The sequence below is a fragment of the Haloarchaeobius litoreus genome (assembly GCF_024495425.1).
Taxonomy (GTDB): Archaea; Halobacteriota; Halobacteria; order Halobacteriales; family Natrialbaceae; genus Haloarchaeobius; species Haloarchaeobius litoreus.
The window spans coordinates 115,344-172,452 of record NZ_JANHJR010000004.1; the positions used below are offsets into that span (position 1 = coordinate 115,344).

A 57,109-nucleotide genomic window follows, 5' to 3' on the forward strand; every position below is an offset into this window, starting at 1 on the left:
CTCTCCAACTCGCTCTATCAACAGACGTGAGGCGACCAGGTCAAGAAAGAACTCATCATCTACACCCGCTTCGTTGAGAGCCTCTTTAGTCGAGACGAACGTATTGACGAGATCAGTTGAAGTCATACATTCACTCAGAAGGGGTGGTGGCTTAGAAGCAACGCCTCCCGTTTTCCAAAGCCAAAACCGAACGTCCTCTACATCGTGGGTTTAATACCGCCCGATAGGAGTGGGATAGTGTACACGATGGGTTCTGGGAACGAGCTGACTGAGCTGTACGATTCTCTCTCTGTTCTAAATGGGTCGCTACCTTCTAGCGCGGATTCGGAGTGGAAGGTTGCGTTGCGGTCTGTGCTATACGGTGATGAGCTACTGGCTGATAACGCATCCAGCTATGGAGCACAACAGAAGGAGCGGAATTTTGGGAAGCGGAAGGATTACGCGCGGCGACACGGTAACGGGAATCGAGTGACGGAGTTTTCGGCGATCGCGGTTGCGGAGCCACGTGAATCGGATCGCCGATATGTGCCGACCGATGCGAAGTTGCCAGTTGCGCCGGAGTCGAACGAAGTGCTTCCGGTATATGTCTCGTCAGAGGAAGTTAATTGGGCTATCTCCCTTCTTGCTGAATTACCCGCCGAACCCGTAGCTGACCAACCAGGTGATGGAGTCGGTACTGTGCTTGACCCTGAGCGAGTTCGCCGTGCACGGGAAAACGTTGGACGTGGACCGGCTCCGTCTAAGACGACGCTCCTGTTTGTGAGTGATACGCATTTGGGATACGAAAATCGTGAGAAAACTGGACGGGGTAGTACGGTATCTTGGATTCAAAACATTTCGAGTAGGGAAACAATCGGGCAAGTGATGCAGATCGCCCTTGAGAGGAATGTTGATGCAATCATTCACACAGGTGATATTTTAGATCACGAGGTAGACCAAGATACTCTCGATTTTGCCAATGGAATTTTGTCTGGGTTGTCAGCAAGTGAACATCCAGTTTACTGTATCGTCGGGTCGCACGATCATGACTCGGCAAACCCACAGCATTCGAATTCAGTTGATGGGATTGCGTGGCTCAAAACTCAGATTGCAAAAGGCCATCTTTCGGAGTTATCTACTAACCCCACATCTGTTGGTGGCGGGTCGCTCAGTGCGTATGGTATCTCAGCGGGAAACGTTGGGATCGACGACGTTGGAAAGTTCCAATCACGCGAGTGGCACCCGTCTGAAATTACGTTCGGTCCAGCACCTCCCGGTCCGAACGTCCTGTGTCTCCACGACGGGTTGACGCCGTACCGGGGACCCGATGCTGATGTCGATTTAGATCGATTACTTGCTCAGTCACGCGTATCCTTTGAGTGTGTCCTGATCGGTGATGAACACCGTCCAAAGAATCGAAATTTCGAAAATGGATACACCTTCGAAGCGGATGATGGAACTCCAGTGTTCTATACTGGTCCAGCTATGCGGATTAGTGAGCCGTACCGGGACCACGAAGCGTTTGCGACAGAGCTGATGATATCTGTAAACTCTGTCGAGACGAGACGGCACGAGTTGTGATTGGTGAGCACGACAAATTTTCGGAGTAATTGCCCGTCTGAGAAGCTAATTTTGTAGGCTCGTTTATTTTCGACTGTATTCATGTGGTGTTTGTATTTGGGCATTCATTTCCGTCCGTAGCATCTCAGATGGGTAGAATCCAGTGACGCTTTCGCGTCACCCTTGTCCGCTACAGTTTCATAGCGACGGATATCTTGACCAACAACCTGCTCAAGGGAAGTCATGGGAGTAGTAATGCTGAGATGAGTTACCGTCTCTCCAGTACCTGGCCCATACAATCATTACGCCGATACAAGAATTCGGTACCATGCACGTTACTCCCATAGAAGACGCACCAGATCTTGACGGTGCGTTGCACCTCCATCCGTTTCTTGGGGGTTCAGTCTCCAGTTCCACAGTCCGTCTTTTCGCGGACTTGACTGGCAGATATGACACGGGAAATATCCTCGTCATCAAACGGTTCCCGACGGGTATCGAAGAGATAGAGTCGCTATTCATAAACGAGGAAGATAGCGTCACAGCACCCGATGTAATTGGGCTTGCGGCCCACAGTCGACGCGTTCTCGAGGAAAGCCCACAGTCGTCGCGAGTTCTGGCACCAGCTGAACAGAGTCTCCTCTTGGAAATCTACGAAGCACAGTACGACTGGAAAACACCCTATCTGCAGCGCGCGAGCAACCAGGAGTCCTTCGTCAGCGACCTCGGCCGGTTCGTGGCCGAGGCGACGTGGCAGGGCAGCCGCATCGAAACGGACGACGACATCCTCGGCGAACTCGCCGAGTTCAACCGTTCGTTCCACGAATGGCTGCATTCTCATGGATTACAGGACCCAGGGAACGTACTCTCGGCAGCAATCGAACAGCTCCAGAACGACGAGACCAGACAGAGAATCCAACGGGAGTTCGACGCCGTGCTCGTCCTCGAGTTCGAGGAGTTCACTCCGATCGACCGGGCTTACCTTGCATGGCTCACGCTCGATGTCCCACTCGTCTGTGTTGCCGAGCGGGATAGCGCCATTCAGCGACTCTGGAACGAAGCCGGACGTATCGAGAATTTGGTCCCCGGCCTCTCGGTCGTCGACCACACCGAGACAGACCAGCGAGCCCGCCCCGAAGCAGTTGCCTCCCATCTCGCCACCGGCGACCAACCGGACACAACCGACGACGGACACGTCGCCGTACTGGAAAGTCCGACGTTCGAAGCACAGGTCCGGCGCATCGCCGACGAGATCGAACTCCGCAGGCGAGCGGACAGCCTCTCCTACGACGAGATCGCGGTGGTGCTGCAGGACTCGAAGGCCCCGATTCCGGAGACGCTCCGATTACTCCAGAACGCCGGAATTCCCGTGACCTCCGCTACCGTCGGCGGGCTCGAGCATGACCCCGCCGCTAGAGAGCTATACGCTCTCGTTTGCAGGTGCAGCGACAGAACACAATCTGACGGTGCCTGGTCAGCTGATCGCGCCCACACGACCCTCACCGCGAGAATCGAGAACCCCACTGATCTGTCCGGACTTCGCGACGAAGTGGTCGAACGAGCCCGAACTGCCGGAATCGAATATGCGCTGTGGCACTGGATTCTCGAAACCGACCTGAAAGGACGTATCGGGCGCGACGAGACACCGCTCGATGCGAAGACACAGTTTGAACACGTTCGCGAGGTTCTCTCACTGGCGAGCTTCGTCGACGACTCGGACTTAATTGAGGCTTCCTGGGGGACGCTCCGTCACGGCCTCGAACGGGAGATGGAGCGCGCAGCGTCGGACCGAGTCGCCTCCGAACTCGAAACCCCCACCGAGGGCGTTCTCGTCGATACCGTGCGGGTCGTGAAGAACACCACCAAGGACACGGTATTCATGGTCAACGCCGTCGATCGCGATTATCCTGCAGACCCTCGGTTTACCGCACTGTTCCCGACGCCACATCTCGAGCAGCTCGACGCATACCCCTCCTACACGACGCCGACTGAATCGGACGTCAAGAAAACGTTCTCGACAGAGACCGAACTACTGACCCGACCGCTCCGCGCCTACTACGCCGCTCTCAGCCGACGGTTTCTCGCGGTCGGGGCACGAGCAGCCGAGAACCGGCTCTATTTCGGCACATACCGCGAGGAGGCTGGTGGCACAGGGAGCAACCTCCAACCATCGAGATTCCTCGCGGCTGCAGAGGAGGCAGTCGGCCCGTTCGAGCGCATCAAACACGACGGTATCCACAGCCACGGGAGCGCCGTCGAGTTCGCGCTCACTCGCTCGGACAGAGCACTCGACGAGATCAGGCGCGCTGGCGTCATCGGCGACCCTGTCGACGTCGACGTAGTCCGTGAGGATTTCGCGACGATTCAGACACTGCTGGACCAGGACCTCCCGGCCGAGGTCCGAGAAGCGATCCAGACACGGGTCGACTTCGCGGAGGGGGTGGTCCACCGTGAGTGAGGACGTCTCTCGAGTCTCCCCGTCGAGGCTGGCGACCTACGCGACCTGCCCACGCAAGTACGAGTACGACAAGGAGTGGTCGGTCGAGTCGCCCGAGGAGTCACGGCGGTATCTCGACCGGGGGCTCGCCTACCACGGTGCCATCGAGGACACGTGTGCATGGGCCACCGATCAGCCCGAATCACCGACGGACGACGAGATTCAAACCTACGCTCACGAAGCGATTGAACGCCGATGGGACGAACATGCGGACCGCGACGAGTACGCTTCGGACGCCCAGTTCGCATACGACCGGCAGGTCGCGATCGCCGGTGTAGACGCGTACTTCGCCGCGGCTGGTCTTGAACACGCTCGCAATTCCGTCGAACAGGAGGGCTGGCTCACCTGCGACCGTGGCGACGTCCACTTGCGTGGGCGCGTGGACAACATCGTCCGGACCGACGAGGGACTCCAGATCATCGACTACAAGGGCTCACTCTCCGGCATCGTCTCTGGCCGGACTCACAACCGTATCGAGGCCCACCACGCCGGCGAGGAGTACCACGCTAGCATCCTGAAGAGCGTGTTCCAGGCTGCCACCTACATCGAGGGCGCGAAGGCGACGGAGCACTACGAGCCAGGGATGGATATCGAGTTCACGTTCTATGGCGTCCTCTACAACGTCGACCGGACTCCCGGACACGACGGTATCTCTGTCGAGGTTACAGGGAAATCCCGTGACGTCGGCTGGATCTACGAGGCTCACGAGGACACCATCTGGTCGCTCATCGACGACTGCTATACTGGTATCGTCGACGGCGAGTTCACGCCGGAACCGTGGGAAGAAATCCACGAGAACGCGTGTGGCGACTGCTCGTATCAGGGAATGTGCGGTGACTACATCGGTGCGGAGGTGAGTCTCGATGACTGACAACAGAACCGCCCACGAGCAAGTCCCAGAGCCACGAGACGCCCAACGTGACATCATCGAGAGCGACGACTACCCGATGCGAGTCCGAGCGGGCGCTGGTACGGGGAAGACGTTCACGATGGTTCGGAAGATCCAGCGACTCATCGAGAACGGCACGGCACCGGACCGTATCCTCGCGCTGACGTTCACTAACAAGGCCGCCGACTCGATGCGCGAGAAACTCGTCGAGACTGTCGGCGAACAGGGATACGACATCGAGGCGTACACTTACCACGCCATCTGCCACGAGCTGCTGCAGGAGTTCGCGTACTACGCTGACCTCGACCCGCGGTACGATATCGCGACGGACGCCGACCGGTTCGCGCTCAGCTACGAGGTCCTCGACGAGATGCCGTACCGGTTCACGAACCCGGACGTGTACGACGGGGTGGACTACGCGACCGGCGCACCGGACCGGCTCTTGCGGTTCATCCCTGCCATGAAACGTGCTGGAATCACGCCAGACGACGTCGACGCGTACCTGCCGAGCGTCGACCGACTGTTCGAACTCGGCGAGTTGGCCGAGCAGATTCACGAGGCCGCGGACGAGCATCTCAGAGTCGGTTGGCGGAAGGTCACCGAGGACCGCCTCGACGAGATGATCGACAATCTCGGCGCGATGGAGCAGACGCTGGCAGCGCTCAGAGCCGGCCTGCACGACGATGGGATGGAGGCACACGTGGCGACGTATCTCGATGTGATGTCCGAGACCTGCGTCTCAATGGGGGCGTTCCTTGACTCGAATAGAACTGCAATCCTCGACGGCGACCTCACCTACAGTTTCAAACTCCCCGCACATCTGTTCGGCCAGTACAGCGGTGCTCCGAAGGGGATGCCTTCCCTCGACTACTCGCTCCCCGAGAAGCTCGATGCGTTCGTCAAGCGCTGTCAGGTCCTTTCCGACCTCGTTCCCGGCTACAGAGCCTACGAGACACGACTTGACGAGGAGAACCTGCTCGACTTCAACGACCTCGTCCTCGCGACGGTCGACCTCCTGCAGGACGACACGGTCGCGGGCTGGCTCGGCGAGCGCTACGACTACGTCTTCTGTGACGAGTATCAGGACACCGACACCGTCCAGTTCGAGCTCGTCCAGCGGCTCGCTGCCGAGGCGGACCTCTTCGTCGTCGGCGACGACGACCAGGCGATCTACGAGTGGCGGGGCGCGAACGTCGAGAACATCGGTCCGCGACTCGACGATGCATATCCGGGACTGCACGACGAGACGCTCGAGGAGAACTTCCGCTCCCGACAACCGATCCTCGACCTCGCGAACAACGCGCTCTCGCACCTGGAGGCTCGCGGGAGTGACAAAGAACTCACCGCGGTTGGAGACGCCGCAGATGCTGACACGGGTGTCGTCACGCTCGAAGCGGACGAAGAGCCCGAGGATGAAGCCGCCCAGCTCACGAACGCGCTCGTTCGCCTCATCAACGGAGACAACGACATCGCCGACACAGAGTACAGCCCCGGTGACATCGCCATCCTCGTCCGCAAGAAACGCCACGCACGGCCTATCGCAGACGAACTCACTTCGGCTGGTATCCCGTACGAACTCGGCGGCGACCTCGCGTCTGAAGCACCCGGTGTGGAGACAGTCATTGCTGCACTCAAGGCACTCGCGAACCCACACGACGAGGTCGCACTCAACAGGGTCCTCGCCATGCGGTACCGAATCCATCGGAAGGACCTCGAACGACTGAACTCACACGAACTGCCACGCACGGGTCCGGACGAGAAGACACCGCTCCAGACATCGCTTCTCGAACTACCGTTGGACGAATTCACGGTCCCCGAGCGGGTCGCAACCGCACGCGAGCAACTCGGTGACCTCTGGGCGAAGCGCAACACCTACTCGCTCTCTCGCCTCTATCAGGAGCTCAAGTCGACGATGCGTATCGAGTGGTTCCTCTCCGAGCAGGAGCGCCGCGACCTGCGAGCACTCGACGAAGTCGTGAGCTCGTTCGAAGAGGGTGCCGTCGAGCCAGAACTGTCCAGTCGATTCATCGAGTTCCTGGACCAGCACGACATCATCACGGAGGTCTCCGACCGGGAGATGGAGGACCAGCCCGAGGCACAAGAAGAAGCGGTCTCCATCATGACGATCCACAAGAGCAAAGGACTCGAGTTCCCCGTCGTCGTCCTCCCACAACTCCGCGCTGACGAGTGGGAGCCGCAGGCAAGAACCTACGACGTCGTCGAGCACGTCCTCGACGGTGGCTCCCCCCTCGACCACGACTTCGCCGAACGCGACGCACACGAGGCCCGTCGGCTGCTCCACGTCGGTATCACCCGCGCCGAGGAACTCTCCATCCTCAGTGGCCGGTACGATGACGACTCCGACGACGGCCTCGGCGACGAGACCATTTCACCAGCCACTGTCGGCGACGTCCTCCCAGGTACCGTCCCGTGGTCCATCGATGGCGTCTCGTTCCCCATCTGGGAGACGATTCAAGAGAGCCGGCCACCGACAGCGATAGACGGAACTGAAACCCTCGCAAGCCCGGTCGACGTGACCGAACGGGTTGTCGCAGTCGAAGGGCAGCAACAGTACAGCCGATCGGCCGGACAGGCGCGCGTTCTGGGCCTAGCGAAGCAGGCGCTCGAAGGTGATCTCGACCCTGCGCTTGCAGACAAGCTTCCCGCGGACATCCTTGGTGAACCAGCCGGTGCGACACTCCACCGGCGACACAGCTACACATCGTTAGACACGTTCGAAACCTGCCAGCGACGGCACTATCTCAGCCACGTCGTCAGAGCGTTCGACGACCCTGTCACCGGTCAGGGGACCGGAGCAGGACACAGTGGCCCCAGCCAACAAGCGATCGGCATCCTGTTCCACGACACTGCGGAACGAGCAGCCGACCGTGGATACACGAGCAAAGCGGAGTGGCTGGCGCTTGCTGAGCGTCTCGCAATGATTCGGGGCGAAGGAGATGTACTCCCAGCGGTCGAGGAGTGTATCGAACGGTTCTTCCAGACCGAGGCGAGCGAGTGGGAGATACTGGCTGCAGAGCGCGGCTTCGAACTGTCGTTCGACGACGAAAGTGTCGTTGGGTTGATTGACGCCCTCTGCCGTCGCCAGAATGGCGATCTGGTCGTCCTCGATTACAAAGCCACACAGAAAGAGCGGTCACTCGACGACGATCTCCAACTGCCGATCTACCTGCTTGCCTGTGAGCAGCTGTTCGAGGAACCAGTCAGGACTGCCGGCTATGCATATGTCGGGGCGCAGGGGCCACGAATCGACCTGCGGGAGTTCACCGACGCGGACCTGGACCATGTGAGGGAACAGCTGTCCGACCGTCTCTCCGACGCCGCTGAGAGTTCCTTTGGGACGTACACGGCTGGAGACCACTGCAAGTACTGTCCCCACAGGAGTCTCTCCTGTAGTGACGAAGCAGACATCGATATCTCACATTGAGACGGCAGAACGACTGGGAACGGCTGACTGGCTCTGGTAGATTCTTACGGGTTTCGAGGAGAAAGCCCCATGCTTCAGGGCGGACATGAATCCGACAATACTCGACGCCACGTTCAACACCCCCGGACAAATATTTTAAATAACTGATAAGAGCCGGTTGGTTGGCTCAGCCAGTAGCGTCCAGTGAGGGGGCTACTCGATTTCTAACTGACCACTTCCGCTGCTCTCCTGACCGTCGTTCTCGTCCCATTCGAGTTCGAACTCGATACTTCGTTCAGTCATACTGCCAGCTGGGCCTTCGCGTTCAGCTTTAACCTCGAAGGTCGGTCGGGCAGGGGGATTCAGTGTTACGGACTCGGAGCCTGCTTTCAGGCTGATAGCGTTTCCGTCTTCAAGATTGTCCGCGACTTTCCGGAGGTACGATGCAATCTCTTCTCGACTCTGGACACTCTCCGATTTGAACAGGACTTCTTCAGGCATACAGGAGATAGTACACAGCCTGCACCAATAAATGCGTCCACCGTATCGAGTAGATGGGGCTATTCAGCGTGCGTCACACCTGTCGGGCCCTCCCCCACTCTCCGCGACACCTGTTACGTGTTACTGAACTCCTTCAATCACATACCCGAATGCTATTCCGGTTCACGCTTGAACACCAAAGTAGATCCTGATGGGAGGCGATCACAGAATCGGTATCCTGTGCCAAAAGAACAAGCCGGTGTTTAGCGAAGTAGCCAAGCGTCTTCGGAACGCAGGCTTTCAGGTTCGATTCTTCCATCCTCGATCCATCCTTTCGCCAGATCACATAGCCGATCTCTCGTTGATCGTTAACAAAAAGACACACCCGAGTGCGCTCCCAGCTCTCAGGCATGCTCGACGGACGGGGACAGCGCTGTGGAACAACCTTCAGGCGACGATTTTGTTTAGTTCACTACTTATCGGTCTTCGCGCACTCTCGGAGATGGGATTTCTCACACCCGAAGTCAGCTTCGAGAAACCCGATGGCGACTACGTCGCAAAAGGCTACTACATCTGGAACGACGAACCTGAACTCAATGGCGAGGGCGATTTTTATCAGGAACTGATCCCGACGAAGCCAGTCGATTACAAGTATTACGCCGTCAACGACGGGACACGAATACACGTCGGGGGGAGGCGCGTCACCTCAAAGCTGTACGTGGAGAAGCAGTTTCTCGGCCAGATAGAGGTTAAGCCAGAGCTTGCAGCGTCGCTCCGAGAACTTGTTGAACGGTTCGACCTCCGGGGTGTCGGGGTTGATTTGGTCAAAGATGACGACGGCCAGTATTGGGCTGTCGACGTCAACCTCGCAGCGGGATACCGGGACACTGGACTAGAGCCAGCACTCACCGAATCGGTTATTGCGAGTCTGCCAAGCGAGTGACCAGACCCACCTACGACTTCGGGAAGCCCTCGATCCCGTTGAATCAACCCCGAGGCAATCGACGTGGTTGGGCTGGAGACGCGCCCTGTATCTCGCACGGCTATCTGACCACCGATTTAAATTGGTAGACAGTTCTGTGGTCAATACGCGAGTCTCCGCACCGACTCGTATTCTCACAATTCAAACAATCAGTAGAGCAATAGCGTGTATCACAGATCAAGAGCGGCACTACTCACGGCAGATACGTTGCAAGGAAATTGAGTATCCTGTCCAGTACTTTTTTACTTCACCCTCGTCCGAGCTTTCGTCGTCGGAATCTTGAGGCATGGGTAATCGAAGCACTATAGACCAATATGCCTTGTTCCAGTTTTCTGTCTAGAAAACCACTGATGCTGAAACGACTGATACGCACGCTCTTCTCATCGGCCAGTTCGAATGCTCGACGGGGAAAAGGAAGATGGCGTTAATTGCGGCTGGAGTTAGTCTCCAGTGAGCGAGGAGGCAGGTACAACAGACCGAGACGGTTAGTCACGATAGCCTAGCAACCGAAGGCCGTTCAGCGAGACGAGGACCGTTGAGCCCTCGTGACCGACCACTGCAAGCGGAAGTGGGATACCTCGGAGCAGAATCGTGCCGACCATGAGCGCAATCGCGCCGAACGCGATGGCAAGATTGATTGTGAGCGTCCGGCGGGTCTTCCGTCCAAGACTGAGTACGTAGGGGACCTTGCTGAGATCGTCGCCCATCAACACCACGTCGGCAGTGTCGAGCGCGACGTCGGTCCCAGCGCCGCCCATCGCAATCCCGAGCGTCGCAGTCGCCAGCGCCGGCGCGTCGTTCACGCCGTCGCCGACCATTGCCACGTTCTCGTGCTGGTCAACCAGGCGTTCGATAGTCGCCACTTTCTCCTCCGGCAGCAGTTCGGCCTGCACTTCGTCGATGCCGACCTCCTCGGCGATTCGCTGTGCGACGCGCTCATTGTCGCCAGTCAGCATGACTATGTGCTCCACGCCGAGTGAGCGGAGGTCCGTTATCATCTCGGCAACACCGGGGCGGACTGTGTCGGTGAACGCGAGCCACCCTAACACAGTGACATCATCACCATCCTCCTGGGCGACGATGACGCTCGTTTTCCCCTCCGCCTCTAACGTTTGGAGGCGGTCGAGGCCCGGTTCGAGCCCCTCGATCGCTGCATTCTCGAGGACGGTCCTAAAGTAACTCCGATTCCCGATGTGGATGGTTCTGGCTTCGATATCGGCGCGGACGCCCTTCCCTGCGGCTGACTGAAACCGCTCGGCGTCGGGGACGTCGAGTGACAGCTCATCCGCTGCTGTCATCGTTGCACGGGCGAGATGATGCTCTGACCGGGCTTGCACTGCGGCTGCCAGCGCGAGCAGCCCGTCATCGGTCAGGGATTCTGCTGCCGTCTCACGGACGAGGACGTCGGTCAACTGCGTATCGCCCTGTGTGAGCGTGCCCGTCTTGTCGAACGCGACAGCGTCGATTTGGGCTGCCGCCTCGACGTGTTCGCCACCCTTGAACAATACGCCCTGTCTACCGCCGGAGGCGATCGCGGAGAGGACCGCTGCGGGCGTCGAGATGATGACCGCGCACGGGGAGGCCGCGACCATGAGCGTCATCGCTCGGTAGAACGTACTGGTGAACCCACTCCCGAGCCCGAGCGGAATCGCGATAGCTGCGATTGTGAGTGCGAACACGCCAAGGACGTACGGTTGTTCGAGGCGGTCGATAAGCCGCTGTGTCGGCGCCTTCTCACTTTGCGCGTTTTCGACCATATTTATGAGGCGACTGATCGCCGACTCGTGGGCCTGCCGTGTGACTTCGATCTCGAGGCTTCCGCTCTCGTTGATCGTCCCGCCGAACACCTCGTCGCCCGACTCCTTCGGCACAGGCACGGACTCGCCAGTGAGTGAGGCCTGATCGACCGTCCCCTCGCCGGACGTGACGACGCCGTCGAGTGGGATTTTGTCTCCGGGGCGAACGATGAACACGTCGCCGACGGTGACGTCATCGATGGGGACAGTTACTTCCTCCCCATCGCGGAGTATCTGGGCTTCGTCCGGTCGCATCTCGATGAGAGACTTGATCGCCCGACGCGAGCGCCCGATCGCGTAGTGTTGGAGCGTGTTCGACAACGAGAACAGGAAGAGGAGCATCGCACCCTCGAACGGGGCGCCGATCGAGAGCGCACCGATCGCGGCGACGATCATCAGTAGGTCGATGTCGACCGCACGGTGGCGGAGCGTCTCAACCGCACCCTTGAGTCCGTACCACCCGCCGAAGACGTATGCGGCGCCGTAGCCGGTCCACATGAGGAGTGGCGGTCCGTCGAGCCACCCTGTCGCAAAGCCGGTCACCATACCGAACAGCGTCAGACCCACGAACACTGACTCCTGTCTGAGTTCCGAGCGAGAGGCCGCCTCGTCGGTTTCCGTGTCGGGGGTGTCCTCGATCGAGACATCACGGTCGCGGACTGCTTCTCGAAGCCGTTCCTCTGAAGTGACGCTCTCGTCGTAGGTGATCCGGGCGCTCCCCGTTCGGAACGAGACGTCGACATCGTGGACGCCGGGTGTATCTCGGAGATGTCGTTCGAGTGCTCGCGCCCCCGCTTCGCCACGACCACCTCGTCGTTCGATCTGGACAGTACACGTCGATAGCGAGGGTGATTCAGTAACGGTCACGCGATCTCTCCATACTGTCCGTGGTGCTTTTGCATTGTAGGTATGTTACTGTGTCTTCGTCTGACCACATGCGAGAGCGGTTTATCGGGCCCTCTGGGGGGCTCCTGTCCTTCCGGTCCGAACCACTCAACTGATGATTGTCACCGGGATCCGTGCTCGGCGGGTGACTGTCTCGGAAACGCTTCCGAGGAGTGCTCGGTCGATTCCCGAGCGGCCGTGGCTGCCCATGACGATCTGGTCGACGTCATGGTCGTCAGCATATTCGAGGATCGCTTGTGCCGGTCTACCGACTTCCGTGACGGTATCGAGTTCGGTATTCCGTTCCGCCGCAAGGTCCGTGGCTGTCGTGTGGATTCTGGTTGCCTCTTCTTTCGCATTCTCGTACCATTCCTTGGCGACTGGTAGGCCGCCAGCCTCCACGTCGATAACCGAGTCGGTAGGGTTAATTACGTAAATAGAGGTGATGCGTGCGTCTGGGAAGGTCTCGATAGTGTATGTGAGCGCACGCTTTGAAAGCGGGGACCCGTCGAACGCGACGAGAACGTTGACCGGCATGGGAAAATAGTTCGTGGTGAATTGAAATGAACGTACTGCTTTGCGGGTAGCGCGACGACGATTCGTGGAGGTGGGAGCGTTCAGACGACTTGGGTCGGGGACATCACTCATTCGGATCCGACGGTTGAACGTCAATTGTTTTGGCGACTACCCCCCTCGGTTTGGCTGTATCGACCATCGGGTAGCCCACATCGGACGCGGTCATCCCCTGAATCCATGACCCTAGCTCAACTCTTTGAACAGTACGTCAGTCTCGGGATCTTCGTCCTCGCCACGGGCCTCAGCATCTCGGGTGCCCCTGAACTCGATTTGGCGAGTGGTCGGTCTGCTCGTCCAGGTCGAACTGATGGGAGTGTACGAGCACGCGCCGGTCGTGACGGCCATTGACATCCTCCTCCGCGTGAACGCGGAGGAATCCCGACCGCGTTTGGGATATTAGGGTTTGCAATCTACCACTTGTTCCCTCGGTGAGAATCCGTGGGACAAGTCATGAAGGTAGACTCCGGGCTGTGCCAACCAGCCGGTACTCCTATCTCCACCCAAAACAGGTGCAGACTCGGAGTTACTTTGATTCAAGTCGAGACGGATGTTCTCCGCCCCATTCACGTCAGCGTTGAACGCCCCATCACACGCCTCACAGACGTACAATCCACGTTCGACACGCTGAGTATCGTCTTCCGTACCGCAGACACAACACGTCTTGCTCGTGTCGCGCTCAGACACTTCTACGACTTCGATACCCTCGACTTTCGCCTTGTAGGTGAGGATGTTAGTGAAGCGGTCGAACGCCCACCCGTGCAAGTCGAGGTTGCCGTGCTTGCCCCAGTTCTTCGACTCACCATCCTCGTCCTCACGCACCCCCGCGAGTTTGCCGACGTTGATACTCCCAACTCCACGCTCGATGCACTTCTCAACGATGTGTTTGGCGAGGCTGTGGAAGAAGTGGGTGCGGCGCTCCGACCACTTCTTGTGAAGACGAGTGGCTCGTTCGCCACCGGAATCGTCGCACTTGGCAATTTCTTTCGGGAAGTAGTAGCCGTCCTGTTTGAGTCGGTTGCCGGGGTAGAGGTCAGCTTGTTCGGTGCTGTACGCGACGGCGGCGAAGTTACAGATGCCGAGATCGATGCCCGCTGTCTCGTTACCCGGCGCGTTGGGTGTCTCGATCTCGTCTTTGCAGACGAGGTGCAGTTCCCAGCGTCCCTTCGCCTTGTCGTAGACGGCTCTGACCTGTTGTAGGTTCTCGACTTCTACGCCGGGGCGCGTTTCGTACTCGACAAGGATGTATTCCCACGCTTTGGGGTGTTCCTTGTGGTTCGCGCCTTTCGAGAGGCGCACACGGTTGTTCTTGATGTCGTGACGGATGCCGTTTTGCTTCCATGTCACCGTACTACGCGGGTGTTCTTCGTGGACGCGACGGTCTTGGTTGTCGTAGTAGTTTTTCTTGCGGTAGCCGGGCGGATTCGCTCGGTTATCGGACTTCCTCTTTCCGTACCACGAGTTGAAAGCTTCAGCGAGTTCCTCCAGAACGCGCTGACTGGATTGACTGTGCAATCCCTTGTACTTTGGATGCGTCTTCAACTCGTCTTTGAGGTCGCCGTGGTCGGGAATCTTGCCCGTGTCCTCCCACACTTGGCGGGAGTGGTAGTTGGCGACGTTCCAGAGTTTGCTGGCCGACCATCCGTGTCGGTCGAGTGAGTCCTCTACCTGTGAGTGGTTGAGGATTTTCGCTCGATGGGTGCGGTGGACTTCCAGCATTCTGAACGCTTGTATAATCACTTATACTTGCTTCTATTGTAAAATTTCGGATTGAAGACAGTGGAATATCCAGCCGTGCTATCGACGGTGGATTGTGGAATGAGTTGTTGGATTCATCCCGCGCCTAAAGGCGCGGGTATTCTCCTTGTTCTTTATAAAAACGCGAGAACGTCGTGGACGGCCTGACTCCCGAAGAGGCTGGTATCCCGTGCAGGAATATCGAGCACGATTTTCGACCCCCCTGTGGAGTTACCGTTCGAATTCCTTTGCATAGTGAAGTATTCGTTTATCATCTACTTAAAATTTATATGGATGAAGTGTTTTCAGTTATACTCGCAGTGGCAGCGGAGACGTTTCCTGTGCTGTTTTCGACGACCCAACGTGGGACCCAATCCTCCAGACTGTCAGCCACGTAATCATGTTCTGACACCACACCGACGGCCCTTCCGTGACGCGGATTCGCCGACCTCGATGGGTCCCCGCAGGTTGTCGAGAAATTGAACCTCCCGTCCCCGAGACGGGGACAGCAACGACGTCATGCCGACTCTCCAGGACGCTCCGTCGGGGAGTTGCTGGCTGCTATGACTCTGCCGCCCAACCGCGTCTCCGTACTCCTCGAGGCACTTCCCGTTGTTCTTTGGGACCCTCCAATCGATAACAGCGGAGTGCTGCCGGTGACACGTCCGCCTCTGCGGAGCGGGAGTGCCGATGACGGGAGTCCCGAGCGGACCATCGTGGGCGTGACCGACGGTCGCTTTGCCTTCGACGAGCCGAAACACACTCGCGCCGCGAGCCTGAAAGGCCGACAGAGCGATGTTAGCGTCAGTCGGCGAGTGGCTCAGCGGGACCGAAGCGACGATACTGCTCACCGTGCTGGGCCTGGCGACCCTCGGGACGACAGTGCTATTCCTCATCGGGGTTGTCGGCTACCGACGGCGAAAATCCAGGGTCTACCTGCTGGTGACTCTCGCCCTCGGCCTGCTCGTCGGTCGGTCGATCGTCGGGTTCGGAACGGTGTTCGGCATCGTCCCGATGCCGGTCCACCACCTCATCGAACACGGTTCCGACTTCGTCGTCGCAACGCTGGTCCTGTACGCCCTCTACTGGAGTGAACCGCCCTCGCCGTCAGCGTGACAGCCCGTTCTCGCTGACCGAGAACGAGTGGGGCCTATTTATCCGTGAGACGGCTAGCGGCGAGTGTTATGAGCGACGTGCGACGGAGCCTCCACCGTCACATCGAGTCCCACCCAGGCGTCCACTTCAACGAACTCGCCCGCAACCTCGACATCGCGACCGGGCAGGCGCAGTACCACCTCCGTCGTCTCCTGGAGGCGGGACGCCTCGATACCGAGGAACTGCGGGGCCGGACTCACTACTTCCCGACGGGGTACGACCCGTGGGAGCGACGAACCATCTCGCTGCTCCGCCGCGAGACAGTCCGTGGCATCATCGTCGTTGCACTGGAGAACCCGGAGCCGTCGGCAGCCGACCTGGCCGAGGACCTCGACGTGGCCCGGAGCACGGTCTCGTGGCACGTCTCCACGCTCGTCGACGCCGGCGTCGCGGAGAAGTGCTACGACGAGCAGGGTCGGAGCCACATCACGCTGACGCGGCCGGCGGAGACGCGCCGCCTGCTCGACGAGGTCACGCCCTCGCTGCCGGACAGGCTCGTCGACCGGTTCACCCGGCTGGTCGACGAGGGACTCCTCGAGTGAGCTACTCGAGCAGCTGGCCGCGATACTGCTCGGCCAGTTCGCGGTCGAACGCCGAGAGCTGGACGATGTCTTCCTCGGTGAGGTAGTCCACCTCGTCGACGTACGCCACGGCGTCCGCGCGGGCTTCGAACGGGGCGGGGTTCACCCTCATCGGGTCGTCGAGACGCTCCCCGTCGGTCTCGAGAGCGTAGTAGGCGGTCGTTCCGTCGACGAGTTCCCGCGAGTTCAGGTCCCTGACCCAGAGGCCCGCGACGTCGGCATCTGTCTCCGCGAACTGGACCGGGACGGCGTAGTAGGTCGTCGCACAGCCGGACGTACAGAAGAACTCGCGGGTGTCGTCGGTGTGGACGGCCTGTGCGTTCCACTCCGGGAAGTTCGCGGCCATCATGCCACAGACTGCACAGCTGGCGTCCTCGGGCACGTCGACGGGCGAGACCGACTGTTCGTCGCCATCACTGTCGGCCTCGTGTGCGACGTAACTCGTGCAGTAGCCGTTCGGTTCGATGGTCCCCTCGACGATGGTGCAGGCACCGACACCGTCGCCGTTCTTGTCCGGGATGTAGAAGGCACAGCCGGAGCACTGCTGGCCGTTCTGGGGCTCGGACTGGTAGCTCACGTCGCCCTTTGCTACGAGGGCGGCGGGGTCGCGCTGTCCCCCGTCGAGCCCAGTCGCGGTCCGGTACTCATCGGGGACCGCGTCGCTCGGCGTCTCGGTGGCAGTCGGGGTTCCGTCGTCCCCGTCGCCGTTCCCACCGAGACAGCCCCCGAGTGCGGCGGCCGAGCCGGTCCCGACCAGTGCGAGCATCGTCCGTCGGTCGAGTTCCGTCGAGTTCCGTTCTCCCATACTGGGACCTGCGGCACCGGCAGTCAAAGTTAGTCTGGTACAACCGTCGCAGTCTTTCGAGAGCTGCACCAGACTGCTTACCTCCGCCAGCCCACAAGCGTTCGACCATGCAACGACGGACCTACCTCACCGCCACTGCCGGGGTCGCCGCGGCGAGTGCCGGCTGTCTCACGTCGGCTCTCGGGGGGAACGACGGCGGCGAGACGGTGCTCGACCCGCCCGCGGACCAGCAGTACGACAGTGGTAAGCTCCCGTATCCGGCCTACGGGCAGGTCCTGCCCGAGTTCGAGGTTCCCGATCCGCTGGCCGGCGACGTGGTCGTGAGCGACGACCTCGGCGGGACGCTCGTCGTCACCGCGTTCTTCGCCTCCTGTCCCGTCGAGTGCGTCCGCCTCATCGGCCAGCTCGCGGGCGTCCAACAGGGAACCGTCGAACGGGGCATCGACGACGAGGTGACGTTCCTTGCGATCACGTTCGACCCCGAACGCGACGACGCCGAGACGCTCCGGGAGTACGGCGAGCGAATGAACATCGACATGGAGGCGGGGAACTGGCGGTTCCTGCGACCGGAGTCCGCGGAGCGCGCAGAGACCGTCGTCGACGAGAAACTCGGCGTTACTTTCGACCGTATCGGTGCCGGGGAGTCCGAACGGCTGCCCGGCTACGACTTCCGGCACCTCTCGTTGACCTTCCTCCGGAACCCACACGGCATCGTCGAACGGGCGTACCGGACCGACCGTCCGGACCACCAGCGCGTGCTCTCGGACGTCGAGACGGTCGTCGAGGCGACCACCTGACCGATGGCGACATGTACACCAGCCAATCCACTCCTCGGGACGGAGGCACTCGGCCTCCCGGTGTTGGCACTCGTCGGCCTGCTCGGGGGCGCGCACTGCGTCGGGATGTGTGGCCCGCTGGTCGCGACGTACGCCGCCAGGATGGACACGGGCGGGCGCGACGGTGTCCTCTCGGTCCGGACGGTCCGCCAGCAGGCGGTGTTCAATCTCGGCCGGACGGTCAGCTACACGCTGCTGGGCGGGCTGTTCGGGCTCGCCGGCCAGCTCGTCTTCGTGAGCGTCCGGGACGTGACACTCGTCGCCACGGAGGTCCGCGCCACGACGGGAATCGTTGTCGGTCTCGTCGTCGCTGCCGTCGGCGTCAACTACGCCACCGGCAACGGTGCCCGGACCCTCCCGATACCGGGCGTCGAACGCGTCGGGAGCACGGTCCGGGACGTCCTGCTCCCGCGGGTGGACGAGTGGGTCGGCGACTACCGCATCGCCGGGCTCGGAGCCGTCCACGGGTTCCTGCCGTGTCCGCTGCTGTACCCGGCGTACCTGTACGCGTTCGTGCAGGGGTCCGCACTGGGCGGCGCAGCCGCCCTCGCAGCACTCGGACTCGGGACCGTCCCGGCCGTCTTCCTGACCGGGACGGTGTTCGAGGGACTGGACGTCGGTGGCCACCAGCGTCTCCACAGCGCGCTGGGCGTCGCCTTCGTCGTGCTGGGCTACATCCCGCTCCAGCACGGGCTGGCCGCACTCGGTTTCGCCCTTCCAGCCATCCCGCTGCCGCACTTCCAGCCGTGGTGACCGTTCCGGCTCGCGGGGCGAAACTCGGAGGTGGTCCACGTGCGGCGCCGTGAGCTGCTGGGCTCGCTCGCCGCCGCGACGGCAGTTACGACCGCCGGCTGCAACAGCCTCGGCCAGTCACTGACGGGTGACGGCGGAGATGACCCCGAGGCGGTGACCGTCGAGACCATCGACGCGCCCGGCAGCCGAGCTGGCAGCGCGACCGTCCCGGAGCGGGGCCGCGTGACGTTCGTCGAGTTCTTCGCGACGACCTGCCCGATCTGTGCGTCGCAGATGTCGGTCGTCGGGGAGGCCCACGGCCAGGTCGACGACGGGGTCCAGTTCCTCTCGGTGACCAGCGAGCCGGTCGGGCTGACCGTCTCGACCGACGAGGTCGCGTCCTGGTGGGCCGACAACGGTGGGAGCTGGCCCGTCGGCATCGATGACGGGCTCGCGCTGGCCCGGAAGTACGACGCCACCAGCGTCCCGACGGCAGTCGTCGTGGGCCCGGACAACGTCGTGACCGGGAGGCACAGTGGGCGGACCACCGTCTCGCGGATCGTCTCCGAGATTCGGGCTGCGAGGCCCGGTGAGCAGCCGTGACCGACCCACTCGGCAGTCACGTCGTGTTCGCGGCAGGTGCGGGCCTGGCGACGTTCCTGTCGCCGTGCGCGCTCCCGCTCGTTCCGGGCTACGTCGGATTCTACGCGAGTGCGGCCGACGATGGTGGAAACACAGCAGGTATCGTCACGCGCGGGTTCGCCGCCGCCGCGGGCCTCCTCGTCACCCTCGGGACGCTCGCCGGCCTCGCTATCCTCGTCGGCCGTCCGGTCGCACTGGTGCTCCCGGTCCTCGAACCGGTGGTCGGGGTCGCACTCGTCGTCTTCGGTGTCCTGTTGCTGACCGAACGCGGGCCCGCCCCAACCGTCGCGTTACCCGAACGCGGGGCGAACAGCTCGGGATTCGCGCTGTTCGGGGCGGGCTACGCCGGTGCCTCGGCGGCCTGTGTCCTGCCGGTCTTCCTGGCGGTCGTGGTCCAGGCGGTCTCGCTCTCGCTCCCCCGGGTAGCCGCCGTCGTCTCCGTGTACGCGCTCGGGGCCGCCCTGCCGTTGCTGGCGGTCACGGTCGCGGTGGGCCTCGGACTCGACGTAGCGACTGCCCGACTCGCTGCGCTCGGCGATCGGCTCGAACGTCTCGCCGGCGTCGTCCTCGTCCTCGCCGGGGCAGGACAGGTCGTGGTCGCATTCGTCCCGAACGCCGTCCCCTCGCTCCCCGTACCACTATGACAGCCGAGTGTCCTCCCTCGCCGGTGTACGCCACGCGTCGCCGCGGATGGCTCACGGGACCCGACGGTCGGGGACGCACCCAGACAGTATTGTCCGTATCCCACAGTAGTACAGCTCTCGAAACCGGCCGAGAACCGACAGTCAGAGGTGGCACTGCCAACCCGACGGTTCCGACGGTCAGGGAGGTGTCCAGGGGATGAGGACCGTCACCTCCGTCGGGGTCGTCGTCGTGCTGGTGCTCCTCGTCGCAGGAACGGGTCTCGCGGTCGACCCGGGCGACGGCGACCAGCTCTCGCCGGTGCCGTTCGACCGGACGCTCACGACCGGGCTGACGGGCGTCGACGTCGAGCAGGCCCGGGAGGCAGGCCACGTCGTCCCGCGAGGCCAGGTGTTCTACTCGCAGTACGAGTACGTCGTCGGCTACTACGGGACCGACGCGCTCGTCGCTGGCGTCACCGGACCCCAGCACACGGCCCAGTTCGGCCGTCCCCTTGCCGTCTTCGTCACCGACCTCGCCGGGACGGACCCGAAACTGACCGACGAGGGGGACGTGACGCTTCCGGACGCGGCGTCCCCGGGCTGGGCGCGCGCGGGCGACGCGTGGTTCGTCGTCGGGACGCCCGCACGGACGCCCGCCGGGCCGACTGCTCTCCCCTTCGCCGACCGGGCGGCTGCGCGGGAGTTCGCCCGTGAGCACGACGGTACGGTCGTCGACTGGGAGGGTCTCCGGGAACGGCTCGCGGACGAGGATGCCGGCGGTGACCGCAAGCCGCCAGTCGCGGACCGCCAGCGGTGGGCCGACCGGGCGGTTGAGCGAACACGCGGGTCGCGGGACCGGCCGGTGTCGATGGTCGTCGGCACCGACCAACAGGCAGTGCTAGCGGCGACAGACCGGCCTTCGACGTCGTCCGGGTCGCCGTCGCCGGTCGTCCTCGGTGAGGACGCACCGACGCTCGCGGCGGCCGTCGGCCGGGCACCGCCGAACACCACCATCAGACTCCTCCCCGGTCGATACGACGCGAACCTCACCGTCGAGAAGTCGCTCACCGTGGCCGGGAGCGGCACCGACACCGTGCTTGATGGCGGCGGGGACGGCTCCGTCGTCACCGTTGGTACGTCGGACGTCGCCATCACCGACCTCCGAATCGTGGGTGTCGGGGACGCCAACGCCGGCCAGCTCGAGTCGGACGACGGCTCGGCGTGGGACCGCCGCATCAGGCTCACCTACGGCTACGGCGACGCGGCAGTCAGGCTGCGTGACGCCGACCGGTCGCTGGTCGAGAACGTCAGCGTCGACACGCCGTCGAACGGCATCGTCGCGCTCGACAGCGACGGGGTCGTCGTCCGAAACGTCGCGGTGAACGGGACCGACGGGCTCGCGGGGTTCATGAGCGTCCTGCCGATGTACTCCCGGATGGTCGTCGAGGACTCCCACTTCGACGGGGGGCGCGACGCCGTCTACGCCCACTACGCCGACGGGACGGTCGTCAGGGACAACCACATCGAGAACCTCCGGTTCGGCTTCCACGACATGTACACCAGCGACACGCTCGTCGTCAACAACACCATCCGCGACGTGAACACGGGCCTCTACGTGATGACCCGACCGTCAGGGAACGCCATGGTCGGCAACGACATCCGAAACAGCAGCATCGGCATCAGCACCGCCGGGAGTGCCTCCTACGTGAACGGGAACGTCGTCGCCGGAAACGAGATCGGGCTCTCCATCGGGACCACTCGGTCGACCTACCGGGGCAACACGGTCGTCGACAACGGTGTCGGCGTCCGGTTGACGACGATGCTCCCCACCAACGACGTCTTCGAGAACGACGTCGTGCGTAACGACCGCTCGGTCTCGCCCGGGATGGCGACGCTCGTGAGCTGGGCGGTCGACGGTCGTGGAAACTACTGGGGGACAGTGCCTGGCGTCGACCGCGACGGTGACGGCGTCGTCGACCGGACCTACGACCCGACCGACTCCGTCGACCGGAACGCGCGGCACTCGCCGGTCGCGAACGCGCTCGCCTACTCGCCGGCAGCACAGCTGTTTGACCAGTTCCAGCAGGCAGCACCGGGGCTCCGTGAGCCGAGCGTGGTCGACCCCGCCCCGCTGACCGGCCCGGTCCATCCGGGCCGATTGGAGACGCACAACGTGACCACACCATGAGCACTCAGTCAACCGACCGGCCGGACGAACAGCCCGAACAGCGACCAGCCGTCGAACTCGCGGACGTGTGCCACTCGTTCGGCGATCTCGACGTGCTGGGTGACGTCTCGTTCAGCGTCTCACCCGGCACCGTCGCCTGCGTCGTCGGCCCGAACGGGAGCGGGAAGACGACGCTGCTCCGGATCGTCGCCGACCTGCTCGAACCCGACGCAGGTGCCATCTCCGTCGCCGGCGACGGCGGTCGTCGGGTCGGCTACCTCGCCCAGCAGCCCGCGTTCCGCCGTCAGTTCACCGTCGCCGAGACGGTCGCGTTCTACGGCTCGCTCGTGGCCGAACGAGTCGACGTCGATGCCATCCTCGACCGGGTGGGCCTCTCGGCGGTCGCCGGCCGACGGGTCGACGCGCTCTCGGGCGGAATGGTCCGTCTACTCGGTCTCGCACAGGCGATGGTCGGCGACCCGTCGGTGCTCGTCCTCGACGAGCCGGCGAACGGACTCGACCCGACGATGGCTCGCCACCTCCGGGCGGTGATCGACGACCTCACCGCCGACGGTGACGCGGTGCTCCTCTCGACGCACGATCTGCACACGGTCGACCGCCTCGCCGACACCGTCCTCCTCGTCGACCACGGCGAGCTCGTCGCCGCCGGCCCACCGGACGAGTTGCTGGCCGAGGCAGACGCCGCGTCGCTCGACGAAGCCATCGCGACGCTCGGCCACGGTGGGGAGACGGCCGCTGTCTCTCCCGGGCTCCACGGCGGTGATCGCCCGTGAGCGGCCCGCGCTCGCTGCTGGACGTCGCCGAACGCGAGTTCCGTACCGTCCTCCGGACGCCGTCGCTGCTGCTCGCGCTGCTCGGCTACGTCCTGCTCGTCGGTGGTGTCGCCTGGGTGCGCGGCACGGGTGCCTACCTCGCGCTCGTGCTGGACCTGTTGACGCCCGTCGAACTGCTCGCTCCAGTCCTGGCGTTCGCCGTCGGCTACCGGGCCCTGCTCGGTGACCGCGAGAGCGGCGAACTGGAGACGATCCGAACGTACCCCATCGACGGCCACTGGTACGTCCTCGGTGTCTACCTCGGTCGCGCCGTGGTCATGCTCGGGACCGTCCTCCTCGGGTTGGTCGCCGCCGGTGTCGTCGTCCCGTTGAGTGGGCAAGCGAAGCTCTCGGTCGTCGCCTCCCACGCCACGGTCGATTCACCGGTGCTCTACTCGCGGTACGTTCTGGCGACGTCACTGTTCGTGCTGGCTGTCCTCGCCATCGCCCTCCTGGTCTCCGCCGCGGCACGCTCCACGCGAGGCGGGCTCGCACTCGCGACCGGATCGGTCGTGGCACTCGTCGTCGGGCTCGACAGCGCGCTGCTCGGCTCGCTCGGCGGTTGGACGAGCTCGACGAACGGCGCGACCGCGCTGCTCGCACTCAGTCCGAACAGCGCGTACCGGAGCCTCGTCTTCGAGTTGAGCGTGGCTCCGACCGGCGTCGCCGTCCCGGACGGCCCGACTGCGTTGGTCAGTGCGGTAGCACTCGGTGTTTGGCTGACTGTGGCCCTCCGGCTCGCCTCGTGGCTCGCCTGGCACTGATGGGGTCCCCAGTCGCCGAACTCGCGGGATGCTGGTCACCGTATCAGACTCGCCTGCCCGGCGAACGTCGCCGTCGCAGGGGTGGCCCAGCCGTCGGCGACGCGCAGGACGGCTGGACGGTCAGTCGTCGGCTGCTGCTCCCTCGCTACCGACTTCGTCGAGATCGACCTCACCGTCAGTCAGGTCGCCTTCACGTCCCGCGCCGGTACCAGGCGTACGCGATGAGAGCCCTGGCGACGTTCGAAACCGCAATCGAGAGCCAGACTCCCGCTTCGCCGAAGGGGCCCGCAGTACTCCACGCGACCGGAAAACGGACGACCCCGAGGCTCTCGAGACACCACGACGGACGGCACACGAGTACGTCGATGCCACGCCCCAGTGTGTCACCGACGTTCACTGCGCGCCTATTTTACTTCCTGTCGGCCGTGTCCGTATACAATTTGCGGGTGCTGGTAACCCTCCTGCTCACCGCGGATCGGACGGTCGGGAGTGGCCCAGTCCTCTCGGCCGTCCTGTTTCGGCAGTTCCTCGGCCAAGTCCCGTACGGGAAGCAATCCACTCGGCGGGTGACTCGGACCGGTACGCCCGAGTCAGCACGCCACTGGCGACTGGCAAGACTGCCAGAATATCCCTTGTCGGAGGTCTTTGACCGGCAGAAACAAACCGATCTCTCCAGACGGAAGAGTCGATCCTGAGCAAGGCTGGTACCACGACTCTCCTTCAGTGGGTCTCGCAGTCGAATCAGCAACTACTGTGAATGGGTGGGCTTTCGCCTCGCTACCGCTGTAAGCCTCACCGTCGTCGCGTGACGTGTCGATGGCTCGCCCGTCAAATTTCCGGGTACGGCCCAGATTGGGAAGACTGCAGCCGTTCGATACGTCGAAAATGGCGGGATCATTCATCTGGTACCCCGTCGATCACTCACGAGGAGTAGTCCCCTCTCTCCAGAGAGTCGTCTTTGACGGGAACTCTGAAGAACGCTACTGATGGAACCAGTTGACATTGGCACACCAAACCTGGGGTCGAAGCTCGGAGATACTTCGATCTCCTGATTGCAAGGTCGGTCAGCTGATGTCTCCCTCGCCAATCTGGGACCAGTTACCCAGGCCGACGCGGAGAGCGGCCTTGAGTGCGCCGAGGACGACGGGGCCGAAGAACAGCCCCATAATCCCGAATGCGTACGCCCCGCCGAGGATACCGAGGAGGATGACGGCAGGATTGAGATTCGCGTACCTATCGACGGCGAATGGACGGAGATAGTCGTCGGTGAGCCCAACCACGACGACGCTGTAGACGAATAATCCGACGGCGAGTAGCGGTTTGTCCGTGAGATACAGGTAGACCACCGCTCCACCCCAGACGGGGATCGCACCGACGAGCGGAACCATCGCGAGAACGATCATGACGGCCGTCCAGAACACCGCATTGGGAACGCCAGTGGCGAAGAGTCCGACGCCAGCGATGACCCCCTGGACGATGGCGACGAAGACGTGTCCGAAGAGAACGCCCCACATCACGTCGTCGATCTCTCCGTAGAGGTCGCGCTGAATGTCATCGGGAAGGGGGATCGTTCGGTTGAGCCAGTTGACCAGGTCATCGCCGTCTTTGAGTAGGTAGTAGACGAGAAACAGCGCCAACGCGATTCCGATGACGTGGAAGGTTATCGTACCGAACGCTTGGGTCGACCGTTCGAACACAATCGTTCCGATCTCTCGTCCTGAGCCGACGAGTTCACCGGCGATGTCGACCTCTTGTCCGGTGAGTTCCGCAATCCGGGATTCGACCACTTCGATCTGCACGGACTCAGTGTCGAGGTCTCGTAGGATCCGATCGGCATTATCCACGACAGTCAGGAGCACCACCACGAACGGAGCGACGAAACAAGCTACTGCCAGAATCACGAGCGAGAACGCGGCGACCATCGGCGAGACGTGCGCTTCGAGACGGACCTGCAGCGGATAGAGGACGTACGCGAGGAGGACGGCACCGAGGACGTACTGGAGAAACGGCAGGATCAGCATGGCCGATAACACGAGAAGGGTGACGACGAGGGCGAGGAGGAAACCTTTGCTGAGGTTCACAGCTACGAGTTCGTCACGCAGTGACGTAAAGATTCCAAATCCACCTCAACGACGCGTTCGCCGAGAAGACGCGGTTCGGCCACCGGATCGTCCACGGAACGCTCGTCTCCGGACTGATCAGCTCCGCCCTCACGTGCTTCCCGGCCTCACGATCTACATCTCGCAGAATCTCGAGTACCGGCGCCCGGTCGTCAGGCTGTTTTCGTCCACGTAGGTCGAGAGACACGCGTGGTTGCAGAAGTACGTCGGCGACCCACAGTCGTCGGTACAGTCGCGCATACAGATTGGGTCGTGGTCGAAGATACGCGACCCACGGTAGGCGCACGTCTCATCGACGTCGGGGAGCTCGACGGTCGTGGACATACCTGTGCTATGAGTGAGAGTCAAGAAAGTATTTCGCCAGTTGAACATCCATACTTAGCCTCCAGGCTGTCAGCGGGGTAGTGTGCCTAAACTACTAAAATTCGATCGCCCCGATCATTGGCTCACCCACACACTTCGGGCAGTCATCGGTGTCGTATTCTTCCATACAGTGCCGGTGGCAGCAGCACCCGCAGTGCTCACAGACGAACATACCGTTGTCGCTGGCGCATTCCGAGTCACAGATGCAGCACCGAACCACGATTACTCGAACGTGTATTCGCTATCCGCATCAAATACTCTGCTCGGCACCTGACAGTTAGCGGCTCTTCGCGACGGTGACCCACTATTCATACCCCCGTTTTGGTCGCAAAATGGAGTCCTAACCCTTCACTAACCCTTGTAATATTCGGACATCGGAACGATCTTGAGGTGATTCGACGGAGATAGCTTTCGATTCTTAACAACAATTCGATTGAATGAGTAGAACGTCTCTCTAACCATGAAACGGACCACGACAACCACAGAGACGACCGTTAGTAGCGAACCGCTCGTCCGAGGTGACGGCCTCGAAAAAACCTACGGGTCACGACTCCCCTTCGGACGTTCGACCCCTGTTCTCACCGGTGCAGATATCGAGGTCCGTGCTGGGGAAATCGTCGGCATCGTCGGCGAGAATGGGTCGGGGAAGTCGACGCTGATGAAGATCCTCGTCGGCGTCCTCGACCACGATGCAGGCACAGTCGAACGGACTGGGACCGTCGGCTGGTGTCCGCAGGAACCCCTGCTCTACGATCGACTGACCGTCTCAGAAACGTTCCGGCTGTTCGGCGCCGGGTACGGGATGAGTCGCGAGGAGATCGACGCGGCGAAACGACGACTCGCCGACGAACTCGACTTCGAGCGGTACCTCGATTACCGGGTCGACCAGCTCAGCGGTGGTAACCGACAGAAGGTCAACCTCAGCATCGCGTTGATGCACGACCCGGACGTGCTCATGCTCGACGAACCCTACACTGGGTTCGACTGGGAGACCTACCTGCGGTTCTGGGACATGGCTCAGGACCTCGCGGACGGTGGCACTGCCGTCGTCATGATCTCGCATCTCATCGAGGAACGAAGCCGCCTCGACCGCATCTTCGAGGTTCGGGACGGTCTGGTCCACGATGTGACCGACGAGGAAACCGAGAGTGAACTCAGGAGCGATTCGGAGGAGGAACATGAATAGGTTCGTCGTCGGCGTTCGGGCGAACCTTCGGACGTTCATCCGGACGCCCCTGAACGTCGTCCTTGCGCTGGTGCTCCCGCTCGTCGTCATCGAGGGATGGGGACAGGCGATGGCGGGGCTGCCGTCGATGCCGACCGTCGAAGCGATCCCGCTGGACCTCGGGCGACTCCTCGGTGCAATCTTCGGCGTTGCCATCATCGCCGGCCTGATGGGACTGGTCCAGATGATCAGTGCTCGGGAAGCCGACCGACGGCTCGTCCAGGCGGGCTACTCGCCACGGACGCTGCTCGCGACGCGACTCGCAACCCTTGCGGGCGTCACCGTCGTCGTCGCCGCCGTGAACTTCGGCGTCCTTTGGCTTACTATCGACACCGAATCGCCCCTGCTCGTGTTCGCGTTCCTCGCGTGCGCGGGCATCGTCTACGCCTTCCTCGGCGCACTCGTCGGCGCAGTACTTCCGCGACTGTTCGAGGGGTCGCTCGTCGTCGTCTTCCTCGCGATGATGGATGCGTTCCTCAGCGGTGACAGTCCACTGGCTGCGGACGTCCCCGAGTTCGTCGAGTACTTCCCGCTGTACCACCCGAAGGAACTCCTCCAGTCGGCCGCCTTTGACGGTACGTTCGCCTCGGGCGACCTCGTCTTCGTCGGCGGGTACGTGCTGGTGTTGCTCGTCCTCGTCACCGCGGTATTTGGTGCGACGATGCGCACGGCCGGGGGGTGGTCGACATGAACCGGACCGCCACGGCGTTCGGTATCGGGCTCCGTGAACACGCCCGCAACTACGTCCTGGTGGCTCTGCTGGTCGTTCTGCCCGTGGCGTTCATCACACTTGCATTCGCGGTGACGCAGGACGTCCAGATGCCGGTGCGAACCCTCGTCGACGGCGAGATGGTGACTGTGATGCGGGGGATGCCCGAGGTACACGGCGTGATCATGACACCGATCACGAGTACGTTCATCGCCGGGTTGGCCGGCCTATTCCTGATGCGCGAGGCGAGAGAGACGGACGGCCGCCTCTCGGTCGTGGGCTATCGGGCACGACAGGTTATCGCCGCCCGGTTCGGCGTCCTCGTCGTCATCACGCTCCTCGTTGTCGGCGTCTCAGTGGGAGTGATGCTCGTCGACTTCTGGCCGGAGCAGCTGTGGTGGTTCGTGGCCGCGATGCTCGTCCTGTCACTCACCTATGGACTCGTCGGGATGCTCGTCGGTGCCGTCTTCAACCGACTGGCTGGCCTGTGGATCATGTTGATCCTCCCGATGATCGACATCGGGCTCTTCCAGGACCCGTTGTTCGTCCAGTCCGAGCCCGAGTGGTGGATGAAACTCTTCCCGGGCTACCACCCGGTCCGCGTCATGGTCGATACGGGGCTTACGGCGGATCTGGATACTGCTGTTTCGCTCGGATGGGGGTTCGGCTACCTCCTCGTCGTCGGACTCCTCGCCGTCTGGGTGTACTACCGAGGAACTCGAACGACGTGACGACATAATCGAAAGAGGACGATCTCCACAGACGGACGAACTAACCGACGTCTCCCGAAGGGGTTCGTTGACCCTCCTCACAGAGATGGGTCGTTTTGCCCGTCCTCCAACCGTTCACGACGCTTCTGGAACTCTTCTTCGTCGATCTCGCCTCGTGCGTAACGACGTTGGAGGGTCTCCATCGCGGAATTATCACTCCGGGACGGAGCGTCGCCTCGACCCAGTGCCCAATAGAGGAGTCCGCCGACCAGGCCGAGCATTCCGAGTGCCCCGCCGACGAACGGCAGCCCACCGAACCATCCACCGTTCCGGCCGTTCATCATTCCAGGGCCAGACCCCATTCCGGGGCCCATCCTTCCACCATCGGAGTTCCCGTCACCTCCGGTGCGAGATCCATACGCTATCGCGCCCTGCTCGACGATCGCGTCGCTCTCGGGCACGTCACCGTCCGGAATCGGACTGTCTTCGGCCGGACCGCCGGGATTGCCGACGACGATGCGACCGACCATCCCGACCGACTTGTGCGGGATGCAGTAGTAGTCGTACGTGCCTGGTTCTTCGAACGTGTACTCGTACCCTCCCGACGAGATGACCCCACTATCGAATGCGCTGCCGTCGGGTGGAATCCGGTTCTCGTAGGCCGTCGCCGAGTGTGCACCGGCTGCTATCTCGAAGCGGACGGTCGTGCCCGGTTCGACGTGGAGCCCGACCGGGTCGAAGTAGTTGTTGCCCATCTTCACGACGGGCGTCTCCTGTGCGCTCACTGGCTGAGAGAGGCCTGTGCTGGCGACTGTACCGGCACCGAGCACTCCCAGGAACTGACGTCGACTGTAGTTCGTCATATGAGTTGAATCGACCGCTTGTTCGTTATCCACGCACGATGTCGACGAGGCGCTGGGTGAATCCAGATGACTGCTGGCTCGCGCTCTCGATAGCCGACTCCAGATCTTCCCGGTCGACGATGCCGATGAACTCGGCGGTCTGTTCTCCGTTCGCGTAGACGAGTGTCGTCGGCGTCTTCCGGACGCCGTACTCCTCGGCCGTTTCCAGATCTTTCCGGATGTCGACCTCTCGAAACTCGACGTCGGGGTATTCGTCCTCGATGCCGTCATTTTTCGCCCGTTGTGTTGCGCATGCTCCGCACGTCTCTTGGGTGAAGAGTATTGCCTCGGTCATATAGTATACTACGGCCTTGTAACTTAATCACATTACTATTCAAAATCGTAAGCTGAGGGAGGCCCATCTCTTCGATTCGAAGGCATGGGAATACGCGCCCTGGTGCGTACTCGTTGGTTTACTCCCATCGTTCGAGTCTCTCGCGGCGGGATTCGAACTCTTCGTCGGTGAGGTCGCCGCGAGCGTACGCCGTGCGGAGTTCCTCCATCGCGGGATCTCGAGACGTCTGCGTCTCGCTCATGCGCCGGAAGACGAGGTAGCCACCGCCGAGGAGGATGAGGAGGAAGACGAGCGGGACGAGCATCCCGACGAGTGGCCACCATCCACCAGTACCGCCATACTGACCCATCATCCCACCGTATCCCATCATCCCGCCGAATCCCATCCCCATCGTGAGCAACGGGAGCAAGATGATCGCTCCGAGTATCAGGAGAACGATTGTCGTGGTGTCGAGCTGGTTCGATGAAGCCATCGAAGATCAGACCTCCGACGTAGAGCCTAGTTCGTCGGTGACGGCCGAGAGAACACGCTCGAAACGCTCGTTGACCTCGGTCGCGATGGAGTCGAGCGCATCGTTGTCCGCGATGCCGACCAATTGCTTCGGATCGACGGCACTCACAGCGATATCGCCGTCGTCGGTCTCGTAGACGATGACGTTGCACGGGAGGAGTGCGCCGAGTTCGATCTCTTCGTTCAGACCCTCGTGCGCGAGCGCCGGATTGCATGCGCCGAGAATGCGGTACTGGCGGAACTCTTCGCCGAGTTTCTCCTCGAGCGTCGCCTGGATATCGATGTCACAGAGGACGCCGAATCCTTCGTCTTCAAGCGCTGCGATCGTCGTGTCGACGACGTCGTCGAACTCGCCGGTGACTGACGTCTGTATTGTGTATTCCATGTATTATTATACCCCGTCCGCGGGGTTGACGGTTGGGTGCCGCAACGGCGGGCGTTGGGAGTGTGATGTATCGGCTGGAACAGCAACTGTTCCGGTCATCCGGTGCGTTCGAGCTGTGTTCGCCGTCGATCGAATTCGTCATCCGAGAGCTCCCCGCGGGCGTAGCGCTCGCGGAGAACCGACAGCGGCTGCTCTTCATTCCCACCGGATCCTCGGTTGCGGAGCGCAGAGACGAGGTAGAGCGGGACGGCGATGAGGAGCCCCATCCAGAGGAGTCCCCAGAGCCCCATCGCTCCGCCGAAGAGGCCCCAGCCGCCGCCCATCATGCCCCCGCCGTAGCTCCCACTACCGTGGGCAGCAGCCGTTCCAGTCGCCGCGACCAGCAGCGGGACGGCGAGGATCGCGAGTCGACGAGCAGTGCGTCCGATGTGAGTGGTGAGTTGCGTCATTTTCTTGAGTTGGTGAATCGCGGTGTTCAGTTGGAGCGAGCGAAACGGTCGGGGCCGTCAGCAGTGGCCCTGCCCGTACATCCCGCCGTTGTAGCCGTCGTCAGTCCCGTCGTGGTATTCCTCGTTAGCCATGTCCTGGGCCATCTCGTCGACGGTCACACCCATGTGCGACTCCATCCACTCGACAGCACCCGGACCCATGTGTTCGGTCATCTGCGCCTCCATCCAAGTGGCCCATTCATCTGCGGTGGCATTGTCCGTGGGCGCGTCGTCAGCCGTCGTGTCGTTACCGTGTGCGCTGACCACGGGCGCGGCGAACGCGAGTCCAACAATCGCGAGCGCCACGAGCAGCCAGCGGCCGAGTTCAAAGTTGGTCATTGTCTTTCTCCTCGGTTACTCGTAGGACTGCTCGGGAGTTATCAACGAGGGTGTGAATCCACACAGGAGAACGTTCGAGAACGTGTATCGGGCGTTCTAATCGTTTTTCAGGAATGGAATCGTTCATCCGGCCCGATTTCGCCGGGTGGTACTCAACCCGTGTCCCAGACAGGACCACGACCACACGAACGGCAGTGTGGACGACCCGAAACCGGGCCTTCAACCGAGTCACTCGACGTATCTCACGACACACGCCATCCCTGCATCGAGATGGTACAGGTTGTGACAGTGGAACAACTATCGGACGGGTCTGGACCCGTGGGAACGGGCTGCTAGTTCGCCTGATTCTGTTGTAAGTCGTCGCTCGGATAGATGCGATACGTCCGCCCTTGGCGCTCGCGGTACAGGAGACCGCGCTTCTCGAGAGCGCTCACCGTCTGGCTCACCTTGCTCTTCGAGAAGTCCGAGCGATCCCTGAGTTCGATCTGTGTGATGCCAGGCGAGGAGATGACTGGTTCGAGGACCCGGCGCTCATCATCCGGCAACAGGTCCAACACGCGAGCCTGTGGCTGAGACTCCGGATTGCTGGCTCCATTCGATTGGACAGCTACCTCTGGCGATTCGTCACCCGCAGGATCGGTCGGATTCGCCAGTTCAGTCTGTGAGCGGTCGTTTTCGTCGATGCTGGTGACCTTATCCCGGACCACGAGATACCCTCCACCGATGACAGCCGAGACGAGGAGGGTTCCGAGGACGTACCAGAGCGGATTCGTCCCGTGAACGGACCCCATCGACGTGCCCATCATCGATCCCATCTGGTCGAAGGCCTGCTGTTGCTGGTACGCTTGCCAGCTGAGCACACCGCCGACGATGAGGACGGCAGCGACCAGGCCGCCGACTACTGTATCGGCTTGCCGTCGATTCAATTTCCCCACCTCGACCCGCCGCGATACCTACTCATAGATAAGAGTTCGCGGGACATCGCTGTACCTGTTTTGATTAGACGATGCAATACTCGGGGCTGCCTGGCCGCGATACTTGGTATCGCGATGCGACATTCAGTGATGATCATGGTTCTGTGGACCTCCCGCCCCTGAAACCTGTGGGTGTTGCTGTGCGAATTCGGAGGGCCGCTTCTCGAACGATCGCCTGCACTGATTCGAACAGAAGTGGAATATATCGCCGTCGTGGGTGAGACTCGGCCCGCTATCGTCGGTTCGCATCCCACAGACGGGGTCGCGGTACTGGCCGGGTGCACCGAGTCCGCGTCGGTAGACGTAGAGGAGGAAGCCAGAGAGCGCGAACGCGAGGATATTGAGGTAGAACGTGTAGTTCAGTTCGAAGTACGTCTGTTCGGACGCCGTCTGCCCGCCGGCGAGGTTCGGGACGATACCGAGAGCGCTGAACAGTTCCTCCATGAGGAAGCCCGTGAACGCCATCGTCACGAAGAAGATACCGAGGATGTACAGCATCACCTTCCAGCCGTAGTACTTCCGGTAGACGTTCAGGACGGGGATGGTGATGAGATCGGCGTAGACGAACGCGATGACGCCGGCGAAGCTGATGCCGCCGCCCCAGAGTGCAACCGCAAAGGGAACGTTCCCCATGCTCCCGACGAAGCTGATGACGGCGATCGCGACACCCATGATGGCGTTCTCTGCACTCACCAGTAACCCATCACCCTGGAGGAAGAGCGTGTTCCAAACCCACTGCGGGACGAAGACGATGACGAACCCCGAAACGAGAAACCCCGCGATGATGTCCGTCCAGATCATCGACCACTCCTTGCGATACTGATTCCCGACTTTGTACCACCCGCCCCACGAGAGGAGTTCGTCGCGCCAACCGCCGCTACTTGCGGCTTCCTGCTGGTACGTCTCCATGCAACCTTTCGAACAGAACTTCAGCGTCTCGCCCCCGTCAGTCACCAGCGAGTACTCGTCTTTGCCTTCCATCCCGCAGGTCGGGTCCTCGGTGATCCCCTGGTCCTGGTCGCGTTGATTCAGTTCCTCCCGTACTTGCTCGAACAGGTTCTCGGGGAGGGTCAGATGAACGAGGACCGCCATCACGGCGATGAGGATGACGCCGCCGAGGAGTTCTGCAACCAGAAACTCCCACCCGAGGAGGATGAGTATCATCAGCCCGAGCTCGACGATGAGGTTCGTCGAGGCGAACATGAACGCGAGGAAGTTCACCGTGTGCGCCCCCTTCTTGAACAACCCCTTCCCGATGGCGACCGCGCCGAAGCTACAACCACTACTGGCCGCGCCGAAGACGGTTGCTTTCGTGAGGCCACTCAGATTCCCCTCTCCGAGTACGTTTGCCATCCGCTCTTTCGAGACGTAGACCTGAACGAGACTCGTGATGACGAGCCCCATGATGATCGCCCAGGCCGCCGTCCAGAGGAAACCGACGCCGATCCGCAACGACTCGAGGATTCCGTCGACGAGGGCGGCTTGCATATCTAGACTATCGTAGCTATCTCTTTTGGTATTTGTTCTTAAGAAACCGAGGTAGTGGACGGAGTATACTTTGCATTCAATGGCAGTTCTTGCTATCAGCCGTGGTCACCGTTCGAGGACTGCGTTCTCGCGCGGTAGTGTTTGCGTGTCACTGGTTCCAGTCGGTGGTTGCTCCTTGGTCCTCCGACGGACCGGGCACACAGATAAGGGGGTTGTACCGCAGTTTCCCCCACGAGATTCTTGCTCCGTGTTACCAAGGGACAGCTCGCTTTCGAACTGTAAGAGAAACCCGAATGAAGGAATAGAGCGTATCTCTACTCATGAGCACTACTACCACAAACCAAGACGCGCACGAGATGGACTCCACGACCGACGTGGTGCATCTCGATTCGTTGGCGCTGGCGGGCGCAGCAGCAGTCGTCTCTGCCGTCGCGATGCTCCTGCTCGGTGTGTTCGGAGCGTTCGGCGTCTACGAGGGCGCAGTCGAAGCGATGGAGCAGTGGCACCTGTTCTTCGAACCGACCGTCGTCGGGACAGTGGCAGGCATGGTCGAGGCAGCGGTGATCGGCTTCGTCTTGATGTACGCCTTCGCGTGGCTGTACAACGCCTTCGCACGCTGAATCGAGGAGTCGATCCATGTACGTCACCGACAACGCCGAAATCGTCATCGGCGCACCGCCCGGGGAAATCTGGGAGTACGTGACCGACCCTGTCCACTGGACTGCATCGAACCCCGAGGAACACTACGGGCTCGAGTACGACACCCCCGATAATCGACCGCGTGAGGGCACGACGTTCCACCAGGCCGAAGAGGTCGCCGGAATGTACGCCGATCTGCACGGCCGATTCCAGTACATCGATCATCCGCACGTGGCGGTCTGGACGGGAACGGCGTACTATCCGCTCCTTCGAGGACTCGTCACCGTTCGAATTCCCGGCTCTGTTGAAACCCTCAGTAGCTGATAGGAGCGGCGTGCTGAATGGAGGGCTCGTATCTCACAAGAGATGGTCTTCCGCTTGCTACTGAAATCGCTCAGTACAGCGGATGAGTTTCCCAGAGGAGTCCGTTCGATTCGGCATGGACGAGCGAAACAGGCGAAAGGTACGTTGCATGTCTAGTTGGTTGTGTCCGCTTTCCGTTCGCCACGGGCTCCGAGCCAGAGTGTCACCGTCCCAGTTATCACAACCATGCCTGCATTGAGGACGAGTAAGAGCAGGCCGCCACTGGCCTTGACAGGCGCTCGTGACAGCAATGTTATTCCCCCAGCAGCTGCGGCCGGAACGAGTGCGAGGGCAGCGACGACGCCGACGAGCGTGTCTTGCCGTTCTTTGTCGGTCGTTACCCCCGCCGCGATACCCGCAGCGGCAGCAGCAACGACGCTGTACCAGCCGGCCGTAATGCGCTCCTCGAGGAGTGGTTTATCGATGAGATTCTCTGCAGGTGGGAGGACACCTGTTATGTTCAGTGTCACCGTCGTCACGATAGCCCCCGCAGTCGCAGCCAACAGACCGACGAACGCGACCAAAGTCCCGAATCCGGCTCGATTCAACCGGTTGGCAGCAATGCCAGCAGAAACGAGTTCCAACGGCGTCAATACCGGGGCAATGACCATCGCGCCGATGAGGATTGGAATCGAGTTGGTTAGGAGAGCCACGCCAGCAAGCACACCGGACATCGACATCAAAACAAGATACGACGTATCAAGGGCGACCTGTTCGTACTTGTTCTCGCACATTTCGGTAAGTGAGACTCTAAGAGACATCGCGAAGAAATACGGGCGTGCCGGTTGAAACAATTCCGACGATGCGAGAGTGTCTACTGATGGAACTCCGTCCGTCATAGTACACTCTTAGGCGCCCCATCTACCCTCTGTATCGGTCACGCTGCTTTTGACAGGAATCGGTAGTCGAGAACGCTTGTGCAAGATGGAGGGCGCGAATCTTGTAATCCAGATCGTGCTGAAACCATCAGTAACGATACCCGCTTCGGTTTCAGTCTCCCTTCAGTTCAGACATACACTCGGCGCAAACTTTCATACCACCCTCCCCGGCAAAGTCTTCTTCGCCGTGATCGATCGAGTCGATTAGTTCTTTCGAGATAACATCTGGCGAGATGCTTTGGAGATCGTCCACATCACGACCGCATCGGGCACATTCGGCCATGTAATGGAGTAACAGGGTCACGGGTTATTATTATAGGCCAGGAATCATACCGTCAACGCTGTAGCCTATCGTTACCTCTCTGCTGAATCCACCCTCTGTATTCAACAGCCTGTGCCTCTCAAATCATGGACGATCTCACTCATCGTGTAAAATAGCGAGGCTTCGTTCCAAGTTGTAAACGACGCACCTGATGACGAGTTCGCGGGACTGCTTCCACCAACGGCGTGACCGGATGAACGCACCGAATTTCTGTTTGATCGCCGCGTTCACCGACTCATTCATGTTCCGCTGATGGTAGAGGCGCTATCCAGCCGTGCGTTCCACGCCTTGTGGAGGGAGGTAAATTCCCGATACTTGCTGAGTGGTCGAATATTGTGGTCACGGGCGTGCCACCGGAGCTTCTGGTCGTCGTATCCCTTGTCACCGGTCAAGACCGCGATGAACGCTGCGTTCCGTCTAACTGGTTGTGGTGCGATCTGCGTGTCGTGTTTTCGTGTCGTCGTCACGGGAATGTCGAGAACGGCGTTGGTCGACGTATCGAGTCGAGATCAAGCGCGTCACATATGGTTTGAGACGCGAAGGTTCTCGTCAGTACTGAAACCGGAGCCGAACGACTCCGAGACACTCGTCCCACTCCGTCTCCGTTCGTCTCAGTCGCTGCGCGCAGCCACAATCTGAAAAATATGTGAGCTTATTTCACAGGTTACAACAGAGCGAAGGGAAAGCCCACGCCCTCACTCGGCGGAGTCGTCACAGCGGTTTCCAGTCACGCGACGAGTCGTTCAGTCGCTCGTGGCCGTTCTCGGTGACCGCGACGAGGTCCTCGATGCGGACGCCGAACTCGCCCTCGACGTAGACGCCAGGTTCGACCGAGAACACCATCCCCGGTTCGAGTGCAGTCTCGTTGCCCTCGACGATGTACGGCGGTTCGTGGACCTCAAGGCCGACGCCGTGGCCGGTCCGGTGGACGAACTGCTCGCCGTAGCCGGCCTCCTCGATGACCTCCCGGGCGGCCGCGTCGATCGCCTCGGCGGCCACGCCGGGTTCGACCGCGTCGACGGCCGCGTCGTGCGCCTCCCGAACCACGTCGTGAACCTCATCGAACCCCGCGGGTGGGTCGCCGGCGAAGACGACGGTCCGTGTCTGGTCGCTCGGGTAGCCGTCGACACGGGTACCGAAGTCGAGCACCACGGGGTCGCCCGGACGGATCTCCCGTTGGCCGTGGCGGTGGTGTGGCTGCGCACCGTTGGGGCCGCTGCCGACGATGACCTCGAAGGAAACGCCGGTCCCACCGAACTCGGCGAGCTGCGCCTCTATCTCCTGGGCGAGCTCAGCTTCGGTGAAGCCAACGACCTCGCTGCCGAGCCGGCGGACGGCCATCACTGCGCGGTCGGCTACCTCGCCAGCGGCCCGGAGCGCGTCGAGTTCGCCCTCGTCCTTCCGGATACGCAGCGGCGCGAGCACGTCGCTCGCGAGGCCGAACGAGGCGTCGGGCAGGACCGAGCGGAGGTCCTGGCTGAAGCGGGCCCACATGCGGTCGTCGACGAGGAGGCGGCCGCCGTGGAGGCCGCACTCGCTGGCGACCTCCTCGACCAGTTCGAGCGGGTCGCCGCCGTCGTCCCAGACCCGCACGTCGTCGACGACAGATTCGCCGAGAATCTGGGACTCGTACATCGCCGGCGCGACGAAGACGGGCGGCTCGTCGGGGGTGACGAACAGGAGCAGGTGGCGCTCCATCGGCTCGTCGGTGAACCCCGAGAGGTAGCCCATGTCGACGCTCGGGAACAGCACGGCGGCGTCGGCTCCCTCGCTCGCGAGTCGTTTCTGGCAGGCGGCGATTCGCTCGCGGTGGCTCACGGCTCGGACTCCTCCGTCCAGACGTCGGCGTTCTCGTAGTCGTCCGCGATGCCCCAGCGCGCGATCTCGTCGACGGGCGGCGACTCGTAGCCGCCGACCTTGCTGTGGCTCCAGCCGAGGTCTGCGAGGTCGGCGAGCAGTTCGGCGAACTTGAACGGTGCGGTCACCGCGTCGAGGACGGGGACGCCGAGGTCGTCCTGCAGCTCCTCGTAGAAGCCGTACTCGGCGGTGCAGCCGAGGATGACGACCTCCGCGTTGTCCTCCTCGACGGCGGCCGTCGCGGCCTCGCGGAGCCGGCGCTCCGTCCGGTCGGGGTCGTCCTGGAAGTCGAGCACGCCGAGGTCGACCGGCCGGAACGAGGCGAGGTGGTCGCCGAAGCCGTACGCCCGGACGCGGTCGCGCATCTGTGGCACCCACTTCTGTCGGCCGACGACGACGGAGAATGAGTCCCCGAGCGTCGTCGCCAGATGGGTGGTCGCCTCGGCGGGGGCGACGACCGGCATCGAGTCGCTCACCTCGCGGGCCTCCTCCAGCGCGAGGTCGTAGAAGCAGCCGATGACGGTCGCGTCGTACCCCTCGTTCTCGGCGCGCTTGACCCGGTGGAGCACGTCGGGCGTGACGAGCGACTCGTAGTAGTGGTACTCGACGTGGTGCGGGCCGCGGTCGAGCGCGGTCACGTCGACCGTGGTGTCGGGCCGGGCCGCCTCGGCGAGGATGTCGCCGATGTCGCCCGAGAAGTCGGCGTGGCCGACCGGGTCGATCCAGAGGATCTCCGTCATCTACCGGCCCCGCAGGTCCGCAGTCTCATCGTGGTCGATCTCGCCCTCGGCGGTGATGGCGACGCCGTACTGCTCGCGGGCGGCCTCGCGGGAGACGTACCCGTCGGTGACGTCCTCGCGTACGGCCTCGGGGTCGCGGTCGAACGGCTCGCCGTAGCCGCCGCCGCCGGCGGTCCGGTTCGAGATGACCTCGTCCGGCACGAAGTTGCCGCGGAACATCCCGACGTGCTTGACGCTGTCGTCGTCGTAGAGGTCGTCGTTGTCGACGAGCACCTCGACGCGCTCGTCGAAGTCCTCGCGGTCGGAGTCGAGCACGACGACGTTCTTCTCGCCCGGACTGCCGCCGTCGAGTCCCCAGTTCTCGGTGCGGGTCTTCTGGATGATGGAGAGCGCGCCGACGGGTTCGAGCACGCGGAAGTCACGGCGGATGCCGAGCCCACCGCGGTGCTTCCCGGGGCCCCCCGAGTCCTCCCGCAGCGAGAGCTGGTCGAACCGGATGGGGGCCTTGTTCTCGAACACCTCGATGGGGATGTTGCGGACCATCGTCTCGCTGATGTGCATCAGCGCGTTCTCGCCGTCGTGGCCGACGCCGGCACCCCAGCCGACGCCCTCGTTGTTCGCCTCGACGAACGGCCGACCCGTCTCGGGGTTCTGCCCGTACAGCATGATGTCGGCGAGGTCGCCGCCCGTGCTCGCCGGAACGCGGTCGGGCATCCCCTTCGCGAGCGCCTGGTACACCACGTCGATGCCGACGATACCCGTCCAGACGGTGAACGTGGGCGCGGGGTAGCTCGCGTTGAAGATGTTGTCCTCGGGGACGTGCATCGACAGCGGCTCGTACTGGCCGCCGTTGGAGTCCTCCTCCGGCGTCGTCAGCGTCTTGAAGCAGAGCTTGCAGATGGTCTCGGACATTCCCGGCGGGATGTTCAGCGGCTCGTCCACCTCGGGCGAGGAGCCCGCGAAGTCGACGCTGAACTCCTCGCCGTCGATGGTGACCTCGGCCTTCAGCTTGATGAGGTCGCCCGGCTCGCGGTTGACGCCGTCGGCGTAACCGGTCGCCGACCACGTGCCGTCGGGCAGCTCCGCGACGGCCTCGCGGGCGGTGCGCTCGCCGTGGTCGAGGATGCGCTCGATGCTGGTCTCGACGGTGTCCGCGCCGTACTTCTCGTAGAGCTCCTGCAGGCGCTTCTCGCCGGTGCGGACCGCGGCGACCTGCGCGTTGAGGTCGCCGACGACCTTCTCGGGCATCCGGGAGTTGAACCGGATGATGTCCATAATCTCCGGGTCCGGCTCGCCGTTCTTGTACACCTTCGTCCCGGGGAACAGCACGCCCTCCTGGTGGACGTCGGTGGAGTCGAGCACGTAGCCCGAGTCCTTCGCCCCGAGGTCGAGCCAGTGGGCGCGACACGTCGTGTAGCCGATGAGCTCCTCGTCGTAGAACACCGGCGCGAACAGGAGCACGTCGAGCGTGTGCGTCCCGCTCCAGTACGGGTAGTTCATGATGAACACGTCGCCGGGCTCCATGTTCTCCTCGCCGACGTGGTCGACGGCCTTCTTGATGCCGTAGTCGTTCGCGCCGAGGAACAGCGCGAGCCCGGGCGAGTCGGCGACGAGGTTGAGGTCGCGGTCGAACACCGAGATTCCGAAGTCGAGAATCTCGTAGATGATGGTGTTGTAGGCGGTCCTGATCAGCGTGCGCTGCATCTCGGTGGCGGCCGACGTGAGGTAGTTGCGGACGACCTCGACGGTGGCCGCGTCGACGTCCTGTTGGGTGCTCATTGTTCGCCTCCGGTGGTGATGACGATGTGACCGTACTCGTCGACGGTCGCGTGCTGGTCGGCGTGGAAGACCAGCGAGGTGGTTGGTTCGGTGACGACCGCGGGCCCGGCGAGTTCGTCGCCCGGGGCGAGCGTCGCGCGCTCGTAGACGTCGAACTCGGTGAACTCGCCCGCGGCGAAGCAGTACGCCTCGCGGCTACCGGTCGGTTCGAGAGCATCGCCGTCGCGCGGTACCTGCCGGTCGAGCGTCGGCTTGTCGTTCTCGCCGACGGCCCTCACACGGAGGTGGACGACCTGTACCGGGTCGTCCATCGTGTGGCCGTAGCGCGTCTCGTGCTGGGCCTCGAACCGCTCCGCGAGCTCGTCGAGGTCCGCGACGCCGTCGGCGTCGACCTCGACGGTGTGCTCCTGTCCGAAGTAGCGCATCTCGACGGCGCGTTCAAGGCGCTGGTCGGACTCAGCGACACCCTCCGCGGTCAGCGTCTCGCGACCCTCTGCTTCGAGCTCATCGAACGACGCGTCGAGCGTCTCCAGTTCGACATCGTCGAGGACGGCGATCATCGTCTGCGAGAAGTCGTAGACGACGTCGGCCATCAGCATCCCCCACGCGGAGAACACGGAGGGTGCCTGCGGGACGAGTACCTCCTTCACGCCGAGTTCGCGCGCGAGCAGCGGGACGAACATCGGGCCCGCGCCGCCGTAGGCGACCATCGAGAAGTCACGCGGGTCGAGGCCCTTCTCGACGGTGATCTCGCGGATGGCACCCACGGTGTTCGCGAGCGCCACGTCGAAGACGCCGCGGCTGGCGTCCGAGACGGACGTGTCGAGCGGGTCCGCCAGCACTTCCTCGATACCATCGATGGCGTCGTCCGCGGCGGTGTCCATCTCGCCGCCGAGGAAGTCGGCGGGGTCGAGAAATCCGAGCGCGAGCGCGGCGTCGGTGACGGTCGGCTCGGTGCCACCGTTGTCGTAGCAGATGGGGCCGGGGTCCGCGCCCGCGCTCTCGGGGCCGACCTTCAGCAGGTCGCCGTCGAGCCAGGCGATGGAGCCCCCGCCCGCGCCGATGGTCCGGATGTCGTACACCGGGATGAGCATCGGCTGGTGTTCGAGCGACGAGTCGTACTTCACGACGGGCGAGCCGTCCTCGACGACGGCGGCGTCGAGGCTCGTTCCACCCATATCGACCGTGATGAGGTTGTCGCGGTCGGTGGCGTCGCCGACGTGGGCCGCGCCGATGAGCCCGCCCGCGGGCCCGGAGAGGATCGTGTGGACGGGCGCGGTCTTTGCGCTCTCGGCGGTGAGCGTACCGCCGCCGGAGCGGGTGACGAAGAAGGAGCCGTCGAAGCCCGCGCCGACGAGCGAGTCGTCGAGCGTGTCGACGTAGTTCTCGAAGATTGGCTTGATGTAGCTGTCGAGGACGGCCGTGCTCGTGCGCTCGTACTCTCGGTACTCGCCGGTGATGTCGCTGGAGACCGAGACGCTGATCTCCGGGTGGGCGTCGCGGACGATGTCGGCGGCGGCCTGCTCGTGCTGGCCGTTCTGGTAGGAGTGCAGGAAGCAGATGGCGATAGCCTCGACCTGGTGTTCCTCGACGAGTTCGTCGGCCGCCTCGTGGACGGCCGTCTCGTCGAGCTCCTCGACGACGGCACCGTCCGCGTTCAGTCGGCCGGGCACGCCGAGCCGTCGTCGACGGGGTACCATGGACTCCGGCTTCTGGTAGTTGATGTCGTACATCGAGTCGCGTTCGAGGTTCGTGCGGCCGATCTCGTGGACGTCGGAGAAGCCCTCGTTGGTGATGATACCGATTCGTGCGCCGTCTCGTTCGAGGACGGCGTTCAGCCCGAGTGTCGTCCCGTGGACGAACGCCTCGGTCGACTCGAGGTCGGCGTCGACCCTCTCGACGGAGTCGAGCACGCCGTCGGAGGGTTGCCCGGGCGTCGTTGCGGCCTTCTCGAGCGAGATGTCTCCCGTCTCGCGGTCGAACGTGATGGCGTCGACGAACGTGCCGCCGATGTCCACGGCGACGCGCTGGGTGGTGTTATCTTGTCTCACAGAGTACTCGTTTCGTGGAGTCGTATATATTGTTTTCCCCACTGACTCCCGAATCGTGTTCTTTCACACCCAAAACGGTCCACTAATTCGCTGTTTACGTACAGATAGTAAATATCAGTACTAGAATCGTTGATACCATCCAGTAGTATTAAGCTACCCCGGTTGTAGATAGCTACCATGAGTAACAATGCCAACCGCAGCTTCGACCGCCGTGACTTTCTGAAATACGGGAGTGCGGCGACGGTCACGACCATCTTCGCCGGGTGTACGGGGAACCAGTCGTCAGAGGATACGACGAACGATTCGGGTGGCGACCCGACCGATACGGATGACTCGGACGATGGCTCGCCCGGCGGCGACGGTGGCGCGTCGTTCGAGTACGTCACCACCGTCGCGCCGAGTTCGCTCGACCCCATGAAGGGTTCGGACAACCTGGAGACCATCCTCCTGCACAACGTCTACGACCCGTTGCTGTACTACACGGACGACACGCCGCCGGAGCTCCAGCCCTGGCTGGCCGAGGACTGGGAGGTCGGCGACGACGGCCGCACGTACACGTTCAACCTGCGTGACGATGCAACGTTCCACAACGGCGACCCCGTCACCGCCTCGGACGTGCAGTACTCCGTCCAGCGCATGATGGAGATGCAGAACGGCTTCTCGTGGATGTGGTCGGGCATCCTCTCGCCCGAGAACGTCACCGCCGTCGACGAGACGACCGTCGAGATGACCACCAACGAAGTGTTCGCGCCGTTCCTCTACACGCTCCCGTTCCTCTACGTCGTCAACCAGGAACAGGTCGAGGCGAACGCAGCCAGCGACGGGAACTTCGGCGAACACGGCGACTACGGCACCGGCTGGCTCGAGGACAACGACGCCGGGAGCGGCCCCTACGTCCTCAGCGAGCGCGAGCGCAGTCGACAGATCGTCATCGAGCGGAACGAGGACTGGTGGGGGACGTTCCCCGACGGGAACGGCTACGGGACCGTCACCACCGACATCGTCCAGGAGTCCGCGACCGCCGCGGGGCGGATGCGCGAGGGCGCGGAGATGTCCGACCAGTGGCTCCCGCTCCAGACGTACAACGACCTGGAAAGTGCGGATGGCGTCCGCGTGCACGCGAAGGCGACGTTCAACCCGTTCTACATCTACATGCACACCCAGCGGGCACCACTCGACGACGTGCACGTCCGGCGGGCCATCTCGTACGCGTTCGACTACGAGGCCGCACTCAACGACGTCATGGCGGGTGACTCCGACCACCTCCAGGGACCGCTCCCGGGCGCGATGTGGAGCCACACCGAGGACCTGCCGACGTACGAGCAGGACTTCGAGGCGGCCCAGGCCGAACTCGACCAGTCCGACTACTCGGCGAGCGACCTCGACCTGAACTACACGTACGTCTCCGGGCTGACGACCGAGGAGAGCATGGGGCTGTTGCTCCAGTCGAACCTGCAGGAGCTCGGGGGGTCGCTCACCGTCGAGCGCGCGCCGTGGTCGAACATCACCGAGATGGCGGCGAACCCGGACACCACGCCGGACATGCTCGCCATCTACCTCTCGTTCAGCTACGCCGACCCCGACACGTTCCTCTACCCGGCCTGGCACAGCGACTCCCACGGCTCGTGGACCAGCGCCGCGTGGTACCAGAACGACGAGGTCGACCAGCTGCTCACCGATGGTCGCCGGACCGTCGCACAGGAGGACCGCGTCCCCATCTACGAGGAGGCACAGCGCATCATCGCCGAGGACGCACCCGCGCTGTTCGTCATGAACCAGGCGACCCGCAATGCCATCTCCGAGCGCGTCCAGGGGTTCAAGGACAACGGCATCACGGGCTACCGCCAGACGTTCCACCGGTACCATCAGGGCTGATTCGCCAGTATGGGTCACAGAAGCTACCTGATCAAGCGCGGTCTGTCGACCATCCCGATGTTCGTGGGGCTCTCGGTGCTCATCTTCACCCTGGCCCGCGTCATCCCCGGCAGGCCCGCACGGCTGGCGCTCGGTCCCCGCGCGAGCGACGAGGCCGTCCAGAGCCTCCGCGACCAGATGGGACTGGACAAACCACTCTGGGAGCAGTACCTCGACTACGTCGGCGGCGTCGTCCAGGGCGACCTCGGACAGTCGCTCATCTCGAACCGGAACGTGGCGACCGACCTGCTGGAGTACTTCCCGGCGACGTTCGAGTTGACGACGCTCGCGATGATAATCGCCATCTTCGTCGGCGTCCCGCTCGGCGTCATCGCCGGGCAGCACAAGGACCGGTGGCCGGACAACGCCAGCCGCCTGTTCTCGTTCTTCAACGTCTCGTTACCCCCGTTCTGGGCGGGCATCCTGCTGCAGCTGGTCGTCGCGTTCCAGCTGGGCTGGCTGCCCGCGACCGGCCGGGTCGGCGACGTGAGCCCGATGCCCATCGAGACGACGGGACTGTTGCTCGTCGACAGCGCGCTGGCATTCAACGTGCCAGCGTTCGTGAGTTCGAGCCAGCACCTCATCCTGCCGGCCATCACGCTGTCGCTCGCGCCCATCGCCGACATCGCGCGGATGACCCGCTCCAGCTTCATCGAGGAGTACGACAAGGACTACGTCGAGGGGCTGCGCACCCACGGCATCCCCGAGCGTCTCATCGCCTACAAGTACGTCCTCAGGCGGTCGTTCGCGTCGACCCTGACCATCATCGGGCTGGACTACGGCTTCCTGCTCGGCTCGGCGTTCGTCGTCGAGATCGTGTTCTCGTGGCCGGGGATGGCCTCCTACGGCGTCGAGGCCATCCTCCAGAAGGACATCAACGCGATGGTCGGCGTGACACTCGTCGTCGGCGCGTCGTTCCTGCTCGTGAACTTCGTGGTCGACGTGCTGTACGGCGTCTTCGACCCCCGCGTCTGGCACGAAGGTGAGTCCCAATGAGCGACGGTGAATCCGTCGCGGCCGACGCCGACGCCCCGGGGCTGCTCGAACGACGCCTGGGCGACTTCGACCGCGTCGTCTACCGGTTCCGTCAGAACCCGATGTCGATACTCGGCCTGTGCATCATCTTCGGCTTCGTGTTCATCGCCATCTTCGCGCCGTACATCGCGCCCTACCCGGCCGACGCGGGCTACCAGGGCCAGCCGGCGGTCCACTTCGACAACAAGTTCGCGGAGCCGAGCGCCGCACACCTGTTCGGCACCGACCAGGCGGGACGGGACATCTTCAGTCGCGTCCTGTTCGGCACGCGACTGTCGCTTCGTATCGGCATCGTCGTGCTCGCGGCCGCCGTCTCCATCGGCGTGCCCGTCGGCCTCGTCGCCGGCTACCTCGGCGGCGGTGTCGGCATGGCGTTGATGCGGATCACGGACGTGTTCCTGTCGGTGCCACCGCTGGTACTCGCACTGGCGGTGAGCGTCGCGCTCGAACCCAATCTAACGAACGTGATGCTCGCCATCGCGGCGGTCTGGTGGCCGTGGTACGCCCGACTCACCTACGGGGAGGTGCTATCGGTGAAAGAGGAGACGTACGTCGAGGCGAGCCGCGGCATCGGCGCGACCTCGACGCGCACCATCTTCCGGGAGATACTCCCGAACGTGCTCGCGCCCATCACGGTGAAGATGAGCCTCGACATGGGCTACGCCATCCTCGTCGCCGCCTCGCTCGGCTTCCTCGGCCTCGGCGCGCAGCCGCCGACGCCCGAGTGGGGGACGATGGTCAGCCAGGGCCGGGACTACATGCCCGCGCAGTGGTGGTACTCGACGTTCCCGGGACTGGCCATCTTCCTCATCGTGCTGGGGTTCAACTTCCTCGGCGACGGCCTGAGAGACATGTTCGACGTGGAGGTGCAGTGAGATGGCAGACCCCATCCTCTCCGTCGACGACCTCTCGGTCGCGTTCGAGACGTACGAGGGACGCCACCACGTCCTGAACGGCGTCGACCTCACCGTCGATGAGGGCGAGACGGTCGCACTCGTCGGCGAGACGGGCTGTGGGAAGTCCGTCACCGCGAAGTCCATCATGGGCACGCTCCCGCGCCCACCCGGGGAGATAACCTCGGGCAGCATCGGCTACGACGGCACCGACCTGCTCGCCGACCCGGACGCCCACGAGCGCGTCCAGGGCGAGGAGATGAGCATGATCTTCCAGGACCCGATGACGTACCTCTCGCCGGTGTACCCCGTCGGCTCGATGATGGCCGACGTGGCCAGCTACAGCGGGGGCAAGTCCGTCTCGTGGCTCGGCGTCCTGAAGAACATGCTCGGCCGTCGCACGAACCGGTCCGAGATCCGCGAGCGCAGTATCGAGCTGCTCGACCGGATGCGTATCCCCGACCCCGAGGGTACCCTCGACCGCTACCCGGTCGAGCTCTCCGGCGGGATGCGCCAGCGCGTCATCGTCGCGATGGCGCTCATCAACGACCCGACGTTCCTCATCGCAGACGAGCCGACGACCGCACTCGACGTGACGGTGCAGGACCAGATCCTCGGCCTGCTGCGAGAGCGCGTCGAGGAGCGGAACCTCTCGATGCTGTACATCACCCACAACCTCGGCGTCGCCCGCGAGATCGCCGACCGCATCTGCATCATGTACGCCGGCGAGATCGTCGAGGTCGGGACGACCGAGGAGATCTTCGACGCGCCGCTGCACCCCTACACCCGGGGGCTCCTCGACAGCATCCCGAAGCTCACCGGCTTCGAGGGCGACGGCATCGACGGGCAGATCCCGGACTACACCGACCCGCCGACCGGCTGCCGGTTCCACCCGCGCTGTCCCGCCGCGATGGCGGGCACCTGTGACGTGGAACCGGTCGAGTCCCACGCCGTCGGCGACGACCGCGCCGTCGCGTGCCACCTCTACGAGGACGGGATGTCCTTCGGCGAGGCGGCGACCATCGCGGCGGAGGAGGCCGATGGAGCCACCGAGGACGCACCGACCGCCGAGGCCGGGGGTGAGCCATGAGCGGCGACCCCCTCGTCTCCGTGCGGAACCTTGAGAAGTACTACCCGGTCGAGACCGGACTGCTGAGCCGGACCGAGTCGTACGTGAAGGCCGTCGACGGCGTGAGCTTCGACATCATGCCCGGGGAGACGTTCGCCGTGGTCGGCGAGTCCGGCTGCGGGAAGACGACGCTCGGAAAGACCGTCGCCCGTCTCTACGAGGCGACCGGCGGGACCATCGAGTTCGACGGCCGCGACGTCACCGACCTCGACGGGAAGTCGCTCCGCAAGCTCCGCCGTGACATCCAGGTCGTCTACCAGGACCCATCGTCGTCGCTGAACCCGCGGCGGCGCATCGGGAGCATCGTCAAGGAGCCGCTGGTCGTCCACGACGTCGGGACGAAGGCGGAACGCGACGAGCGTGTCGCCGAACTGCTCCGGCGTGTCGACCTGCCGGTGGAGTTCCGCCACCGCTACCCGAACGCGCTCTCTGGCGGGCAGCAACAGCGCGTCGCCATCGCCCGTGCGCTGGCTGTCGAGCCGAAGTTCGTCGTGCTCGACGAGCCGACGAGCGCGCTCGACGTCTCGGTGCAGGCGAAGGTCATCTCGCTGCTCGCCGACCTGCAGGAGGAGCTCGACCTGACCTACCTGCTCATCAGCCACGACCTCAGCCTCGTGAAGAACGTCGCCGACCGCATCGGCGTGATGTATCTCGGCAACTTCATGGAGGTCACCGACAGCCGGACGCTGTTCGAGGACCCGAAGAACCCCTACACCGAGCAGCTCCTGTCGGCCATCCCGGTCGTCGAGAGCGGCGAGCAGTTGCTGAAGCCGCCCTCCGTCGAGGTGCGCGGCGAGACGCCGGACCCGAAGGACCCACCCTCGGGCTGTCCGTTCCACCCGCGCTGTCACCGCGCGTTCGACGCCTGCGACGCCGTCGAGCCCGAGCTCGTCGAGGTCGAGGAGGGACACCAGACCCGGTGTCTCCTCGACCCCGGGCCGAAGGCCGAGGCGGTGGCCGACCACCGCTCCGATGACGTGACGCGGGAGGAAGTCACCGAGGAGTAGCGGACGCACGGGCGCGGCGGGCGGAGGCACCCATCACCATTGTCTGTCATCCGTCACCCCCGCCCGACCAACCCGTTGGAGCAGGGCCGTCCATCTTCCGTTCGGGTTCCGCACGGCCCCACTACGCACTATTCAGAATTATCTACACCCAATTTGGGCATGATTTGGTAGAATTGCGCACGATAAGTTTATTGTATGCGCCGTTTTGTTATACGTCATGCCACAAGATACCACCCGTGTCGCCGTCGACATTGGGGGGACGTTCACCGACCTCGTCGCGGTGCGAGACGGCGGACTCACCCTCGCGAAGGCGTCGACCACACCGTCGAACTTCGCCGGCGGCGTCCTCGACGCCGTCGAGAAGGGGGACCTGTCGCTCGCGTCGGTCGACCAGTTCGTCCACGGCACGACCGTCGTCATCAACGCCATCACCGAGCGAACCGGCGAGGCGACCGCGCTGCTCACGACCGAGGGCTTCCGCGACGTCCTCGACGTGACGCGCGCGAACCGCCCCGACATGTTCAACTACCAGTACGAGAAGCCCGAGCCGTTCGTCCCGCGCCGGCACCGCTGGGAGGTGCCCGAACGGGTCGACCAGGCCGGCGAACCGATCCAGCCGCTCGACGAGGACGCGGTCCGCGAGGCGGCCCGCGAGATCCGAGATGCCGGCTTCGACACCGTCGCGGTCAGCTACCTCCACAGCTACGAGAACCCGGAGCACGAGCGCCGCACACGCGAACTGGTCGAGGAGGTCCACCCCGACGCCTACGTCACGCTCTCGCACGAGCTGACGAAGGAGTACCGGGAGTACGAACGCACCAACACGGCCGTCCTCAACTCGTACGTCCGACCAATCGCCGACGAGTACCTCGACACGCTCGCCGGCCAGCTCGGTGAGCGCGGCTTCGACGGGAACACCTACGCGATGAAGTCCAACGCGGGCACCGCGAGCTTCGCCGAGGCGCGCCGCCGCCCGGTCGAGATGGTCGAGAGCGGCCCCGTCGGTGGCGTCTACGGCTCGGCACACGTCGGTCGCCAGCTCGGCGAGCCGGACGTCGTCAGCTTCGACATGGGTGGCACCACGGCGAAGACCTCCGTCGTCCAGGACGGCGAGGTCACCATCGACACCGATTACTGGCTCGAATCGTCACCGCGTGACGAGGGCTACCCCCTCAAGATACCGGTCGTCGACATCGTCGAGATCGGCGCGGGCGGGGGCTCCATCGCCTGGGTCGACCGAGGCGGCTCCATCAACGTCGGCCCGAAGAGCTCCGGGGCCGACCCCGGCCCCGCCTGCTACGGGCGCGGCGGCACCGAACCGACCGTCACCGACGCGAATCTGCTCACCGGGCGGCTGAATCCCGACTACTTCCTCGGCGGCGACATGTCCCTCGACGTCGACGCCGCCGAGACCGCGCTCGAACCGCTCGCCGACGCGTTCGACACGAGCGTCCGCGAGGCCGCCCACGGCGTGCTCCGCGTCGTGAACTCCAACATGGCGAACGCGCTCAAGCAGGTGAGCATCCGTCGCGGCCACGACCCGCGGGACTTCGTGATGGTCGCAAGTGGCGGTGCGGGCCCGCTACACGCCGGGACGCTCGGCCGCGAACTCGGCGTGAAGGAGACGGTCGTCCCGCGGGCCCCCGGACAGTTCTCCGCGTGGGGGATGCTGATGACCGACCTGCGGAAGGATTTCGCGCGCACCCACGTGCTGCCGTTCGACGCCGACACCGCCGACGAAGTCGCGGGCATCGTCGCGGAACTGGAGGCCGAGGCACGAGACGCCTACGCCACAGAGGACGTCGACGAGGACGACCTGGTGCTCGAACGCTCGGTCGACCTGCGCTACGCCGGGCAGGAGCACACGGTGAACACACCGCTCGGGGACGGTCCAGTCGATGCAAGCGAGGTCACCTCGACCATCGAGCGGTTCCACGAGCGCCACGAGCGCACGTACAACTTCCGGCTCGACGACCCGTGCGAGGTCGTCAACGTCCGCCTGACCGCGTCCGCACCGATGCCCAAACCCGAGGTCGAGTCCGTCGTCACGGACGGCGACCCGGCGGACGCGATCAAGGACACCCGCGAGGTCGACTTCGCCACCGAGGGCGTCCACGACGCCCGCGTCTACGAGCGCGACGCCCTCCCGACCGACACGAGAATCGACGGCCCCGCCGTCGTCGAGGAGCCGGCCTGCACGACGCTGGTCCACCCCGGACAGACGCTCTCGGTCGATACGTTCGGCCACCTGCACATCAGCTAACCATGTCTACGCAATCCACAGCAACCGACAGCGGAGTCGACCCGTTCACGCGCGAGGTCGTGACGAACGCCCTGCAGAGTGCCGCCGAGGAGATGTTCCTCAACCTCGGCCGCACCGCGAAGTCGAGCGTCATCTACGAGACGCTGGACTACGCCTGCGGCATCACCGACGCCGACGCGAACGTCGTCGCGCAGGCCAACGGCGTCCCCGGCTTCCTCGGGACGCTGAAGTTCTGCGTCGCCGACGCCGTCGAGAAGTTCGGCCGCGACGGCTTCGAACCGGGCGACGTGGTGCTCCTGAACGACTACCACGGCGGCACCCACCTCAACGACGTGGCGATGGTCGCGCCCATCTTCGTCGACGACGAACTCGTCGGCTTCACCGCCTCGAAGGCCCACTGGACCGACGTTGGCGGGAAGGACCCCGGCTCGTGGACGACCGACGCGACCAGCGTCTTCCAGGAGGGGGTCCAGTACCCGATGGTGAAGCTGTACGAGGGCGGCGAGCGCAACGACGCCGTCTACGACATCGTCGTCGCCAACACCCGGATGCCCGAGGTCACGCTCGGCGACATGGAGGCCCAGCAGTCCTCGATGGGCGTCGGGGCCGAGCGCGTCGTCGAGGTGTACGAGCGATACGGCGTCGAGACGGTCCAGCAGGCCGTCGAAGCCGCCTTCGACGCGGGCGAACGGCTCGTCCGCGAGGAGATCCGCAAGCTGCCCAACGGCACGTACACCGCCGAAGACAAGCTCGACGGCGACAGCGTCTCCGGCGACCCGGTCCACGTCGAGGTCGAGGTGACCATCGAGGACGAGACCATCGCGCTCGACTACACCGGCACCGACCCGGAGGCCGACGGCCCCATCAACGCACCCTACGCCGCCTCCGTCTCCGACGTGCGGTCGTTCTTCCAGGCCATCACGCTCCCCGACGCCGACACCAACGAGGGGTTCTTCCGGCCGCTCGACGTGACGATTCCGGAGGGGACGGTGCTCAACGCCACGAAGCCCGCCCCCATCGGCACCGACTGGGAGGGCTCGGCGATGGCCGCGGACCTGCCGTGGAAGGCGCTCGCGGCGCACCTCCCGGACCGGTTGTCGGCTGGGCACTTCCTCAGCGTCTGTGCGACCATCGTCGGCGGCCACGACGACCGCCGGGGCGAGGAGTTCCTCGTCGTCGAACCCCAGCCCGGCGGCTGGGGCGCGAGCCCCGGCAAGGACGGCGCGGACGTGCTCGTCTGCTCCGGCGACGGCGACACGCTGGAGATGCCCGTCGAGGTGATGGAGACGCGCTTCCCGCTCCTGTTCGACCAGGCGGCCCTCGATACGCCCCAGACGGCCGGGCACGGCGAGTTCCGTGGCGGCACGGGCTTCGTGCAGGACTACCGGGTCTACAACGAGTCGGGCGGCTTCATCACGGCCGGGTTCGGCCGCTCCGAATTCCCACCGTGGGGCGTCGAAGGTGGACAGGACGGCGACGGCAACCACATCGAGATCGTCCGGACCGACGGCAAGGTCGAGCGCCACAGCAACCTCACCAACCACGAACTCGCCGACGGCGACGTGGCCCGGCTCGTGACGAGCTCGGGCGGCGGCTGGGGCAACCCGCGCGAACGCGACCCCGAGCGCGTCAGCGAGGACTTCCACGACGACTACATCACCCGCGAGACGGCCCGCGAGGTGTACGGCGTCGCGCTCGACGAGGACGGGAACGTCGACGAGGCGGAGACGGCGGCGCTCAGGGAGGAGAGTGCCGACGAACCGACCGCAGCGGCAGGTGGTGAGAACTGATGAGCGACGTCGAACTCACCGACCTCGACGACGTGTGGGACGACAGCACGGGCAGCCCGCTCACGCTGTTCGAGAGCGAGGACCCTGAGTCCCAGACCGGTTCCTACGTCATCCAGCCCGGCGAGCGGGTCCCCGAGGAGGGCTGGACTTCACACGCGGGTGACGAGATATCGGTCATCATCGACGGTGCGGTCGACCTCGTCACCCCCGACGGCGAGTACACCGTCCAGGCCGGGACGCTCTCGGTCATCCCGGCCGGTGTCGAACACTACAGCGTCAATCGCGGCGACGAGCCCTGCCGACTGGTCTACACCGCCGTCGGCGGGCTCTGAGAACGACTACTCCCCGTCGGTGATCTTCTTGTGCCAGGCCTTGTGGGTCTTCGTGACCGGGATGGCCTCGTAGCTCTCGACGACGGGGTTGTCCTGTAGCTGCTCCCTGAGGTACTCCTTGATGTCCGACAGCGACGCGTGCCAGACCCGCAGCAACAGGTCGTACTTGCCCATGTACTCCTCGATCTCGTAGATGAGCTCCTCGCTCTGGACGTGGTCGACGAACTCGTCGAGTTCCTCGCTGCTCACGCCGGACTCGAGCGTGACGAACACGTCCGCGTAGGCGAACTTCGCCTCCTGGAGGACGAGGACACCGATAACGTCCACCAGTCCGTTCTCCTGTAAGTTCTTCCGTCGTCGTCGCGCCGCCGTTCGGGAGAGACCGACGCGCTCGCCGATCTCGGTGTCGGACATCCGGCCGTCTTCGTTCAGCGCCTTGTAGATGCGATAGTCGGTCTCGTCGAGATGCTCCTTCAGAATCTGTTTGACCTTGTCGTTGTCGAGCCATTCGTCCGCAGAGAGAGGCTGTGAACTCATCCGTTTGCGAGTAAGCCGTCGAGGGTACTGTAAGTATCGGTCAAATTGTCGAGGGTGCGGACCGATTCGTCTACTCAAAAGCGTACTGCACACGAATTATGGTCCGAACGGGCCGTTAATCCCGATATCTCCACGTCCCGTTCGACAGTCCTCCGTTACGCAGCTCGAGTGAGCAGGGTGCCAGAGCGCGACTCGGAGCAGCGCGAGTCAAGCCCGGCGTCCTGGCGATCTCGGAGGGGGACCCCGAGTCCGAGTTCGCCGCCGCCGTTCGGCGATCGCAGGTTGCTTACTCGGGTTCCGCGACCCCGAGCGTGGCGACCGACTGGATGGCTTCATCGACGCTGTAGTCGATATCGTACACGTTGTCTACCGGTATGTGCATGATGAACCCGTTCGACGTCGGGTTCGGCCCGAGCGGAACCATTATGGTCATCATCTCCCCGGCGCCGGCGCTGTTTTCGATTATCTCCGGCGTGTCCCCCGTGAGAAATCCGAGGGCGTACGCGCCCTGAAGGGGGAACTCGATGAGCTTCACGTCCTCGAACTGCTGGGTATCGTCGGCGGACATCTGTTTGCTGACCTGGCGAAGGGTCAAGTAGACCCCGCCTACACCGGGGATCGTTTCGATCGCATCGTCGACGAACAGGACGAGACGGTCGCCTGGCGTCTGGTCGGCGACGAACCCTATCAGCACGAAGAGCACGACCAGCAACAGCAACGTTGTCAGCTGGACGAATATCGTGGAGGGTTCGTTCGGCCAGAGAAATCCCACGCCCGCGATCACCGGCCCGAGCATGCCGATGATGAAATCGAAGACGACGATGAGGATGATCAGCGTGATCATCAGTGGGATCGTGATCACGAATCCGCTGATCAGCCACCGCTTCAGTCGGTGGAGTGGGTATAGCATACGTGGAACTACGGCCTGGAACACAAAACTAGTCGTCCGATACCACGGATTGTCCGGCGTTTCGACGCGGGCCAGTCGGCTATCGAAGCGCGAACGGGCGACGCGGTGCCACCGGACACATCGCTCCCGTGAGCGGTCGGTCGCAGGATGAAAACGGCTGATGGGTGTGGCGAACGCGAATCGACTCAAGAACAAGTCCGCCCTCCCCGGATGTCCGCCGGTCACACATCCCTTACGTGAGAGATTATTGGATTGCGAAGTTGTCGGCTCTTGAAGGAGGTTCCTGTACAGTTGCCAACATCCTACGGATACGCGCCCTCCTCATGTGTCTGATGGCGGCCGGGACCGCACGCTTCAGAGAGGGCAGCGATGGCGAACTCGAGAAAACGCTCGCAGCCCTCAACCGTGGCGAGACACCGGAACCCCAGTTCGAAGTCGTCTTGCACGACCCAGTTGATGTCCACAAAGTCAGCCGTCCGAAGTCGCTGGAACTACTGCGCGAGATCGTTCAGCACGAACCGACGAGTATCCGTGAAACCGCCCGGCTTGTCGACCGTGGTGTCAGTCAGGTCCACCGCAACCTGACCGAGTTGGAGGAGTTCCACCTGATTGTTCTGGTGGCGGAAGGGGGCGCGAAACGACCTGTCGTGTGGTATGATGCAATCGATATCGAGCTGCCGCTCGTTGAGCCCGTCGTGGACTCCGACGAAGGGACGGCGTGAACAGATTTTCGCTGGGCTAGCAGCCATTTACTGACCTCCTGTGGGGTGAGGGGTTCGTCGAGCAGGCGAGCGCCTCGGAGTACTGTATTCGGATACCTGTTAGTGAGATCTACCCGTCGACGTTTGACGAGGACGTGCCGACCGAGAGAAACACCAACAACTGCCCCGATTACGATGGACGCGTCACGCTCAGCGGTGATGAATCCGTCTGCTCTCAGTGGACTCGAATAGCACTCAGAAAGTGTGCCCAAGGGCACAAAGCAGAAAAAATACCCAGCCCCGCCCCCACCTTCCGCCGGTTCAACTCGACATTCTCGACGAAGGGGTGTGTTTGCATAGAGATTTGTTACGAGAATTTTCAACCAACTACTCGGACGTGTCTGGTGCGAGTACTCGAATAAAGATTAGCCGCTCGTGGTCTCATCAGGAGCTACACATGCCCCACTCCCAGAGTTGGTATTCCAGTACTCAAGATTTGGACTGTCACCTCGATCAGCTCGGCCGATCATTAGCTTTAGTCGGATTTGGTTGTCGTCGTAGATTCCGAGGTCGATTTCGTCCCAACTCTCCTGAGTTGCGAGGCGAGAGCGAACAATGTACCCTCTGACCCCAGTATCCCAGTTACATGGGAGTGTCGTTCCTGCGAGTTGTGGGCCATCTCTGGAAGGCACCTCTTCTTCGGTACTATACACCTCTGTTCCGTCTTCCATAAAGGAGAACTGAACGGTGTGGGATTTGTAATCGTAATTAGTGACTGAGAGCTCCGTGAGTCTCGGGCTGGAGGGCTCTGGAGATGATTCGCCAAGCGATAGACATCCACCGCCTGCCGTGACAGCGAGGGTAGCAAGTACATTCCTTCGGCGCATATCTTCCAGTCAATCTCTCCCGATAAGTGCTTTTCCGCTCCGATAGATTGTCATTTAGTGAAATTTGGCTCTCAGTCGACCAACTCCCTGGGGACACACGTCGAGAAATTCCCCTCCTCCAATATGCACACGAATCCTGCCAGTGCTGTGTGCATATCTGCATCTGTGGGTGGACCCAATCGTCCCAATCACCACGATTCCGCCAGATGAAACTCACAGCTCGGGGAAAAAGGGGTTCCAGTAAGGCGAGAACACTCCCGTGCCCGGGGTCGTGTGTACGATAGTAGCCCGTGAAACCGCTGTTAGATACAGGGGAAAGACATACCGTAATCCGATGGTAAGAGGCAGAAAAGCCAGTACGCCTATTACTGGTTCGTGATATAATTCAGAAGATGGTACGAAAAGAAGCGCCTTGTCTATTCTGCGAGGAAACGTTTGAATTTGTATCAGGTAAGCATCTCAAATCCCATTTTGAAGGTTCAGACGCGTTTGAATCATACAAAGAGTGGGTCGCTGAAGAACATGGAATTGACCCTGCTCATGAGGTCTTCAGCACTCCTGGAGCTCTCACAAGACCTGAGGACTTCGAAGCGTACGAACATCTATTCCGGTAGATTCGCATCTCTACCGAACAGCC

Annotated in this window: 53 protein-coding genes and 3 pseudogenes (1 of these 56 running past the window's edge); 30 read left to right on the plus strand and 26 right to left on the minus strand. The window is 62.9% G+C overall.

Going from position 1 to position 57,109, the window contains the following annotated elements; translation table 11 throughout:
• Positions 1–126, minus strand: partial view of a BrxE family protein gene (locus tag NOW55_RS18190; protein WP_256401544.1) — the 5' portion only. It extends 525 nt beyond the left edge of the window; 126 of the gene's 651 nt are visible here — the first part of the coding sequence; its start codon is at positions 124–126; its stop codon lies beyond the left edge, outside the window.
• Between the two features lie 633 nt (positions 127–759).
• On the opposite strand from NOW55_RS18190, the gene NOW55_RS20850 reads away from it, so the two are divergent.
• From NOW55_RS20850 to NOW55_RS18210, 4 genes are all read left to right on the plus strand, one after another.
• The gene (locus NOW55_RS20850; RefSeq protein WP_368407797.1) at positions 760–1,560 is read left to right on the plus strand and encodes a metallophosphoesterase; all 801 of its coding nucleotides are present in this window, start codon (positions 760–762) and stop codon (positions 1,558–1,560) included.
• Positions 1,561–1,867: 307 nt separating this feature from the next.
• A complete protein-coding gene (locus NOW55_RS18200) occupies positions 1,868–3,994 on the plus strand; it encodes a PD-(D/E)XK nuclease family protein (RefSeq protein ID WP_256401545.1) in 2,127 nt (708 codons plus the stop codon).
• The gene (locus NOW55_RS18205; protein ID WP_256401546.1) at positions 3,987–4,904 is read left to right on the plus strand and encodes a PD-(D/E)XK nuclease family protein; all 918 of its coding nucleotides are present in this window, start codon (positions 3,987–3,989) and stop codon (positions 4,902–4,904) included. Before NOW55_RS18200 ends, NOW55_RS18205 begins: the two co-directional genes overlap by 8 nt.
• Complete coding sequence (locus NOW55_RS18210) at positions 4,897–8,367, plus strand: ATP-dependent helicase (RefSeq protein WP_256401547.1); 3,471 nt, start codon at positions 4,897–4,899, stop codon at positions 8,365–8,367. The genes NOW55_RS18205 and NOW55_RS18210 overlap by 8 nt, the downstream gene beginning before the upstream one ends.
• A 192-nt stretch (positions 8,368–8,559) precedes the next feature.
• On the opposite strand, the gene NOW55_RS18215 is transcribed toward NOW55_RS18210, so the two are convergent.
• Positions 8,560–8,847 (minus strand): amphi-Trp domain-containing protein, encoded by a 288-nt coding sequence (locus NOW55_RS18215; protein WP_256401548.1) that lies wholly within the window; start codon positions 8,845–8,847, stop codon positions 8,560–8,562.
• 190 nt (positions 8,848–9,037) lie between these two features.
• Here NOW55_RS18215 and NOW55_RS18220 point away from each other — a divergent pair, with 190 nt between their 5' ends.
• On the plus strand, positions 9,038–9,769 hold the full coding sequence (locus NOW55_RS18220; RefSeq protein ID WP_256401549.1) for an ATP-grasp domain-containing protein: 732 nt from the start codon (positions 9,038–9,040) through the stop codon (positions 9,767–9,769).
• 524 nt (positions 9,770–10,293) lie between these two features.
• Here NOW55_RS18220 and NOW55_RS18225 read toward each other — a convergent pair.
• The 3 genes from NOW55_RS18225 to NOW55_RS18235 form a co-directional block, all read right to left on the minus strand.
• Complete coding sequence (locus tag NOW55_RS18225; RefSeq protein ID WP_256401550.1) at positions 10,294–12,471, minus strand: heavy metal translocating P-type ATPase; 2,178 nt, start codon at positions 12,469–12,471, stop codon at positions 10,294–10,296.
• 126 nt (positions 12,472–12,597) lie between these two features.
• Positions 12,598–13,026, minus strand: a complete 429-nt coding sequence (locus NOW55_RS18230; protein ID WP_256401551.1) for a universal stress protein — start codon at positions 13,024–13,026, stop codon at positions 12,598–12,600.
• Between the two features lie 435 nt (positions 13,027–13,461).
• Positions 13,462–14,781 carry an RNA-guided endonuclease InsQ/TnpB family protein gene (locus tag NOW55_RS18235; RefSeq protein WP_256401552.1) on the minus strand — a complete coding sequence of 440 codons (1,320 nt, stop codon included), beginning with the start codon at positions 14,779–14,781 and terminating at the stop codon, positions 13,462–13,464.
• 813 nt (positions 14,782–15,594) lie between these two features.
• Between NOW55_RS18235 and NOW55_RS18240 the strand changes: the two genes are divergently transcribed.
• Positions 15,595–15,915: a DUF7471 family protein gene (locus NOW55_RS18240; RefSeq protein ID WP_256401553.1), complete on the plus strand. Its 321-nt coding sequence runs from the start codon at positions 15,595–15,597 to the stop codon at positions 15,913–15,915.
• A gap of 68 nt (positions 15,916–15,983) precedes the next feature.
• A complete protein-coding gene (locus tag NOW55_RS18245) occupies positions 15,984–16,496 on the plus strand; it encodes a winged helix-turn-helix transcriptional regulator (RefSeq protein WP_256401554.1) in 513 nt (170 codons plus the stop codon).
• Position 16,497: 1 nt separating this feature from the next.
• Here the strand turns inward: NOW55_RS18245 and NOW55_RS18250 are convergent, their stop codons facing one another.
• Positions 16,498–17,340 (minus strand): nitrous oxide reductase accessory protein NosL, encoded by an 843-nt coding sequence (locus NOW55_RS18250; protein ID WP_256401555.1) that lies wholly within the window; start codon positions 17,338–17,340, stop codon positions 16,498–16,500.
• Positions 17,341–17,447: 107 nt separating this feature from the next.
• Here NOW55_RS18250 and NOW55_RS18255 point away from each other — a divergent pair, with 107 nt between their 5' ends.
• From NOW55_RS18255 to NOW55_RS18285, 7 genes are all read left to right on the plus strand, one after another.
• Positions 17,448–18,137 (plus strand): SCO family protein, encoded by a 690-nt coding sequence (locus tag NOW55_RS18255; RefSeq protein WP_256401556.1) that lies wholly within the window; start codon positions 17,448–17,450, stop codon positions 18,135–18,137.
• Positions 18,138–18,140: 3 nt separating this feature from the next.
• Positions 18,141–18,929, plus strand: a complete 789-nt coding sequence (locus NOW55_RS18260; RefSeq protein WP_256401557.1) for a sulfite exporter TauE/SafE family protein — start codon at positions 18,141–18,143, stop codon at positions 18,927–18,929.
• Between the two features lie 39 nt (positions 18,930–18,968).
• On the plus strand, positions 18,969–19,511 hold the full coding sequence (locus NOW55_RS18265) for a TlpA family protein disulfide reductase (RefSeq protein WP_256401558.1): 543 nt from the start codon (positions 18,969–18,971) through the stop codon (positions 19,509–19,511).
• Entirely contained in the window at positions 19,508–20,194 is a 687-nt protein-coding gene (locus tag NOW55_RS18270) for a cytochrome c biogenesis protein CcdA (protein WP_256401559.1), read from the plus strand. Before NOW55_RS18265 ends, NOW55_RS18270 begins: the two co-directional genes overlap by 4 nt.
• A gap of 196 nt (positions 20,195–20,390) precedes the next feature.
• Complete coding sequence (locus NOW55_RS18275) at positions 20,391–22,361, plus strand: NosD domain-containing protein (RefSeq protein WP_256401560.1); 1,971 nt, start codon at positions 20,391–20,393, stop codon at positions 22,359–22,361.
• Positions 22,358–23,134 carry an ABC transporter ATP-binding protein gene (locus NOW55_RS18280; protein WP_256401561.1) on the plus strand — a complete coding sequence of 259 codons (777 nt, stop codon included), beginning with the start codon at positions 22,358–22,360 and terminating at the stop codon, positions 23,132–23,134. The genes NOW55_RS18275 and NOW55_RS18280 overlap by 4 nt, the downstream gene beginning before the upstream one ends.
• Positions 23,131–23,937, plus strand: a complete 807-nt coding sequence (locus NOW55_RS18285; protein WP_256401562.1) for an ABC transporter permease — start codon at positions 23,131–23,133, stop codon at positions 23,935–23,937. Before NOW55_RS18280 ends, NOW55_RS18285 begins: the two co-directional genes overlap by 4 nt.
• Before the next feature lie 120 nt (positions 23,938–24,057).
• On the opposite strand, the pseudogene NOW55_RS18290 reads toward NOW55_RS18285, so the two are convergent.
• Positions 24,058–24,262 (minus strand): annotated as a pseudogene (locus tag NOW55_RS18290) (MATE family efflux transporter); the annotation flags it as partial.
• Between the two features lie 739 nt (positions 24,263–25,001).
• Positions 25,002–26,018 (minus strand): AI-2E family transporter, encoded by a 1,017-nt coding sequence (locus NOW55_RS18295; RefSeq protein ID WP_256401563.1) that lies wholly within the window; start codon positions 26,016–26,018, stop codon positions 25,002–25,004.
• Between the two features lie 35 nt (positions 26,019–26,053).
• On the opposite strand from NOW55_RS18295, the pseudogene NOW55_RS20855 reads away from it, so the two are divergent.
• Positions 26,054–26,208: pseudogene (locus NOW55_RS20855) on the plus strand (MaoC/PaaZ C-terminal domain-containing protein); the annotation flags it as partial.
• On the opposite strand, the gene NOW55_RS18305 reads toward NOW55_RS20855, so the two are convergent.
• Positions 26,172–26,381, minus strand: a complete 210-nt coding sequence (locus NOW55_RS18305; RefSeq protein WP_256401564.1) for a hypothetical protein — start codon at positions 26,379–26,381, stop codon at positions 26,172–26,174. The pseudogene NOW55_RS20855 and the gene NOW55_RS18305 sit on opposite strands and share 37 nt — an antisense overlap.
• A gap of 499 nt (positions 26,382–26,880) precedes the next feature.
• Between NOW55_RS18305 and NOW55_RS18310 the strand changes: the two genes are divergently transcribed.
• From NOW55_RS18310 to NOW55_RS18320, 3 genes are read left to right on the plus strand one after another with little or no spacing between them, the layout of a single operon-like run.
• Positions 26,881–27,606 (plus strand): ABC transporter ATP-binding protein, encoded by a 726-nt coding sequence (locus tag NOW55_RS18310; RefSeq protein WP_256401565.1) that lies wholly within the window; start codon positions 26,881–26,883, stop codon positions 27,604–27,606.
• Complete coding sequence (locus tag NOW55_RS18315; RefSeq protein ID WP_256401566.1) at positions 27,599–28,336, plus strand: ABC transporter permease; 738 nt, start codon at positions 27,599–27,601, stop codon at positions 28,334–28,336. Before NOW55_RS18310 ends, NOW55_RS18315 begins: the two co-directional genes overlap by 8 nt.
• Positions 28,333–29,085 carry an ABC transporter permease gene (locus NOW55_RS18320; protein ID WP_256401567.1) on the plus strand — a complete coding sequence of 251 codons (753 nt, stop codon included), beginning with the start codon at positions 28,333–28,335 and terminating at the stop codon, positions 29,083–29,085. Before NOW55_RS18315 ends, NOW55_RS18320 begins: the two co-directional genes overlap by 4 nt.
• Positions 29,086–29,162: 77 nt before the next feature.
• On the opposite strand, the gene NOW55_RS18325 is transcribed toward NOW55_RS18320, so the two are convergent.
• The 9 genes from NOW55_RS18325 to NOW55_RS18360 all read right to left on the minus strand — a co-directional run bounded on the left by NOW55_RS18325 (position 29,163) and on the right by NOW55_RS18360 (position 34,445).
• Entirely contained in the window at positions 29,163–29,849 is a 687-nt protein-coding gene (locus tag NOW55_RS18325) for a plastocyanin/azurin family copper-binding protein (protein ID WP_256401568.1), read from the minus strand.
• Between the two features lie 103 nt (positions 29,850–29,952).
• Positions 29,953–30,261, minus strand: coding sequence for a thioredoxin family protein (locus NOW55_RS18330; protein ID WP_256401569.1), 309 nt, complete (start codon positions 30,259–30,261; stop codon positions 29,953–29,955).
• 118 nt (positions 30,262–30,379) lie between these two features.
• On the minus strand, positions 30,380–30,733 hold the full coding sequence (locus NOW55_RS18335; RefSeq protein ID WP_256401570.1) for an SHOCT domain-containing protein: 354 nt from the start codon (positions 30,731–30,733) through the stop codon (positions 30,380–30,382).
• A gap of 6 nt (positions 30,734–30,739) precedes the next feature.
• Complete coding sequence (locus NOW55_RS18340; RefSeq protein ID WP_256401571.1) at positions 30,740–31,156, minus strand: DUF302 domain-containing protein; 417 nt, start codon at positions 31,154–31,156, stop codon at positions 30,740–30,742.
• Positions 31,157–31,251: 95 nt separating this feature from the next.
• Entirely contained in the window at positions 31,252–31,605 is a 354-nt protein-coding gene (locus tag NOW55_RS18345) for an SHOCT domain-containing protein (protein WP_256401572.1), read from the minus strand.
• 57 nt (positions 31,606–31,662) lie between these two features.
• Positions 31,663–31,983, minus strand: coding sequence for a hypothetical protein (locus NOW55_RS18350; protein WP_256401573.1), 321 nt, complete (start codon positions 31,981–31,983; stop codon positions 31,663–31,665).
• Between the two features lie 228 nt (positions 31,984–32,211).
• A complete protein-coding gene (locus tag NOW55_RS20860) occupies positions 32,212–32,280 on the minus strand; it encodes a multicopper oxidase domain-containing protein (protein WP_368407798.1) in 69 nt (22 codons plus the stop codon).
• Positions 32,281–32,315: 35 nt separating this feature from the next.
• The gene (locus tag NOW55_RS18355) at positions 32,316–32,909 is read right to left on the minus strand and encodes a helix-turn-helix transcriptional regulator (RefSeq protein ID WP_303648841.1); all 594 of its coding nucleotides are present in this window, start codon (positions 32,907–32,909) and stop codon (positions 32,316–32,318) included.
• Positions 32,910–33,041: 132 nt separating this feature from the next.
• Entirely contained in the window at positions 33,042–34,445 is a 1,404-nt protein-coding gene (locus NOW55_RS18360) for a permease (protein ID WP_256401575.1), read from the minus strand.
• A 356-nt stretch (positions 34,446–34,801) separates the two neighbouring features.
• Here NOW55_RS18360 and NOW55_RS18365 point away from each other — a divergent pair, with 356 nt between their 5' ends.
• The gene (locus NOW55_RS18365; protein ID WP_256401576.1) at positions 34,802–35,065 is read left to right on the plus strand and encodes a hypothetical protein; all 264 of its coding nucleotides are present in this window, start codon (positions 34,802–34,804) and stop codon (positions 35,063–35,065) included.
• A gap of 16 nt (positions 35,066–35,081) precedes the next feature.
• Positions 35,082–35,408, plus strand: a complete 327-nt coding sequence (locus NOW55_RS18370) for an SRPBCC family protein (protein ID WP_256401577.1) — start codon at positions 35,082–35,084, stop codon at positions 35,406–35,408.
• A 152-nt stretch (positions 35,409–35,560) separates the two neighbouring features.
• On the opposite strand, the gene NOW55_RS18375 is transcribed toward NOW55_RS18370, so the two are convergent.
• From NOW55_RS18375 to NOW55_RS18400, 6 genes and pseudogenes are all read right to left on the minus strand, one after another.
• A complete protein-coding gene (locus NOW55_RS18375; RefSeq protein WP_256401578.1) occupies positions 35,561–36,208 on the minus strand; it encodes a DUF389 domain-containing protein in 648 nt (215 codons plus the stop codon).
• Positions 36,209–36,743: 535 nt separating this feature from the next.
• Positions 36,744–37,150: pseudogene (locus NOW55_RS18380) on the minus strand (transposase); the annotation flags it as partial.
• A 208-nt stretch (positions 37,151–37,358) separates the two neighbouring features.
• On the minus strand, positions 37,359–38,465 hold the full coding sequence (locus NOW55_RS18385; protein ID WP_256401579.1) for a M24 family metallopeptidase: 1,107 nt from the start codon (positions 38,463–38,465) through the stop codon (positions 37,359–37,361).
• Positions 38,462–39,244, minus strand: a complete 783-nt coding sequence (locus NOW55_RS18390; protein WP_256401580.1) for an aspartate/glutamate racemase family protein — start codon at positions 39,242–39,244, stop codon at positions 38,462–38,464. The genes NOW55_RS18385 and NOW55_RS18390 overlap by 4 nt, the downstream gene beginning before the upstream one ends.
• Positions 39,245–41,023, minus strand: a complete 1,779-nt coding sequence (locus tag NOW55_RS18395; protein WP_256401581.1) for a hydantoinase B/oxoprolinase family protein — start codon at positions 41,021–41,023, stop codon at positions 39,245–39,247. It abuts the gene before it with no gap.
• Positions 41,020–43,074, minus strand: coding sequence for a hydantoinase/oxoprolinase family protein (locus NOW55_RS18400; RefSeq protein ID WP_256401582.1), 2,055 nt, complete (start codon positions 43,072–43,074; stop codon positions 41,020–41,022). The genes NOW55_RS18395 and NOW55_RS18400 overlap by 4 nt, the downstream gene beginning before the upstream one ends.
• Positions 43,075–43,251: 177 nt before the next feature.
• Here NOW55_RS18400 and NOW55_RS18405 point away from each other — a divergent pair, with 177 nt between their 5' ends.
• The 8 genes from NOW55_RS18405 (at position 43,252) to NOW55_RS18440 (ending at position 53,437) form a co-directional block, all read left to right on the plus strand.
• The gene (locus tag NOW55_RS18405; RefSeq protein WP_256401583.1) at positions 43,252–44,949 is read left to right on the plus strand and encodes an ABC transporter substrate-binding protein; all 1,698 of its coding nucleotides are present in this window, start codon (positions 43,252–43,254) and stop codon (positions 44,947–44,949) included.
• Between the two features lie 9 nt (positions 44,950–44,958).
• Entirely contained in the window at positions 44,959–45,984 is a 1,026-nt protein-coding gene (locus NOW55_RS18410; protein WP_256401584.1) for an ABC transporter permease, read from the plus strand.
• Positions 45,981–46,898 carry an ABC transporter permease gene (locus NOW55_RS18415; protein WP_256401585.1) on the plus strand — a complete coding sequence of 306 codons (918 nt, stop codon included), beginning with the start codon at positions 45,981–45,983 and terminating at the stop codon, positions 46,896–46,898. The genes NOW55_RS18410 and NOW55_RS18415 overlap by 4 nt, the downstream gene beginning before the upstream one ends.
• A gap of 1 nt (position 46,899) precedes the next feature.
• Positions 46,900–48,006, plus strand: a complete 1,107-nt coding sequence (locus tag NOW55_RS18420) for an ABC transporter ATP-binding protein (RefSeq protein ID WP_256401586.1) — start codon at positions 46,900–46,902, stop codon at positions 48,004–48,006.
• A complete protein-coding gene (locus tag NOW55_RS18425; RefSeq protein WP_256401587.1) occupies positions 48,003–49,052 on the plus strand; it encodes an ABC transporter ATP-binding protein in 1,050 nt (349 codons plus the stop codon). Before NOW55_RS18420 ends, NOW55_RS18425 begins: the two co-directional genes overlap by 4 nt.
• A 217-nt stretch (positions 49,053–49,269) precedes the next feature.
• On the plus strand, positions 49,270–51,315 hold the full coding sequence (locus NOW55_RS18430) for a hydantoinase/oxoprolinase family protein (protein WP_256401588.1): 2,046 nt from the start codon (positions 49,270–49,272) through the stop codon (positions 51,313–51,315).
• Between the two features lie 2 nt (positions 51,316–51,317).
• Positions 51,318–53,105: a hydantoinase B/oxoprolinase family protein gene (locus NOW55_RS18435; protein ID WP_256401589.1), complete on the plus strand. Its 1,788-nt coding sequence runs from the start codon at positions 51,318–51,320 to the stop codon at positions 53,103–53,105.
• Positions 53,105–53,437, plus strand: coding sequence for a cupin domain-containing protein (locus tag NOW55_RS18440; RefSeq protein ID WP_256401590.1), 333 nt, complete (start codon positions 53,105–53,107; stop codon positions 53,435–53,437). Before NOW55_RS18435 ends, NOW55_RS18440 begins: the two co-directional genes overlap by 1 nt.
• A 6-nt stretch (positions 53,438–53,443) precedes the next feature.
• Here NOW55_RS18440 and NOW55_RS18445 read toward each other — a convergent pair whose 3' ends face one another.
• Together NOW55_RS18445 and NOW55_RS18450 are read right to left on the minus strand one after the other, a co-directional pair.
• Complete coding sequence (locus NOW55_RS18445) at positions 53,444–53,974, minus strand: Lrp/AsnC family transcriptional regulator (protein ID WP_256401591.1); 531 nt, start codon at positions 53,972–53,974, stop codon at positions 53,444–53,446.
• Between the two features lie 286 nt (positions 53,975–54,260).
• Entirely contained in the window at positions 54,261–54,884 is a 624-nt protein-coding gene (locus NOW55_RS18450; protein WP_256401592.1) for a DUF502 domain-containing protein, read from the minus strand.
• Between the two features lie 332 nt (positions 54,885–55,216).
• On the opposite strand from NOW55_RS18450, the gene NOW55_RS18455 reads away from it, so the two are divergent.
• Positions 55,217–55,606: an HVO_A0114 family putative DNA-binding protein gene (locus NOW55_RS18455; protein WP_256401593.1), complete on the plus strand. Its 390-nt coding sequence runs from the start codon at positions 55,217–55,219 to the stop codon at positions 55,604–55,606.
• Between the two features lie 1,258 nt (positions 55,607–56,864).
• Positions 56,865–57,086 (plus strand): hypothetical protein, encoded by a 222-nt coding sequence (locus NOW55_RS18460; RefSeq protein ID WP_256401594.1) that lies wholly within the window; start codon positions 56,865–56,867, stop codon positions 57,084–57,086.
• Positions 57,087–57,109 lie beyond the last annotated feature (23 nt).

What these genes read in the sequence shown, in the direction of transcription:
- NOW55_RS18405 (WP_256401583.1), top strand. Translation starts at nt 43,252, where the DNA reads ATGAGTAACAATGCCAACCGCAGCTTCGACCGCCGTGACTTTCTGAAA.
- NOW55_RS18245 (WP_256401554.1), top strand. Translation starts at nt 15,984, where the DNA reads ATGAGCGACGTGCGACGGAGCCTCCACCGTCACATCGAGTCCCACCCA.
- NOW55_RS18275 (WP_256401560.1), top strand. Translation starts at nt 20,391, where the DNA reads ATGAGGACCGTCACCTCCGTCGGGGTCGTCGTCGTGCTGGTGCTCCTC.
- NOW55_RS18460 (WP_256401594.1), top strand. Translation starts at nt 56,865, where the DNA reads ATGGTACGAAAAGAAGCGCCTTGTCTATTCTGCGAGGAAACGTTTGAA.
- NOW55_RS18320 (WP_256401567.1), top strand. Translation starts at nt 28,333, where the DNA reads ATGAACCGGACCGCCACGGCGTTCGGTATCGGGCTCCGTGAACACGCC.
- NOW55_RS18425 (WP_256401587.1), top strand. Translation starts at nt 48,003, where the DNA reads ATGAGCGGCGACCCCCTCGTCTCCGTGCGGAACCTTGAGAAGTACTAC.
- NOW55_RS18260 (WP_256401557.1), top strand. Translation starts at nt 18,141, where the DNA reads ATGGCGACATGTACACCAGCCAATCCACTCCTCGGGACGGAGGCACTC.
- NOW55_RS18430 (WP_256401588.1), top strand. Translation starts at nt 49,270, where the DNA reads ATGCCACAAGATACCACCCGTGTCGCCGTCGACATTGGGGGGACGTTC.
- NOW55_RS18305 (WP_256401564.1), bottom strand. Translation starts at nt 26,381, where the DNA reads ATGTCCACGACCGTCGAGCTCCCCGACGTCGATGAGACGTGCGCCTAC.
- NOW55_RS18350 (WP_256401573.1), bottom strand. Translation starts at nt 31,983, where the DNA reads ATGACCAACTTTGAACTCGGCCGCTGGCTGCTCGTGGCGCTCGCGATT.
- NOW55_RS18410 (WP_256401584.1), top strand. Translation starts at nt 44,959, where the DNA reads ATGGGTCACAGAAGCTACCTGATCAAGCGCGGTCTGTCGACCATCCCG.
- NOW55_RS18255 (WP_256401556.1), top strand. Translation starts at nt 17,448, where the DNA reads ATGCAACGACGGACCTACCTCACCGCCACTGCCGGGGTCGCCGCGGCG.
- NOW55_RS18455 (WP_256401593.1), top strand. Translation starts at nt 55,217, where the DNA reads ATGGCGGCCGGGACCGCACGCTTCAGAGAGGGCAGCGATGGCGAACTC.
- NOW55_RS18250 (WP_256401555.1), bottom strand. Translation starts at nt 17,340, where the DNA reads ATGGGAGAACGGAACTCGACGGAACTCGACCGACGGACGATGCTCGCA.
- NOW55_RS18390 (WP_256401580.1), bottom strand. Translation starts at nt 39,244, where the DNA reads ATGACGGAGATCCTCTGGATCGACCCGGTCGGCCACGCCGACTTCTCG.
- NOW55_RS18395 (WP_256401581.1), bottom strand. Translation starts at nt 41,023, where the DNA reads ATGAGCACCCAACAGGACGTCGACGCGGCCACCGTCGAGGTCGTCCGC.
- NOW55_RS18315 (WP_256401566.1), top strand. Translation starts at nt 27,599, where the DNA reads ATGAATAGGTTCGTCGTCGGCGTTCGGGCGAACCTTCGGACGTTCATC.
- NOW55_RS18200 (WP_256401545.1), top strand. Translation starts at nt 1,868, where the DNA reads ATGCACGTTACTCCCATAGAAGACGCACCAGATCTTGACGGTGCGTTG.
- NOW55_RS18440 (WP_256401590.1), top strand. Translation starts at nt 53,105, where the DNA reads ATGAGCGACGTCGAACTCACCGACCTCGACGACGTGTGGGACGACAGC.
- NOW55_RS18210 (WP_256401547.1), top strand. Translation starts at nt 4,897, where the DNA reads ATGACTGACAACAGAACCGCCCACGAGCAAGTCCCAGAGCCACGAGAC.
- NOW55_RS18345 (WP_256401572.1), bottom strand. Translation starts at nt 31,605, where the DNA reads ATGACGCAACTCACCACTCACATCGGACGCACTGCTCGTCGACTCGCG.
- NOW55_RS18330 (WP_256401569.1), bottom strand. Translation starts at nt 30,261, where the DNA reads ATGACCGAGGCAATACTCTTCACCCAAGAGACGTGCGGAGCATGCGCA.
- NOW55_RS18215 (WP_256401548.1), bottom strand. Translation starts at nt 8,847, where the DNA reads ATGCCTGAAGAAGTCCTGTTCAAATCGGAGAGTGTCCAGAGTCGAGAA.
- NOW55_RS18420 (WP_256401586.1), top strand. Translation starts at nt 46,900, where the DNA reads ATGGCAGACCCCATCCTCTCCGTCGACGACCTCTCGGTCGCGTTCGAG.
- NOW55_RS18240 (WP_256401553.1), top strand. Translation starts at nt 15,595, where the DNA reads ATGTTAGCGTCAGTCGGCGAGTGGCTCAGCGGGACCGAAGCGACGATA.
- NOW55_RS18220 (WP_256401549.1), top strand. Translation starts at nt 9,038, where the DNA reads ATGGGAGGCGATCACAGAATCGGTATCCTGTGCCAAAAGAACAAGCCG.
- NOW55_RS18340 (WP_256401571.1), bottom strand. Translation starts at nt 31,156, where the DNA reads ATGGAATACACAATACAGACGTCAGTCACCGGCGAGTTCGACGACGTC.
- NOW55_RS18415 (WP_256401585.1), top strand. Translation starts at nt 45,981, where the DNA reads ATGAGCGACGGTGAATCCGTCGCGGCCGACGCCGACGCCCCGGGGCTG.
- NOW55_RS18335 (WP_256401570.1), bottom strand. Translation starts at nt 30,733, where the DNA reads ATGGCTTCATCGAACCAGCTCGACACCACGACAATCGTTCTCCTGATA.
- NOW55_RS18435 (WP_256401589.1), top strand. Translation starts at nt 51,318, where the DNA reads ATGTCTACGCAATCCACAGCAACCGACAGCGGAGTCGACCCGTTCACG.
- NOW55_RS18375 (WP_256401578.1), bottom strand. Translation starts at nt 36,208, where the DNA reads ATGTCTCTTAGAGTCTCACTTACCGAAATGTGCGAGAACAAGTACGAA.
- NOW55_RS18450 (WP_256401592.1), bottom strand. Translation starts at nt 54,884, where the DNA reads ATGCTATACCCACTCCACCGACTGAAGCGGTGGCTGATCAGCGGATTC.
- NOW55_RS18365 (WP_256401576.1), top strand. Translation starts at nt 34,802, where the DNA reads ATGGACTCCACGACCGACGTGGTGCATCTCGATTCGTTGGCGCTGGCG.
- NOW55_RS18360 (WP_256401575.1), bottom strand. Translation starts at nt 34,445, where the DNA reads ATGCAAGCCGCCCTCGTCGACGGAATCCTCGAGTCGTTGCGGATCGGC.
- NOW55_RS18310 (WP_256401565.1), top strand. Translation starts at nt 26,881, where the DNA reads ATGAAACGGACCACGACAACCACAGAGACGACCGTTAGTAGCGAACCG.
- NOW55_RS18230 (WP_256401551.1), bottom strand. Translation starts at nt 13,026, where the DNA reads ATGCCGGTCAACGTTCTCGTCGCGTTCGACGGGTCCCCGCTTTCAAAG.
- NOW55_RS18235 (WP_256401552.1), bottom strand. Translation starts at nt 14,781, where the DNA reads ATGCTGGAAGTCCACCGCACCCATCGAGCGAAAATCCTCAACCACTCA.
- NOW55_RS18370 (WP_256401577.1), top strand. Translation starts at nt 35,082, where the DNA reads ATGTACGTCACCGACAACGCCGAAATCGTCATCGGCGCACCGCCCGGG.
- NOW55_RS18445 (WP_256401591.1), bottom strand. Translation starts at nt 53,974, where the DNA reads ATGAGTTCACAGCCTCTCTCTGCGGACGAATGGCTCGACAACGACAAG.
- NOW55_RS18280 (WP_256401561.1), top strand. Translation starts at nt 22,358, where the DNA reads ATGAGCACTCAGTCAACCGACCGGCCGGACGAACAGCCCGAACAGCGA.